The organism is Pseudomonas sp. PA-1-6B (assembly GCF_021609545.1).
Classification (GTDB): Bacteria; Pseudomonadota; Gammaproteobacteria; order Pseudomonadales; family Pseudomonadaceae; genus Aquipseudomonas; species Aquipseudomonas fluorescens_BV.
On the sequence record NZ_WJZM01000005.1, the window covers coordinates 54,519 to 106,791 of the forward strand.

Annotated in this window: 72 protein-coding genes, 1 tRNA gene and 1 pseudogene (1 of these 74 running past the window's edge); 52 read left to right on the forward strand and 22 right to left on the reverse strand. The window is 57.6% G+C overall.

Annotated features, from left to right (window positions below):
- Positions 1 to 267: 267 nt before the first annotated feature.
- Positions 268 to 519: a DUF1654 domain-containing protein gene (locus tag GIV35_RS04645; RefSeq protein ID WP_236264657.1), complete on the reverse strand. Its 252-nt coding sequence runs from the start codon at positions 517 to 519 to the stop codon at positions 268 to 270.
- A gap of 167 nt (positions 520 to 686) precedes the next feature.
- Here GIV35_RS04645 and GIV35_RS04650 point away from each other — a divergent pair, with 167 nt between their 5' ends.
- Positions 687 to 1,286 (forward strand): SPOR domain-containing protein, encoded by a 600-nt coding sequence (locus tag GIV35_RS04650; protein ID WP_236264658.1) that lies wholly within the window; start codon positions 687 to 689, stop codon positions 1,284 to 1,286.
- 73 nt (positions 1,287 to 1,359) lie between these two features.
- Here the strand turns inward: GIV35_RS04650 and GIV35_RS04655 are convergent, their stop codons facing one another.
- From GIV35_RS04655 to GIV35_RS04675, 5 genes are all read right to left on the reverse strand, one after another.
- On the reverse strand, positions 1,360 to 2,196 hold the full coding sequence (locus tag GIV35_RS04655; protein WP_236264659.1) for a DUF3037 domain-containing protein: 837 nt from the start codon (positions 2,194 to 2,196) through the stop codon (positions 1,360 to 1,362).
- Positions 2,193 to 2,834 carry a hypothetical protein gene (locus GIV35_RS04660; RefSeq protein WP_166405621.1) on the reverse strand — a complete coding sequence of 214 codons (642 nt, stop codon included), beginning with the start codon at positions 2,832 to 2,834 and terminating at the stop codon, positions 2,193 to 2,195. The genes GIV35_RS04655 and GIV35_RS04660 overlap by 4 nt, the downstream gene beginning before the upstream one ends.
- Before the next feature lie 202 nt (positions 2,835 to 3,036).
- Positions 3,037 to 3,255, reverse strand: coding sequence for a hypothetical protein (locus tag GIV35_RS04665; RefSeq protein WP_236264663.1), 219 nt, complete (start codon positions 3,253 to 3,255; stop codon positions 3,037 to 3,039).
- A gap of 408 nt (positions 3,256 to 3,663) precedes the next feature.
- On the reverse strand, positions 3,664 to 3,891 hold the full coding sequence (locus GIV35_RS04670; protein WP_166405620.1) for a hypothetical protein: 228 nt from the start codon (positions 3,889 to 3,891) through the stop codon (positions 3,664 to 3,666).
- 14 nt (positions 3,892 to 3,905) lie between these two features.
- Positions 3,906 to 4,676, reverse strand: a complete 771-nt coding sequence (locus GIV35_RS04675; RefSeq protein WP_236264660.1) for a S24 family peptidase — start codon at positions 4,674 to 4,676, stop codon at positions 3,906 to 3,908.
- Between the two features lie 99 nt (positions 4,677 to 4,775).
- Between GIV35_RS04675 and GIV35_RS04680 the strand changes: the two genes are divergently transcribed.
- From GIV35_RS04680 to GIV35_RS04750, 15 genes and pseudogenes are all read left to right on the forward strand, one after another.
- A complete protein-coding gene (locus GIV35_RS04680) occupies positions 4,776 to 4,988 on the forward strand; it encodes a transcriptional regulator (protein ID WP_104503091.1) in 213 nt (70 codons plus the stop codon).
- A 54-nt stretch (positions 4,989 to 5,042) separates the two neighbouring features.
- Positions 5,043 to 5,660, forward strand: coding sequence for a hypothetical protein (locus GIV35_RS04685; RefSeq protein WP_236264661.1), 618 nt, complete (start codon positions 5,043 to 5,045; stop codon positions 5,658 to 5,660).
- Between the two features lie 67 nt (positions 5,661 to 5,727).
- Positions 5,728 to 6,576 carry a BRO-N domain-containing protein gene (locus GIV35_RS04690; protein WP_236264662.1) on the forward strand — a complete coding sequence of 283 codons (849 nt, stop codon included), beginning with the start codon at positions 5,728 to 5,730 and terminating at the stop codon, positions 6,574 to 6,576.
- Position 6,577: 1 nt separating this feature from the next.
- Positions 6,578 to 7,555, forward strand: coding sequence for a phage replication protein (locus tag GIV35_RS04695; protein WP_236304299.1), 978 nt, complete (start codon positions 6,578 to 6,580; stop codon positions 7,553 to 7,555).
- Complete coding sequence (locus GIV35_RS04700) at positions 7,542 to 8,339, forward strand: hypothetical protein (protein ID WP_236265090.1); 798 nt, start codon at positions 7,542 to 7,544, stop codon at positions 8,337 to 8,339. Before GIV35_RS04695 ends, GIV35_RS04700 begins: the two co-directional genes overlap by 14 nt.
- The gene (locus tag GIV35_RS04705) at positions 8,336 to 8,806 is read left to right on the forward strand and encodes a hypothetical protein (protein ID WP_236265092.1); all 471 of its coding nucleotides are present in this window, start codon (positions 8,336 to 8,338) and stop codon (positions 8,804 to 8,806) included. The genes GIV35_RS04700 and GIV35_RS04705 overlap by 4 nt, the downstream gene beginning before the upstream one ends.
- A complete protein-coding gene (locus GIV35_RS04710; protein ID WP_236265093.1) occupies positions 8,803 to 9,390 on the forward strand; it encodes a recombination protein NinG in 588 nt (195 codons plus the stop codon). The genes GIV35_RS04705 and GIV35_RS04710 overlap by 4 nt, the downstream gene beginning before the upstream one ends.
- Positions 9,387 to 9,932, forward strand: coding sequence for a hypothetical protein (locus tag GIV35_RS04715; protein WP_236265096.1), 546 nt, complete (start codon positions 9,387 to 9,389; stop codon positions 9,930 to 9,932). Before GIV35_RS04710 ends, GIV35_RS04715 begins: the two co-directional genes overlap by 4 nt.
- A 510-nt stretch (positions 9,933 to 10,442) precedes the next feature.
- On the forward strand, positions 10,443 to 10,643 hold the full coding sequence (locus tag GIV35_RS04720) for a Com family DNA-binding transcriptional regulator (RefSeq protein ID WP_236265097.1): 201 nt from the start codon (positions 10,443 to 10,445) through the stop codon (positions 10,641 to 10,643).
- Positions 10,636 to 11,154 carry a hypothetical protein gene (locus GIV35_RS04725; RefSeq protein WP_236265098.1) on the forward strand — a complete coding sequence of 173 codons (519 nt, stop codon included), beginning with the start codon at positions 10,636 to 10,638 and terminating at the stop codon, positions 11,152 to 11,154. Before GIV35_RS04720 ends, GIV35_RS04725 begins: the two co-directional genes overlap by 8 nt.
- A gap of 214 nt (positions 11,155 to 11,368) precedes the next feature.
- Positions 11,369 to 11,698 (forward strand): phage holin, lambda family, encoded by a 330-nt coding sequence (locus GIV35_RS04730; protein ID WP_014717899.1) that lies wholly within the window; start codon positions 11,369 to 11,371, stop codon positions 11,696 to 11,698.
- A 57-nt stretch (positions 11,699 to 11,755) separates the two neighbouring features.
- Entirely contained in the window at positions 11,756 to 12,052 is a 297-nt protein-coding gene (locus GIV35_RS04735) for a hypothetical protein (RefSeq protein ID WP_236265100.1), read from the forward strand.
- 119 nt (positions 12,053 to 12,171) lie between these two features.
- Positions 12,172 to 12,360, forward strand: coding sequence for a DUF2188 domain-containing protein (locus tag GIV35_RS04740; RefSeq protein ID WP_236265102.1), 189 nt, complete (start codon positions 12,172 to 12,174; stop codon positions 12,358 to 12,360).
- Positions 12,361 to 12,426: 66 nt separating this feature from the next.
- A pseudogene (locus GIV35_RS04745) lies at positions 12,427 to 12,617 on the forward strand (hypothetical protein).
- On the forward strand, positions 12,614 to 12,868 hold the full coding sequence (locus GIV35_RS04750; RefSeq protein ID WP_236265103.1) for a hypothetical protein: 255 nt from the start codon (positions 12,614 to 12,616) through the stop codon (positions 12,866 to 12,868). The pseudogene GIV35_RS04745 and the gene GIV35_RS04750 overlap by 4 nt, the downstream one beginning before the upstream one ends.
- A gap of 40 nt (positions 12,869 to 12,908) precedes the next feature.
- Here the strand turns inward: GIV35_RS04750 and GIV35_RS04755 are convergent, their stop codons facing one another.
- Positions 12,909 to 13,136, reverse strand: coding sequence for a hypothetical protein (locus tag GIV35_RS04755; RefSeq protein ID WP_236265105.1), 228 nt, complete (start codon positions 13,134 to 13,136; stop codon positions 12,909 to 12,911).
- A 281-nt stretch (positions 13,137 to 13,417) separates the two neighbouring features.
- On the opposite strand from GIV35_RS04755, the gene GIV35_RS04760 reads away from it, so the two are divergent.
- The 10 genes from GIV35_RS04760 (at position 13,418) to GIV35_RS04805 (ending at position 21,769) form a co-directional block, all read left to right on the forward strand.
- The gene (locus tag GIV35_RS04760; protein WP_236265106.1) at positions 13,418 to 14,041 is read left to right on the forward strand and encodes a putative metallopeptidase; all 624 of its coding nucleotides are present in this window, start codon (positions 13,418 to 13,420) and stop codon (positions 14,039 to 14,041) included.
- 31 nt (positions 14,042 to 14,072) lie between these two features.
- The gene (locus tag GIV35_RS04765) at positions 14,073 to 14,534 is read left to right on the forward strand and encodes a DUF2280 domain-containing protein (protein ID WP_236265107.1); all 462 of its coding nucleotides are present in this window, start codon (positions 14,073 to 14,075) and stop codon (positions 14,532 to 14,534) included.
- Positions 14,521 to 15,822, forward strand: a complete 1,302-nt coding sequence (locus GIV35_RS04770; RefSeq protein ID WP_236265108.1) for a terminase large subunit domain-containing protein — start codon at positions 14,521 to 14,523, stop codon at positions 15,820 to 15,822. The genes GIV35_RS04765 and GIV35_RS04770 overlap by 14 nt, the downstream gene beginning before the upstream one ends.
- On the forward strand, positions 15,819 to 17,237 hold the full coding sequence (locus GIV35_RS04775) for a DUF4055 domain-containing protein (protein ID WP_236304300.1): 1,419 nt from the start codon (positions 15,819 to 15,821) through the stop codon (positions 17,235 to 17,237). Before GIV35_RS04770 ends, GIV35_RS04775 begins: the two co-directional genes overlap by 4 nt.
- On the forward strand, positions 17,212 to 18,297 hold the full coding sequence (locus GIV35_RS04780) for a minor capsid protein (RefSeq protein ID WP_169918316.1): 1,086 nt from the start codon (positions 17,212 to 17,214) through the stop codon (positions 18,295 to 18,297). The genes GIV35_RS04775 and GIV35_RS04780 overlap by 26 nt, the downstream gene beginning before the upstream one ends.
- A gap of 39 nt (positions 18,298 to 18,336) precedes the next feature.
- Positions 18,337 to 18,786 carry a hypothetical protein gene (locus tag GIV35_RS04785; protein ID WP_236265110.1) on the forward strand — a complete coding sequence of 150 codons (450 nt, stop codon included), beginning with the start codon at positions 18,337 to 18,339 and terminating at the stop codon, positions 18,784 to 18,786.
- A gap of 85 nt (positions 18,787 to 18,871) precedes the next feature.
- A complete protein-coding gene (locus tag GIV35_RS04790) occupies positions 18,872 to 19,600 on the forward strand; it encodes a hypothetical protein (protein ID WP_169918318.1) in 729 nt (242 codons plus the stop codon).
- 11 nt (positions 19,601 to 19,611) lie between these two features.
- Entirely contained in the window at positions 19,612 to 20,574 is a 963-nt protein-coding gene (locus GIV35_RS04795; RefSeq protein WP_169918319.1) for a major capsid protein, read from the forward strand.
- A 45-nt stretch (positions 20,575 to 20,619) separates the two neighbouring features.
- A complete protein-coding gene (locus GIV35_RS04800) occupies positions 20,620 to 21,207 on the forward strand; it encodes a hypothetical protein (RefSeq protein ID WP_169918320.1) in 588 nt (195 codons plus the stop codon).
- Between the two features lie 58 nt (positions 21,208 to 21,265).
- Entirely contained in the window at positions 21,266 to 21,769 is a 504-nt protein-coding gene (locus tag GIV35_RS04805) for a DnaT-like ssDNA-binding protein (protein ID WP_169918321.1), read from the forward strand.
- On the opposite strand, the gene GIV35_RS04810 is transcribed toward GIV35_RS04805, so the two are convergent.
- Positions 21,766 to 22,068: a hypothetical protein gene (locus GIV35_RS04810; protein ID WP_236265111.1), complete on the reverse strand. Its 303-nt coding sequence runs from the start codon at positions 22,066 to 22,068 to the stop codon at positions 21,766 to 21,768. The genes GIV35_RS04805 and GIV35_RS04810 overlap by 4 nt on opposite strands.
- A gap of 31 nt (positions 22,069 to 22,099) precedes the next feature.
- On the opposite strand from GIV35_RS04810, the gene GIV35_RS04815 reads away from it, so the two are divergent.
- The 11 genes from GIV35_RS04815 to GIV35_RS04865 all read left to right on the forward strand — a co-directional run bounded on the left by GIV35_RS04815 (position 22,100) and on the right by GIV35_RS04865 (position 30,103).
- Positions 22,100 to 22,468 (forward strand): hypothetical protein, encoded by a 369-nt coding sequence (locus GIV35_RS04815; protein ID WP_060765022.1) that lies wholly within the window; start codon positions 22,100 to 22,102, stop codon positions 22,466 to 22,468.
- Complete coding sequence (locus GIV35_RS04820; RefSeq protein ID WP_060765021.1) at positions 22,465 to 23,061, forward strand: hypothetical protein; 597 nt, start codon at positions 22,465 to 22,467, stop codon at positions 23,059 to 23,061. The genes GIV35_RS04815 and GIV35_RS04820 overlap by 4 nt, the downstream gene beginning before the upstream one ends.
- A complete protein-coding gene (locus GIV35_RS04825) occupies positions 23,058 to 23,252 on the forward strand; it encodes a hypothetical protein (RefSeq protein ID WP_169918322.1) in 195 nt (64 codons plus the stop codon). The genes GIV35_RS04820 and GIV35_RS04825 overlap by 4 nt, the downstream gene beginning before the upstream one ends.
- Positions 23,252 to 23,671, forward strand: a complete 420-nt coding sequence (locus tag GIV35_RS04830) for a phage tail terminator-like protein (protein ID WP_169918323.1) — start codon at positions 23,252 to 23,254, stop codon at positions 23,669 to 23,671. Before GIV35_RS04825 ends, GIV35_RS04830 begins: the two co-directional genes overlap by 1 nt.
- Before the next feature lie 67 nt (positions 23,672 to 23,738).
- Entirely contained in the window at positions 23,739 to 24,410 is a 672-nt protein-coding gene (locus GIV35_RS04835; protein ID WP_058410631.1) for a phage tail protein, read from the forward strand.
- 2 nt (positions 24,411 to 24,412) lie between these two features.
- Positions 24,413 to 24,793 (forward strand): phage tail assembly chaperone, encoded by a 381-nt coding sequence (locus GIV35_RS04840; protein ID WP_072433992.1) that lies wholly within the window; start codon positions 24,413 to 24,415, stop codon positions 24,791 to 24,793.
- A 47-nt stretch (positions 24,794 to 24,840) separates the two neighbouring features.
- Positions 24,841 to 25,113, forward strand: a complete 273-nt coding sequence (locus GIV35_RS04845) for a DUF1799 domain-containing protein (protein WP_419789662.1) — start codon at positions 24,841 to 24,843, stop codon at positions 25,111 to 25,113.
- 27 nt (positions 25,114 to 25,140) lie between these two features.
- Complete coding sequence (locus tag GIV35_RS04850) at positions 25,141 to 28,200, forward strand: phage tail tape measure protein (RefSeq protein WP_236304301.1); 3,060 nt, start codon at positions 25,141 to 25,143, stop codon at positions 28,198 to 28,200.
- Positions 28,200 to 28,538: a phage tail protein gene (locus GIV35_RS04855; RefSeq protein WP_236264702.1), complete on the forward strand. Its 339-nt coding sequence runs from the start codon at positions 28,200 to 28,202 to the stop codon at positions 28,536 to 28,538. The genes GIV35_RS04850 and GIV35_RS04855 overlap by 1 nt, the downstream gene beginning before the upstream one ends.
- 9 nt (positions 28,539 to 28,547) lie before the next feature.
- Positions 28,548 to 29,300, forward strand: coding sequence for a phage minor tail protein L (locus GIV35_RS04860; protein ID WP_236264701.1), 753 nt, complete (start codon positions 28,548 to 28,550; stop codon positions 29,298 to 29,300).
- Between the two features lie 2 nt (positions 29,301 to 29,302).
- Entirely contained in the window at positions 29,303 to 30,103 is an 801-nt protein-coding gene (locus GIV35_RS04865; protein WP_236264700.1) for a C40 family peptidase, read from the forward strand.
- Here the strand turns inward: GIV35_RS04865 and GIV35_RS04870 are convergent.
- Positions 30,090 to 30,476, reverse strand: coding sequence for an Imm41 family immunity protein (locus tag GIV35_RS04870; protein ID WP_236264699.1), 387 nt, complete (start codon positions 30,474 to 30,476; stop codon positions 30,090 to 30,092). The genes GIV35_RS04865 and GIV35_RS04870 overlap by 14 nt on opposite strands.
- Positions 30,477 to 30,547: 71 nt before the next feature.
- On the opposite strand from GIV35_RS04870, the gene GIV35_RS04875 reads away from it, so the two are divergent.
- Entirely contained in the window at positions 30,548 to 30,802 is a 255-nt protein-coding gene (locus GIV35_RS04875; protein ID WP_236264698.1) for a hypothetical protein, read from the forward strand.
- Here GIV35_RS04875 and GIV35_RS04880 read toward each other — a convergent pair.
- A complete protein-coding gene (locus GIV35_RS04880) occupies positions 30,795 to 31,025 on the reverse strand; it encodes a hypothetical protein (protein WP_236264697.1) in 231 nt (76 codons plus the stop codon). The genes GIV35_RS04875 and GIV35_RS04880 overlap by 8 nt on opposite strands.
- A 157-nt stretch (positions 31,026 to 31,182) precedes the next feature.
- Between GIV35_RS04880 and GIV35_RS04885 the strand changes: the two genes are divergently transcribed.
- The 3 genes from GIV35_RS04885 (at position 31,183) to GIV35_RS04895 (ending at position 32,748) form a co-directional block, all read left to right on the forward strand.
- Positions 31,183 to 31,587, forward strand: coding sequence for a GNAT family N-acetyltransferase (locus GIV35_RS04885; protein ID WP_236264696.1), 405 nt, complete (start codon positions 31,183 to 31,185; stop codon positions 31,585 to 31,587).
- Between the two features lie 89 nt (positions 31,588 to 31,676).
- Entirely contained in the window at positions 31,677 to 32,099 is a 423-nt protein-coding gene (locus GIV35_RS04890) for a hypothetical protein (RefSeq protein ID WP_125970248.1), read from the forward strand.
- Between the two features lie 55 nt (positions 32,100 to 32,154).
- On the forward strand, positions 32,155 to 32,748 hold the full coding sequence (locus GIV35_RS04895; protein WP_236264695.1) for a tail assembly protein: 594 nt from the start codon (positions 32,155 to 32,157) through the stop codon (positions 32,746 to 32,748).
- Between the two features lie 48 nt (positions 32,749 to 32,796).
- On the opposite strand, the gene GIV35_RS04900 is transcribed toward GIV35_RS04895, so the two are convergent.
- Positions 32,797 to 33,135 carry a YceK/YidQ family lipoprotein gene (locus GIV35_RS04900; protein WP_236264694.1) on the reverse strand — a complete coding sequence of 113 codons (339 nt, stop codon included), beginning with the start codon at positions 33,133 to 33,135 and terminating at the stop codon, positions 32,797 to 32,799.
- A 78-nt stretch (positions 33,136 to 33,213) separates the two neighbouring features.
- Here GIV35_RS04900 and GIV35_RS04905 point away from each other — a divergent pair, with 78 nt between their 5' ends.
- From GIV35_RS04905 to GIV35_RS04935, 7 genes are all read left to right on the forward strand, one after another.
- Positions 33,214 to 37,173: a phage tail protein gene (locus tag GIV35_RS04905; RefSeq protein ID WP_236264693.1), complete on the forward strand. Its 3,960-nt coding sequence runs from the start codon at positions 33,214 to 33,216 to the stop codon at positions 37,171 to 37,173.
- 41 nt (positions 37,174 to 37,214) lie between these two features.
- The gene (locus GIV35_RS04910; protein ID WP_060765032.1) at positions 37,215 to 37,499 is read left to right on the forward strand and encodes a hypothetical protein; all 285 of its coding nucleotides are present in this window, start codon (positions 37,215 to 37,217) and stop codon (positions 37,497 to 37,499) included.
- On the forward strand, positions 37,496 to 38,185 hold the full coding sequence (locus GIV35_RS04915) for a hypothetical protein (protein ID WP_236264692.1): 690 nt from the start codon (positions 37,496 to 37,498) through the stop codon (positions 38,183 to 38,185). The genes GIV35_RS04910 and GIV35_RS04915 overlap by 4 nt, the downstream gene beginning before the upstream one ends.
- A 62-nt stretch (positions 38,186 to 38,247) precedes the next feature.
- A complete protein-coding gene (locus tag GIV35_RS27445) occupies positions 38,248 to 39,006 on the forward strand; it encodes a hypothetical protein (RefSeq protein ID WP_419789730.1) in 759 nt (252 codons plus the stop codon).
- The gene (locus tag GIV35_RS04925) at positions 39,007 to 39,561 is read left to right on the forward strand and encodes a tail fiber assembly protein (RefSeq protein WP_236264691.1); all 555 of its coding nucleotides are present in this window, start codon (positions 39,007 to 39,009) and stop codon (positions 39,559 to 39,561) included.
- A gap of 51 nt (positions 39,562 to 39,612) precedes the next feature.
- Positions 39,613 to 40,038, forward strand: coding sequence for a cell wall hydrolase (locus tag GIV35_RS04930; RefSeq protein ID WP_236264690.1), 426 nt, complete (start codon positions 39,613 to 39,615; stop codon positions 40,036 to 40,038).
- Positions 40,038 to 40,565: a lysis system i-spanin subunit Rz gene (locus GIV35_RS04935; protein WP_236264689.1), complete on the forward strand. Its 528-nt coding sequence runs from the start codon at positions 40,038 to 40,040 to the stop codon at positions 40,563 to 40,565. Before GIV35_RS04930 ends, GIV35_RS04935 begins: the two co-directional genes overlap by 1 nt.
- A gap of 326 nt (positions 40,566 to 40,891) precedes the next feature.
- Here the strand turns inward: GIV35_RS04935 and GIV35_RS04940 are convergent, their stop codons facing one another.
- Positions 40,892 to 41,572, reverse strand: coding sequence for an SOS response-associated peptidase family protein (locus GIV35_RS04940; protein WP_236264688.1), 681 nt, complete (start codon positions 41,570 to 41,572; stop codon positions 40,892 to 40,894).
- A 101-nt stretch (positions 41,573 to 41,673) separates the two neighbouring features.
- Here GIV35_RS04940 and GIV35_RS04945 point away from each other — a divergent pair, with 101 nt between their 5' ends.
- The gene (locus GIV35_RS04945) at positions 41,674 to 42,099 is read left to right on the forward strand and encodes a LexA family protein (RefSeq protein ID WP_034135895.1); all 426 of its coding nucleotides are present in this window, start codon (positions 41,674 to 41,676) and stop codon (positions 42,097 to 42,099) included.
- On the forward strand, positions 42,092 to 43,366 hold the full coding sequence (gene umuC, locus GIV35_RS04950; protein ID WP_236264687.1) for a translesion error-prone DNA polymerase V subunit UmuC: 1,275 nt from the start codon (positions 42,092 to 42,094) through the stop codon (positions 43,364 to 43,366). Before GIV35_RS04945 ends, umuC begins: the two co-directional genes overlap by 8 nt.
- 3 nt (positions 43,367 to 43,369) lie before the next feature.
- Here the strand turns inward: umuC and GIV35_RS04955 are convergent, their stop codons facing one another.
- Both GIV35_RS04955 and GIV35_RS04960 read right to left on the reverse strand, forming a co-directional pair.
- Positions 43,370 to 43,579, reverse strand: coding sequence for a hypothetical protein (locus GIV35_RS04955; RefSeq protein ID WP_034135893.1), 210 nt, complete (start codon positions 43,577 to 43,579; stop codon positions 43,370 to 43,372).
- A 163-nt stretch (positions 43,580 to 43,742) separates the two neighbouring features.
- A tRNA-Leu gene (locus GIV35_RS04960) sits at positions 43,743 to 43,829 on the reverse strand.
- 224 nt (positions 43,830 to 44,053) lie between these two features.
- Between GIV35_RS04960 and GIV35_RS04965 the strand changes: the two genes are divergently transcribed.
- A complete protein-coding gene (locus tag GIV35_RS04965) occupies positions 44,054 to 44,530 on the forward strand; it encodes a hypothetical protein (protein WP_213153062.1) in 477 nt (158 codons plus the stop codon).
- 137 nt (positions 44,531 to 44,667) lie between these two features.
- On the opposite strand, the gene GIV35_RS04970 is transcribed toward GIV35_RS04965, so the two are convergent.
- A complete protein-coding gene (locus tag GIV35_RS04970) occupies positions 44,668 to 45,195 on the reverse strand; it encodes a DinB family protein (RefSeq protein ID WP_236264686.1) in 528 nt (175 codons plus the stop codon).
- 125 nt (positions 45,196 to 45,320) lie between these two features.
- Here GIV35_RS04970 and GIV35_RS04975 point away from each other — a divergent pair, with 125 nt between their 5' ends.
- The gene (locus tag GIV35_RS04975; RefSeq protein ID WP_236264685.1) at positions 45,321 to 46,028 is read left to right on the forward strand and encodes a tellurite resistance TerB family protein; all 708 of its coding nucleotides are present in this window, start codon (positions 45,321 to 45,323) and stop codon (positions 46,026 to 46,028) included.
- Here GIV35_RS04975 and GIV35_RS04980 read toward each other — a convergent pair.
- The 7 genes from GIV35_RS04980 to GIV35_RS05010 form a co-directional block, all read right to left on the reverse strand.
- Complete coding sequence (locus tag GIV35_RS04980; protein ID WP_236264684.1) at positions 46,025 to 46,837, reverse strand: hypothetical protein; 813 nt, start codon at positions 46,835 to 46,837, stop codon at positions 46,025 to 46,027. The two genes, GIV35_RS04975 and GIV35_RS04980, sit on opposite strands and share 4 nt — an antisense overlap.
- 18 nt (positions 46,838 to 46,855) lie before the next feature.
- Complete coding sequence (locus GIV35_RS04985) at positions 46,856 to 47,203, reverse strand: DUF2493 domain-containing protein (protein WP_003191350.1); 348 nt, start codon at positions 47,201 to 47,203, stop codon at positions 46,856 to 46,858.
- 64 nt (positions 47,204 to 47,267) lie between these two features.
- Positions 47,268 to 49,982, reverse strand: a complete 2,715-nt coding sequence (gene mgtA / locus GIV35_RS04990; RefSeq protein WP_236264683.1) for a magnesium-translocating P-type ATPase — start codon at positions 49,980 to 49,982, stop codon at positions 47,268 to 47,270.
- 236 nt (positions 49,983 to 50,218) lie between these two features.
- Positions 50,219 to 50,512 carry a hypothetical protein gene (locus GIV35_RS04995; RefSeq protein WP_236304607.1) on the reverse strand — a complete coding sequence of 98 codons (294 nt, stop codon included), beginning with the start codon at positions 50,510 to 50,512 and terminating at the stop codon, positions 50,219 to 50,221.
- 318 nt (positions 50,513 to 50,830) lie between these two features.
- Positions 50,831 to 51,442 (reverse strand): LysE family transporter, encoded by a 612-nt coding sequence (locus GIV35_RS05000; protein WP_054897296.1) that lies wholly within the window; start codon positions 51,440 to 51,442, stop codon positions 50,831 to 50,833.
- 209 nt (positions 51,443 to 51,651) lie between these two features.
- Entirely contained in the window at positions 51,652 to 52,134 is a 483-nt protein-coding gene (locus GIV35_RS05005) for an arsenate reductase ArsC (RefSeq protein ID WP_236264681.1), read from the reverse strand.
- An 11-nt stretch (positions 52,135 to 52,145) separates the two neighbouring features.
- Positions 52,146 to 52,273, reverse strand: the 3' end of a protein-coding gene (locus GIV35_RS05010) for an arsenic transporter (RefSeq protein WP_236264680.1). The gene runs 1,156 nt beyond the window's last position; the window shows 128 of its 1,284 coding nt (coding positions 1,157-1,284); the start codon falls outside the window, past its right edge — the gene reads right to left on this strand; it ends in the stop codon at positions 52,146 to 52,148.

The window sequence follows — 52,273 nt, forward strand, 5'->3', positions numbered from 1 at the left end:
ACCCTCTGAACCGTTGAGGCCGGTTCATCGCTGCCTTTGAATTTGGGCCGGTGGTGATCCGGCAATGGGTATCGCTAAAGAACGGCGCAGCTTTCGCTGCTGGCCGGCGGTGTTCGTTGCTTGCTTGAGGTAAATTTACCATTTGGAAATTGCCTGTCAATGCATATTGGTAAATAAATTGGTAAATAACTCTTGGGTGCAAGGTAAATCTATGATGCGTATTGGTTTTCTAAGGGCGTAAAAAAGCCCGCTCAAGAGCGGGCTCATTTACATGTCGCTGTATTTTCTCCACTCGATCCTAACGGCCCCGGATTCCAAATGGTCGACGCGGATACCTGCAGTGTCGCCAATGTCTTGGATCACCTGTCGCCAAGCCTCCGGGCTTTCGTCGTCCAATCTGAACACTTCAACTGCTTGGATCTCCTGCACATTCGGTGAGGCGATGATCCGCTGGAGTCGGTGACCGACAAGTTCATATGAGTTTCTCGGCTTGGCAGTGGAGTAAGGTGATGGGTTCATGCTTCGCTCCTTGCGAATACTGTATAAATAAACAGTATTTCGGTCGTCGCACATTGGCAAGTGAAAATTCTTCCATTGGAGCAGAAACCGGCTGTGAGCCGGCGTCGGGCTCCTGAATGACATTAGGGCAACTGGTACACTGGGACGATTGGACCAAGGAGAAGGGAATGCGCGGATTAGCAATTACAGCCCTAGCGCTAGCGGCAACCGGATGCGGCGGAGATATAGACCGAGCTCGAACGTCAGTCGCTAGCCACCTAAAAGATCCTGACTCTGCAAAATTTAGGAATGAGCGGCAAGTTTCAGACGTAGCTGTATGTGGCGAGGTGAACGGGAAAAATATGTTCGGAGCTTATTCCGGATTCTCTCAATTTCTTGCCATGAAAAGACCTGGTGGATTTGACGTGACAATCGACCCAGATATGACGGACCGGTTCGCAGGGAGCGTATGCGGCTATGCAAAGGCCGGGGCGGAAGCAAAAACTGAAGTCAAGGCGTCGCAGCCTGTGGTAGAAATTCCAGGAGTCAGGTGGTCCGTTCAATTAGCGTCTGTCAGCAGCGAGGATAAGGCGGAGGCGATCAGTAGAGATCTTGCGGGCTCCGGCTGGAAACCCTACACAACAAGGCGAGATGGAAAAAGTCGTGTTTTTGTAGGGCCATTCTCCACGCGGGCTGAGGCCAATGCTCAGATGGATGACCTAGCGGGCAAGAAGGCCCTAAACGGATTCGTGCTGCGTTTCCAAGAGCCAGCGGAATCGAGCAAATAGTAGATGCGTGAATAAAGATGGGAGAAGCAAGAAGCCCGGCGCTGGGCCGGGCTCTGTGGTTGGCTGCCTCTACTCAGTGCAACCGAGCGACACCGGCAGCGTCTTCCATCTGTTGGATGTATGCGATTTTATCTCTGGCGCTGTTGAGGTTGTAGATAAAATCTGATCCCTCGTTAAGAAGGTCAATAGCTTCTGACTTGTCCTTCTCATCGGAGGAGTTCGCTGAGTAAACCGCATAACATCTGGTTTCATTTCCTAGCTCAAGCTTCGCTTTAGCAAGAATGAAGGATTTTAACCCTGCCTCCTTAAACTTCATTGATGAATCTCTTGCTGCAAGATCAATTGTTTCCGTGATGTGATACACGCCGTTCTTCATTGCGAAATCCGCATGAAGATTTGCGCGCTCAGAAATAGGAAATTTCTCAACCACTCGATGGTTCAGAATATCTTCCACACTAGTACTGAAAAGATTATGTTGCTGAAACAGCTTGCGAAGATTTGTGATGATCCTCGTGCCAGATGCTCGCGTAGCTCGCGGCTTCGGCGGTATTACCAAGTCCTCCATCAGCTTCGCTATCTTGAGATTGGCTTGCTCGGTTGATTCACATTTGAAATAGCCCAGCGAAGTAAGCTGGTATGAGCTAGGCAACATACTACGAAGAAAATCGAATTCACGCTGAAAACTATCAGAGCAAGAGTCAATAGAGCTAAAGATTTTCCTGATGCGCGCTTCGGCTATTTTTAGTTCATTGGCGGTGGTGATGCCATCGACAGCGCGAATCTTTCTAATCGACTCACACATGTGAATAGATATCTCTTCTTGTAGAAATACCAGAAGACCAATATTGACGGTCTCGTTGCGTTTTCTGTCGGGAGTGAACTGAATCAAGCTGTACCTAACAATGTTCATTTTAACACTCCTCTAAGTTGTTCGCAGCGATCCAGTCTTTCTTGGCTCTCCCACCACTCAACAGCCAAATCAATTTCATTCCCTAGCTTCCATTGCTCAGGTATAGCCTCTGCACACGGTACTATCCAGCCCGCAGGCAGCCCAGCAATAGAATCTATCATCCTGAGAGCTGTCGGTGCGTCAAAACCGTACTCTCTTTCCAAAAAACGATGGGCCATCATCGTATTTGAGTCGGCTGAAGGGAAGCCGCGCAGCTGAGGCCCATGAGCGAGCCAAGCCAGACTGAAATCGAATGCGAGCAAAACGACCCTGTCGAGACTTGTACGGAACAGATAGTTTTTCCCGTGGCGGTCGACGTTGTTCAAAAACAGATCGAGCGCATAAATGGAAGAGAGCCGCTCTTTCAGATTAGAAATCTTGCCGCTCATCTCGCCAGCCTGGAGCGCCAAAATACAATCGTCCTCGTCGAGCTTGCCGCCCTCAATGCGAGACCCAAACCAAGGCTCCCCACTCTCAGACAAAATTATTTCAAATGGCGGGGTAGCTACTCTGCAAGCTTGAGCGACACTGGTGCATAGCCATTCTGCGGCGGGCACGTACCTGTGGTCAGGGTGACTGATCTTATAGGCGTAATCCATACCGTCGTCACACCGACAAAACCCACCCGCGTGCGCAGTGTCCGTTTTCTGAGGATAAACCTCCTCAACATTTATTCTGACAAGGCTTTGCTGGATCAAAAACACTACTCCAATGTGTATTTATCACTGATCATCCGTGGCCATTTTCTACAGCTACCCGACGGCTCCAACCTTACCCCGAACAATCCTTCCCGCCTTCACCTCATCCGCCCGGGCCATAGAAGCAGTTCAGCACGATTAGCTCAACCACTGCCACGAACACACAGAGCACAACAAAGCCAGGGCTGAACACTCGCTTGCCATTGGGTGAGCCCTCGCCCGGCCAACCAGCGTCGGAAGTGAAAGGAGGCACCATGAGCAATACCAGCCAGGCCCAAACCCAAAACTTGCTCCAGAAACTTTGCTCTCGCCATGCAGTCATTGGTTCACCTAAGGCAGCAGCATCAGGAAAACCAGCCATACCCAGGGCACTTCATGGCTCTGAGGCGACGTAAAAGCGCTAAGCTCTCTGTAAATCCATATTCCGAGGGGCTGAGATTAGGTTCCCCTCCGACTCGCAAAAAGTCGTCAATCTTTTGATCTTCAGCGACTCGTTTGAAGTTGCGACATTGCTCTAGGCGATCAGCCTCTGTAACGGGCATTGGTACTGCGTCGATCTTTTTTTCGTACTCAGTTTTTTCTTTTGGCATGCTATAGCAGCCGGCGAAAAGAAGCGGCGCAGCTATGAGCGCGGCTATCCGTAAGGCATTCATCACTACATTCCCTTGCGCAAACGAGCCCTGCTCAGCTCGCGGTGGTTCGATTTAGGTTGTCGCGCCCGACCAGGTGTCTATTCGGGCTTGCTCCGATTTACCTGCCCCGCCTTCACCTCATCCGCATACCCCACCAGCCTGTCAGCTTCCTCATAAAGCGTACCCACCAACCCCATCAGGGCTATAGCGTCGTCATCACTGAGCTTTTCGGCGAGCTTGATTAGGTCGATACAGGACTGCTCAAGGTTGAAGGCTATAGCCTTGAGATCGCGGCGCAGCTGCTGGTTGGGTTTGGTGAGAGACATAGGAACTCCTTGAGTTACCTGGCGTACATGCCCCACCAGAAGACGTGCCCCAGGATGCCGATCTGCTCATCCTGCATCTGCTGGAAGGTGTAATCCTCATCGGGGTGCTCTTCACGATTGAAGCTTCGCAGTCGAATCCCTGACGGCAAACGGTACAGCTGCTTAACTCGCAGCTGGCCATTGTGGTTGATGGCGTAAAGATCGCCATCAGCAATGTCGCCAAGCCCGGTTTTTCCGGTATTGACTCCAACGGTTGCGCCGTCCCGGAGAACTGGGATCATGCTGTTGCCGCGAACGGTTACGCACTTAGCATTGCTGAACTGGACACCGTTTTCGCGCAGGTTTTTTTTGCCGAATCGCAAAAACTCTGCGTCCTGCTCTTCGATAGAGAATCGTCCGGAGCCGGCAGCCAGTTCTACCTCCCTCAAAAATGGAACGCAGACCTCGTCATCGTTGACTGGTGTCTGATCGTCCCAGACGCTGATCTGCTTTAGGGGCACATCTACCTGGATCCTCGGCTGCGCCGCATCTGAAACGGTACCTGAAGATAATTCAGCTTCGCTCAAAGGCTGATCCAGAGACCCTGGCTCAAGCCCGCACTTCTGCTCGAAGTCGCGCGCCATCTTCTCCCCGATATTCCTCAGGTGTTCGGCCTTGTCCGTAAACAGCCGTGAAATGTATGACGGCTGCTTGTCGACCTTGGCGGCGAAGTCAGCGTCTTTGCCCCCGAAGTCGCGATCAATGATCTGGCGTACTCGGGCTCTGCGTATGTCTTTGATTTCCATCCCTCAATTAAAACCTTTATTTCCCTTAAGGGAAATTACCTTTACTTGGTAAACATATATGGTAAATTCATGCATAAATGAACCAGAAGGTAAATCCATATGGACTTCCCCACGTACGCAAAGCAGCTTCCGCGCGGCGGAAGAAAACGCCTCGCTTTAAGCCTTGGTATCCCAGCGAGCTACCTGTCTCGACTCATCTCTGGTGACCGGTCGATTACTGCCGAGCGCGCCATCGATATTGAACACGCCACGGGCGGGAAGGTGACGCGCCAGGAATGCTTACCAGAAATCCAGTGGAAGCACGCCAGCTAAGCGACATCCCTGTCCGCCGTTTCATTGAAGCCAGATTAGAAGAGAGCAGTCCACATGCAAACGTCCAGTTCCAGACACACCGTACAAACCCGTGATCAGGTGCTGGTCGCCCACGCTGCAAACCAGATCGCACGCACCAGCCTGAGCCAGGACGACTTCGCCCAGGCGCTGAGCCGCGAACTGCACCTCTCGATCCCGGAGCGCGCCAAGAAGAAAGACGTTCCTGACTTCAACTCTGCGGAACTGACCGCCGACGTAAATGAATTTGTGAAGGCAACCGGCCGCTGGCTCAAGCGTGTTCAGCGCTGGCTTAACGGCGATCAGGAAATGCCGTCCTGGCTTGAAGAGTCTTGGGTCAACGCCCTTGAGCCTGAACTCCGCGACCACTGCCTGAACGAGCTGGCGAGCCGACACGGCTTGACCGGTGCCCGCCAGATGACCAGCGACCAATGCGCCAACAAGAGCTTTGGTGCGCTGATCCGTGCGTTGGGCGATGTGATCGACACCGGTAGCGAAGTGTTTGACGACCAGGTGATGTGCGAACTGGATTTGCCGCACTTGCCAGCATTCGCCAAGCAGTGCCGCCAGGTTGAAGCGAAGGCGGGGGAGCTGGGGCGCAAGGCTGAACAGTTGATGAGGGACGCCCGGCCGAATTTGAAATCCATCGCCTGAATTACAGGCACAAAAAAGCCGACGGTCGAGGTCGGCTAATTCGATAACACGTTGTGAGGCCGATTATATGCAAACCCAGCCACATATCAATAGCACTACTAATCTCGCGCCACGTTTTTCGCAATCTGAAAACGTGGCGCGTAATTCATCAGTAATCCCGTTCGACTTCGACGGCTCCGCAATCAGGGTCATCACCGACAAGCTCGGAGATCCGTGGTTTGTTGCCCGCGATGTCGCTGACGCCCTCGGCTACTCCAAGCCTGAGAACGCCGTGGCTCGTCACTGCAAGGCCGCGACCACTACCCCGAAACAGGGTGGTGGTTTCATGACCATCATTCCTGAGCGCGATCTGTACCGGCTGGTAATGAAGTCCAAGCTCCCGGCCGCCGAGAGGTTCGAGGAGTGGGTGGTGGGGCAGGTGCTGCCGAGCATTCGCAAGACCGGCACCTTTTCCGCCCAGGGCCCGAACAACTCCAAGATCGTCGGCGAGCTGGCAATCCTGGAATGCTTCGACCGCCTGCTGAAGCCTGCGAACTCCAGCAAGATGATGATGCTGATCAAGATCGCCGCCAACAATGGGCTGGATGCAAAGTTCCTACCGGGCTACGCCGTGGACGCCGCGCCTGATGCCGCTGGCGGTTCTTCGATGCCTACCAAGGCAATCACCGCCCTGATCAAAGATCACGCCATCGCTAGCACAGCTCGCGCCTTCAACCTTGCTTTGGAGGCCCGCGGCTTCCTCAAGGTCCTCCAGCGCAAAAACTCCAAGCAGGAAACTGTGGACTTCTGGTCCGTGACCGAGAAGGGCCTGGCCTACGGCAAGAACCTCACCAGCCCTCAATGCCCCCGCGAGACGCAACCTCATTGGTACGTGGATCGCTTCCTTGAATTGGCCGCTAAGGTCGGGAAGGCCTGACATGCAATACACCGTCACGATTAACCAGGTGAAGGCGCTGGAGTGGGGGCTGAATTCTCAGCAGGCGCTGCTGTTCGCCTTCGTCTACGGCTGCCCGAGCTGGACCAAGCCAATCAAGACCGATGACGGGATCTTCTTCGCGCTGAGCAAAGCCAAGATCATCGAGGAGCTACCTTTGCTCACCGATAAACCGGACACCGCTTACCGCATGCTGAAGGCCCTGGAAGAGGCCGGTTTGATTGAGCTTTCCAGCACTTCGAACATCACGCTTTTTCGCCTAACCGAGAAGGCCGTCGAGTGGAACCAGAAGCTGGATGGGTCGGAAAAATATCCGACCCCGCCAAACAATAAGGGTCGGAAAAAAATCCGATCTACCTCGGATAAATCTCCGAGCAAGGTCGGAAAAAAATCCGGGCAAGGGTCGGAAAAATCTCCGACAAATCAGGATACCAATCATCAGGGTACCAATCAGGACACCAGTCAGGACTTGCAGGACGCCACCGGCACGCCGGCTCAGTCCCGCGGCTTGGTTCTGGTGGTTGATCGTACCGATACCCCACGGGTCGAGATCCCCGCCGATATGCCCGGCCCCAAAGATCGGGCCTGCAAGACCTTCAAAGTCTGGGCTAACTACGCCATGGCCTACCGCAAGCGCTACAGCGCCTGGCCGGTGTGGAATGCCAAGGTCGGCGGCCAGCTCGGTCAACTTGTCGACCGCCTCGGTGCCGATGTCGCCCATCACGTTGCGGCCCACTTCCTGAAAACCAGCGATGCAGCTGTTCTTCGCAAGTGCCACAGCCTCAACGAGCTACTGGCCAACGCCGAGAGCTACCACACCCAGTGGGTAACCGGACAACGTGTTAACGGCACAACCGCCCGCCAGATGGAACGGACTGAGGCAAACCACTCCGCAGCGGAGCAAGCCGCCCAGATGGTTCTGGCCAAACGCCAAGCAGGTGACCGCAATGAATACCTCTGAAATGAACGACCAGCAGGTTGCCGGGCTGGCCGCCGCCATCTGCGCCACAGCCGAGGCCATGGGGCAGGAAATGAATCCAGGCACTGCCGCGATGATGGCTGAAGACCTCTGCGCGTATCCGGTGCCCATCGTCAAAGCCGCGTTGAAGGCCTGCCGCTTCGAGGTGAAGGGCAAGCTGGCAATGGCTGACATCCTGCAACGCGTCCAGTCCTCAGACGGCCGCCCTGGAAAGGACGAGGCTTGGGCTATCGCCATGACCACCAACGACGAATTCGAAACCGTGGTGCTGACCGATGAGATCCAGCTGGCCCTGGCAGCCGCGAAACCCATCTTGGATGGCGGCGACAAAATCGGTGCGCGCATGGCGTTCATCGACGCCTACCAGCGGTTCGTGGGCCAGGCCCGCGAGGATGCGAAACCGGTCAACTGGCACGTGTCCGTGGGTTTCGATGCCAATCGCCGTATCCAGGCTGTGACCAAGGCGATGGAGTTGAAGCGAATCCCGCGCGAACACGCTCAGAAGTACCTGGAGGACCTGTGTGTCGAGCCAATCAACGAGGATGGTCGGGCTATCGCGGGTTTGCTAACCGGCACCGTTACGCGGCCAGCGCCCGCGCTTCGCCAGAAGCTCGAACTGGTGAAGAACTCCATGCTGGAGATGCGTAAGGCCAGTGCCGAGCGGAAAACCGAAATGCGGATTGATGCAGCGAATGGATTGGCTGATCGTCGAGCGCTGCTGATCAAGCAGGCCCGAGAGCTGGAAGCGAAGAGGGCGGGGCAGTGACCGACAAGATCAGCGTCAACTGCCAGGCCAAGCTCTCCGAGGCCATCACCAGCCTGACTGCCATGTATCGCGACAAGAAGTTTGTGGTGGTCACCCTGCGCCCTGGCAAGGATCGCACCCTGGACCAGAACGCCTTGTGGTTTGCGATGTACAAGCGCATCGCAGAGATGACCCAGATCGGCGATGCGGCCGACGCCCGCCGTTACTGCAAGCTGCACTTTGGCGTGCAGATCCTGCTGAACGAGGACGCTGGGTTCCAAGCCGATTGGTACCGAGTCATGCGTCACCTGGCATATGAAACGAAGCTGGCCATGATGGGGGAGTGTCATTTGTTCGGCCCTGATGGCTTCCCGGTTACCAGCCTGTTTAATCGCGCCCAGGGCATCAATTACACCGACCGCATCGCCACCTATTTCACAGGCCAAGGTGTGGTTTTCACCGATCTGCTCAGCAAGGAGGCTGCATGATCACCAAGCAACCAAAACCGAGTCGCCCGAAGAAGTGCAGTGTCTCTTCTTGTAAGGCATCTTTTATCCCGCGCGAGAGCTTTCAAACCTGGTGCTCTCCTGACTGCGCTGTAGCTATTGCCCGCGATAGGCAGCAGAGGAAACGTAAGGCACTGGCGCAGGTCGAGCGCCGCGAGATCAAGGTACGCAAGGAGAAGCTGAAGAGTAGGGCGGGCCACCTCAAAGATACCCAGCACGCATTCAACGCCTGGGTTCGCGCCCGTGATGCGGCACTGCCATGCGTGAGTTGCGGCCGCCACCACGAAGGCCAGTATCACGCGGGCCATTACCGCACTGTAGGAGCGAACCCAGAGCTGAGGTTTGAACCGCTCAACGCCTGGAAGCAGTGCGCCCCGTGCAATAACCACCTCTCGGGAAACCTCATCAATTACCGAATCTCGCTCCTACAGAGAATTGGCGAGGAAAAGGTGGCATGGCTTGAAGGCCCTCATGAGGCCAAGAAATACACCGTGGAAGAGCTGAAGGCGATGACCGCCGAATACCGGGCAAAGACCAGAGAGCTGAAAAAAGGGGAAGCCGCATGACCTATCGCAACGTTGTTTCAGCAGTAGTTCGAGCCCTTGCGGCCGAAACCATCAGTTCCGCCGGCGGCTGCGACTTTGAACCCAAGGTGCAGTGCGCCAAGCAGAAGGGAGAGATCGTCGGCAAGGACGCGGCGTTTCTTCAAGATTGCTGGGTATTCGGCCGACTGCACAAAGCGCTCACCCCTGCACACTGGCGCGCCCTGGTAGCGAAGTACTCCACTCACGAAGAGCGTAAGCACGGCGCCATTCTGGAGCTGCTTAATTCGGTAAAGACTCCAGCGCCGAAGCGCTTTCGGGAATGCGCCGTGCTGACCTGGGCTATTCCTCAGGTAGCAGGCGCCGAGGGTAAACGCTCCGCCGCGGTGCTGCCAGCGGCATGGTACGACATCACCAATTGGGACAATGACGGAAAGCCAGAGTCGACCCGATATCGGTGGCGTTCGTCGATACGCAAGACACTGGATGACCAGGTGAATGAGGCGCTGACTTCCGCTCAAGAGCTGCTCGATGCCGAGGGATTGATAGAAAGTTGCGCGGCATAGTAAATAGCCATTGCGTTGAGTGAGAAAGTGAGAGAGTATTTACCCATCCTGTCGATCTTGCGCGTTAGGGATTGACACTAGAAAGCCTCGTCACTGCACGGGGCTTTTTTTCGTCCGCTCGTCGAGGCAGAAGCACTTTCTGTCTAGTCAGTCCCTCCCAGTTATATGCGCAACCCCGCGCTACAGACAGGAGGTGATTTATGGTGGATGACAATAACGGTCCTGCAGCGCCATATCCTGGACCAAAAGAGGATATGCCCGAGACGGGCGAGGGTCATGACTCTGGTCTTGAGCAAGCTGAGTCGGAGCCCAAGCAGGGTGGCGGTGAGAAGCCAGAGGATTGGAATCCTCCACCTGGCAACCCTGGATCTGACCAAGATGCTCAGACTGATCGCGACAACGGCGGCGCGAAGTAGAATTCAGCGAGAGCAAGTTACATTACAGAGCCCGGTCAAGCGCCGGGCTTTTTATTGCCCAATGGACGGGTAATTCAGCAAAAGGAATTTGCAGATGTTGAAAGATTTCAGGTGTGGTAACTGCAAAAGACTTCTCGCCCGTACGGGTGGGTTTATAGAGCTCCAGATCAAATGTTCCCGATGCGGAACGTTGAATCATGTGAAGGCCACGAGCCTCGAGCAATCGCCTTTGAGCGACAAGAATGCGGAATCCTCCGCACAAAATGTTCAACACAAAGGTGAATTATATGTCTAGTAGTGGTTTTCGAATCGTCCCTTTTACCCAAAACGGCAGCTCGGTGCTGCCTCCACGCAACTTCATGCTCGTAGGGCAGTACCTGGAGTCCCCAAGCAAGCAGTACAAGCTTATTCTGGAGGCTGATGGGAACCTGCGGCTCTACGATAACGGCGTCCCAATCTGGGTAGCAGATAGCACCGTTCCTTATACTTATGTGGACAACCGCCCGAACACAGATTTGGTCACCTGCTTCTACATGCAAGCCGCAGCAGTCTTGGTTGATCGCGTGAATAGCCGTACATGGATCGCACTGAACGGCCTTGAAGGCCATCCCGAAAAGCAGAAAGGAGCGGCAGATCGTATTTATCTGCAACTTCAGGATGACGGCAACATCGTGACTGTAGATGACGTTCCATTGTGGGGGCGCTTCGGTTATACGCCGGCTGCTGCGCCGAAACGTGGTGTGTTCTATCCAGATCACAGTACGGGCCCACTTCCTTCGTTCCCAGTATGGAGCTGGACTTTCTAACGCTCGCCATCGTGTGGCCGAGGAAAATAAACTTTGGCTCAAGGCAAAAGCGGCGATCATGCCGCGTGCCTTATGGCCCCTGCACATGCAGGGGCCTTTTAGTTTTCGGCTCCACCACACCCATTGCTCCGAGCTGGGAGTGCTGTGTGAGCCGATTCAATTCCGCAGGTCACAACCTGCCGTATTCCTAACTCCCTGACGGGGAGGAACTGAGATGTCCAACATGCCAGACAAACCAGATACCTGGGCGCTTGTACTTGCGTGGCTGAGCCAGCATGCGCCGCTGCTGTATGCCGCAGCACTGTCATTCGCTATATCTGCTTTGCGAATCATCTACGGCGGCGGGACACGAAGACAGGCGGCTCTTGAAGCGCTGCTGTGCACGCTGTTCACGGCCGGAGCGTTTCCACTCCTCGAGTACTTCGGGCTACCTCAGAACCTTGCCGCTGCCCTCGGGGGCGGTATTGGATTCATCGGAGTGAAGAAGATCAGCGACCTTGCGGACCGGTTCGCAGACTTCAAGCTGCCGACCCGCAACGGCTGACCGATTAAACCAAAGGCGCCCGGTACTGCCGGCGCCAATCTATCGAGGGCAGCGCGGATGGATTACTTCCTGGGTAACCATACGTACTCAGCCAGCTACCAAGACCTCCGCGAAGAGCACGCCCGATACGTCCAGATGACTGACAAGCGCTTCCTGAAAGAACTGCCTGGGGCTCTGCACTTCGCTGTGTTCGTGTGCTGGTTCAAGGAGCTACCGACAAGCCAGGTGCTTTCGGATGAGGGGATTGCCCACCAGCTGACCCACCTTATCCATTTGAAGGGTGAGCCGGTTGTGATGCGGCGTATTGGAGAGATTCGCGAGCTATTCGATCAGCAGTTGCGGCTCGCACCGTAATCCGCGCCACGTTTTCGAATGCGCCAAATCGTGGCGCGACACGCGGTAGTCACAGACCAAAAAAGCGGGTGTATGGTGTTTAGGACAGCCCCAGATTATCTCTAGAAAAGGAGGTGATTATGAGTGTTCCTATCCTGACCAAGATGAATATCAATGGTTACGACGTCCTAAGCGTAAACCACGGCCCTTGGAGGGTGTGTACGAATGCTGACCGATTCGGCTCGTTCCGCACACGTGAAGAGGCTTTTGCCTTTGCAGCGACGCTGCCTATGAGGGTGGTGCGAACCAAGCGTCATACAAGCGCGTAGCAGACGAAATAACTCTCTAATTGGCCTCGGCAACCGCCGGGGCTTTTTTATGGCAGGGTGATTTTTATGAGTAACGTCACCCGCCTGCGTCACGCTCTCCCATTGAGCCAAGACATCAACGCCGCGGTAAGTGCCCTCGACAAGGCCATTGCGGACGCCGTGGATGCCGCCAAGACTGCCGGGCTGCCCCAGGGCCTGATCGTCAGCTGCTCCACGGTCACGCCCATGCACAGACACAGCAAATGGTGATGAAATGACTGTCAAGGTTCTTGAGTTCAAGCGGGAAGACTGGCGCGACGCCGCCAAGACCCTGCGCAAGATCGCCGATGACCTGGACGCCGGTGAGCATCCCGAGTGCACGGTAGGCGTCTTGACCCTGATCGGTGCGAAGGGAGAGGTGACCGTGTTCGGCCTCGGCCCCAAATGCGACGACCTGCAATGCCTCGGTGCGATGCGTTTGGGCGAGCAGAAGCTAATTGATGTGTTGCTAGATAGCGCGGAAGGGTAGGTGTGCCGCAGGTGAGTGCGGCTATCCGAGACAGGATGCTCTACAGGATGTCCTCGTCGAAGTCGAAACCGTTCCTCGCCGCCATATGCTTCTTGTCCAGCTCGATGAACTTGTCGCTATCGTTGGGATCATCGCTTGCTACGAGTTCAATGTAGAGCTCAGAGTCCTCCCGAGTGAGCCCTACTAGAATCTCTTTTCCGCGTGAGTCTGCTGAGAGCGCTTTCTGTTTTGTCAGGAGCTTCCTGTGCCAGCCTTCAAAATTCAGCATTCATTCCTCCTTGTTCAATTTTTCGCAGGCAGCCAAAGCTTCCTCCTCAACTGAATAAGGTGCTCCGATGTAGTCGCCGTCAGCCCAAGAATCTTCAATCCGATAACAAAATTGGTCGATTGCCTTGCTTGGTGGTGCTTGGCCAAATTTAAGCGCACTCAGTTCTGAGTGCGGGACATATACGACGGTATACCGGCTTGGCATGGTGAGGTCCTTGTTGCTGCTGGATTGATCTTAACCAATACCGGTAACACGTTACTATTTCAAGGTTAAGGTGATTCATGGATAGGCCATACCCTCCGGCATCACTGCTTGAGCTGTCCGGCCTCTCCGACTTCGGCATCCGGCTGACCCCTGCACCCGATGTGTGGGAATGGCTCCAAGCCGAGATCCTCGCTGACACCGGCACTATTCACAACGAAGACCACGCCCATCTACTGGATGCAGACATCCGGGTCATGTGGGCGTCGTCGAGCTTCGCCAAGCAGGGTCGTACGGTCCTGGGCCAGGCCGAGCAGGTAGCGTTCCGCGCCGGTGGTTGGCAGAAGGCCCGAATGGAGCAACAGATGCATGATTGGTTCGGTGATGTGCCGGCCTTCATTATCACCTTGGCTGCTGACTACTGCGCCCAGTGCAGCGACACCGACTTCTGCGGACTGGTTGAGCACGAGCTTTATCACATCGCACACGCCAACGATAAGTACGGCCAGCCTGCCTTCAACAAGGAGGGGGCGCCCAAGCTTGAGATGCGTGGCCACGACGTCGAAGAGTTCATCGGTGTCGTCCGCCGCTACGGTGCAAGCCCTGACGTGCAAGCGTTGGTGGATGCTGCAAACAGTCCTGCTGAGGTGGGGAAATTGAACATTGCGAGGGCCTGCGGAACCTGTCTGCTCAAGCTGGCTTAATCCTTGACAGCCCTTGACGGAAAAAGAATCTATGGCAGCCCTGAAAGATGAGGTGAAGGCCTTTATTGTCCAAGCCTTGGCCTGCTTCGATACTCCCAGTCAGGTTTGCCAGGCCGTCAAGGAGCAATACGGCATCGAAGTGTCCCGCCAACTGTGTGAGCGATACGACCCAACCAAGTATTCCGGTCGTGACCTCGGACAGAAGTGGAAGACGTTTTTTGAAGAGTGCCGCAAGCGCTTCAGGGAAGAGACAGTAGATATCCCGATTGCCAACCGCGCCTTCCGCCTCCGCGCCATGAATCGTTTCGTGGAGAAGGCTGAGACGATGAAGAACATCGGCCTGGCCATGCAGATCCTCGAGCAGGCTGCGAAGGAAACCGGTGACATCTACGTCAACCGGGCCCGGAAGGAAGAAGCCGGCGATGAGCCGGCAATCCCGACGCGCATTCAGGTCGACGTAGTGGATGCGAGGAAGCCGAATGCCGAGCCTTAACGTTCCGCAGGCGCAGTTCCTCACGCTGCCCCACAAGTTCCGTGCGTTCGTTGCCGGGTTCGGCTCGGGCAAGACCTGGGTGGGATGCTCGGCACTGAGCAAGCACTTCATGGAATGGCCCGGCGTCAACGCTGGGTACTTCGCGCCGACCTACCCGCAGATCCGGGACATCTTCTATCCGACCATGGATGAGGTGGCCTACGACTGGGGGCTGAAGACAAAGATCAACCAGGCGAACCATGAGGTTCACATCTACAGCGGCCGGCAGTACCGCGGCACTGTGATATGCCGGTCGATGGAGAAGCCCCAGACCATCGTGGGCTTCAAGATAGGCCACGCCCTGGTGGATGAGCTGGACGTGCTGACCGCCATCAAGGCGCAGCAAGCCTGGCGCAAGATCATCGCCCGGATGCGCTACAACCTACCCGGGCTGAAGAACGGGGTAGACGTCACCACGACGCCGGAAGGCTTCAAGTTCGTCTTCCAGCAGTTCGTGAAGCAGTTGCGCGACAAGCCGTCACTCAAAGAGATGTACGGCCTGGTCCAGGCGAGCACATTCGACAACGAGCTGAACCTGCCGGACGACTACATCGAATCGCTGATGGAGTCGTATCCGCCTCAGTTGATCCTGGCGTACCTGAAGGGCCAGTTCGTCAACCTGACGTCCGGCACCATCTACACGGCCTATGACCGAAAGCTGAACCAGTGCTTCGATACCGTGCAGCCCGGAGAGCCCCTGTTTATCGGGATGGACTTCAACGTCGGCAAGATGGCGGCGATTACCCACGTTAAGCGTGACCAAGGGCTGCCCAGGGCGGTGGATGAACTGATCGACGGCTACGACACGCCCGACATGATCCGTCGTATCAAAGAGCGGTACTGGCAGCACGACGGCAACGACTTCAAGAAGACCTGCGAAATCAGGATCTACCCGGACGCCTCGGGTGATTCGCGCAAGTCGGTGAACGCAAGCATCACGGACCTGGCGATGCTCAAGCAGGCCGGGTTCGCGGTCATCGCTCCAGCGGCAAACCCGCCGGTGAAGGACCGAATCAACGCAATGAATGCCGTTTTCTGCAATGCGCAGGGCGAGCGCCGCTACCTGGTCAACCCGCTCACCTGTCCGACCTATGCCGATGGCCTAGAACAGCAGGTGTGGGGCGCAAACGGGGAGCCAGACAAAACCGCCGGCATCGATCACGCGAACGACGCCGGCGGCTACTTCATCCACCGCGAGTACCCGATCATCAAACCGGTCACCGCTATCAAAATGGGATACGCCCGATGAGCAACGACGTCTCCTTCAAGCGTGCGGAATACACAGCAGTGCTGGACCGCTGGGCGACCGTTCGCGACGTCTGCGCGGGCCAGCACCGGGTTGTGGATCGGCTGCCGTACATCAACGCGCACGACAAGTCGCCGGAGAACGAAGACCGCAACCGGGCATACCGCGAGCGCGCGGTGTTCAAGAACGCCACTGGGCACACCCGAAACGGTTTGCTTGGCCTGGCCTTTCACAAAGACCCGACGCTGACGGTGCCGAAGAAGCTGGAATACCTACAGGACAACGCCAACGGCTCCGGCGTGAGCATTTACCAGCACTCCCAAGGAACGCTGGAGAAGGTTCTTGAAGCTGGGCGCCACGGGCTTTACGTCGACTACCACCAAGACGATGGTATCGGCGGGCATTCGGTGATCTTGTCCTACTGCGCTGAAGACATCATCAACTGGCGCACCGGCATGGTAAACGGCCATAGCGTGCTGACCCTGGTGGTGCTGCGCGAGTCGCCGGAGATTCCTGATGGCTTCGGCTACAAGACGGCTGAGCAGTACCGGGAGCTGGCGCTGGAGGACGACGGTTTTGTTTGCCGCGTCTGGCGCCGGTCCGGGCCGAAAGGTGGTGGGCCGCTGACTGTCATCGAAGAATTCAAGCCGGAAGGCGTTACGGGGCGCCTCAAAGAGATTCCGTTCACATTCGTCGGCGCGCAGAACAACGACCCAAGCATTGATGAGTCGCCGCTCTACGACATCGCCATGATCAACCTGGGCCACTTCCGGAACAGCGCCGACTATGAAGACAGTGTGTTCTGGTGCGGGCAGGCTCAGCCGTGGATCAGTGGGCTCGACGAGTCCTGGCGCGACTGGATGGAGAAGAACGGCATCTATGTCGGTTCCAGAGCCCCGATGATGTTGCCGGTCGGAGGCGCTTTCGGCTACGCCCAGCCTGCACCGAATACGCTGGTCAAGGAGGCCATGGCTGACAAGAACCAGATGATGATCGAACTGGGTGCGCGGATGGTGGTGGCGTCACTTGCCACCAAGACCGCAACCGAGTCACGCGGTGATCAGTCGGCCTCCACATCAGTCCTGGCTGGCTGTGTTGCCAACGTCAGCGAGGCCTACACGCGAGCCATTATATGGTGCTGCATGTACATGGGTATTGCCGACAAGAAGGTCGCCTACCAGGTCAATCAAGAGTTCGTCGAGCTCACTGCTGATCCGCAGATGATCACGGCCTTGGTTGGCTTGTGGCAGAACGGCGGCTTCGCGAAAGCTGATCTTCGGGCGTATCTGCGCAAGCTGGGGCTGATCGCGCCAGAGCGAACTGACGAACAGATCGACGGCGAGCTAGAAGAGCAGGGCGATGGACTGGGCCTGGACGACGAGGACACAGTAGATGGCGGCGAACCAAGCAATACTTGACGCAACCATCCGACACGCTGTCTTTCTCGAAAAGCTCAAGGCTGGGGAGGTGGGCAAGTTCGCCCCCTTTCTAAAGGAGATTGACCGTTCTATCCGGGACCGCCTCACCCAGTCGGATCTGACTGAGTACAACGTCAAACGCCTGGAGGCGTTGCTGAAGGAAGTAGATAGCCTGCTGCTGGGTATCTTCGACCGGTACAGCTTGCAGCTGAACCTCGACCTGGTGGACATCGCCAATTACGAGGCCGAGTTCGAGGCGACCAGTCTTGCCAGGTCGGCACCGGTTGGCGTGTCGCTGGATGTAGTCGCGCCAACAGCTGCCGCAATCCGTACCGCTGTGCTGACGAATCCGCTCAGTGTGCGCGGTAGCGGTGGCGGCAAGCTGTTGAAAGCCTTCATCAAGGGCTGGACCGGCGCCGAGCGAGAGCGCGTCACCGGCACCATCCGGCAAGGCTTCTTTGAAGGGCAGACTAACTTCCAGATCATCCGCAACATTCGCGGCACCAAGGCGGCAGGGTACAAAGACGGCATCCTGGCCACAACCAAACGCAATGCCAGCACAGTCGTGCACACCGCCATTCAGCATGTGTCGTCCCAGGCGCGGATGGAGGTGGCCAAGGCCAACACGGATATCGTCGAAGAAATCCAGATGGTTGCCACGCTGGACAGCAAGACCAGTCAGCAATGCCGCTCAATGGATAAGCGCAAGTTCCCGGTGGACTCCGGTCCAAGGCCGCCGTTTCACCCGAACTGCCGAACCACGTTCATCTTGCTGACCAAGCTCAGCGCGATGTTCGCCAAGGGCGCTACGCGGGCCTCGGTGGGTGCAGACGGCGGCCAGCAGGTGAGTGCCGACCTTGATTACTACCACTGGCTACAACAGCAGCCAGCCGCGTTCCAGGACGTGGCAATCGGTCCAGTCCGGGCCAAGCTGTTCAGGGAGGGCGGGTTGACCGTCGAGCGCTTCGCCGAGCTGCAGCTTGATCGCAATTTTGCTCCGTTGACGCTTACGCAGATGAAAAGCGTGGAGCCACTGGCGTTCGAGCGTGCTTCGTTGTAGCTTTCCATTTCACGCATGGAAGTGTAGACGAGAAATTATATGCTTAGTCAAATGCCAGCAGGAACTAACAAGTCAAATTTGATTCATCATCTTGAAAAATATTTTTTAGAATTCTATTTTCAGGGTAGCAAGAGTTACTATGGTTGTAGGGTAAAGACTGAAATCGGATATTCTTATTTAGATGGATGGCAGCCAGCCGCTGCTTTGCAAGACGCATTTGCTTTTGTCTGCAATAGAGAGTCCTTTGTTTGGGCTGTACAGCGCAATGCTATAAATGTTGTGGATTTGATGGATTGGGCTGTGGCCAATATAGATGGAGATTTCACAAGGTCTCATGTCGATTTTATAGAGTCATCAGTGGTGAGAGAAGGGGCAATGCATAGTAAGAATTTGATAACTGATGTCGTTAGTTATATGAACTCCGATAGCGCGTTTGATCCCCCTTATACTGATATGCATGGAACGAATTTTGACATGCTATATATCTAACCCATTCTTACAATTAAGTGACCCGCTTCGGCGGGTTTTTTTATGCCTGCAAAGCGGGCGAAACATACCCAAGGGGTGCATCAACGTGGCAGAAGAAAACGAAATCGACCTGGAAAACCCGGCAATCAAGGCCGCTATCGCGACTGCCGTTGAAGCATCCGTTTCCGGTTTGAAGACCAAGAACTCGGAACTGCTGGGCAAGCTGAAGGAAACCTCCGGAAAGCTGACCCAGTTCGAAACCCAGTTTGACGGCATCGACATCGACGCCGTCAAAGGCCTGCTCAGTCGGGCGGGCCAGGACGAAGAAACCAAGCTGCTTACCGAGGGCAAGGTGGACGAGGTGTTCAATAAGCGCACCGAGCGCCTGCGTGGCGAGCATGACAAGCAGTTGAAGACGCTCGCCGGTCGCGCTGAAAAGGCTGAAGCCTTCGCCGCCAAGTTCCAGGGCAAAGTCCTGGGCGACTCGGTGCGCGGTGCAGCACTGAAAGCCGGCGCATTGCCGGAAGCAACCGACGACATCATCTTGCGCGCCAAAGGCGTGTTCTCACTGAGCGAAGAGGGCGAAGCGGTCGCTGTTGACGAGAATGGCCAAACCATCCTCGGCAAAGACGGCAAGACCCCTCTGACTCCGCTCGAATGGGCCGAGTCTCTCCGCGAAAGCGCACCCCACCTGTGGCCAAGGGCTTCAGGGACACATGCCCCGGGCGGGGGCGGCGGCCAGGCTGCATCCAAGCGCTCCGAAATGACCTCCGAGCAGAAGCGCGACTTCCAGCGCAAGCACGGCCAAACCGCATATCTCGCATTGCCCAAGTAAGGGGAAAAACCATGCCAACGACTGTCAACAGCGATCTGATCATCTACAACGATGAGGCGCAAACCGCATATCTAGAGCGCATCCAGGACAACCTGGACGTGTTCAACGCCTCGTCCAACGGCGCAATTGTTCTCGACAACGAACTGATCCAAGGCGACTTTCGCAAGCGTGCTTTCTACAAGCTCGGCGGCGGTCTGGAACACCGCGATGTCAACTCCGACGGCAAGGTCACCGCCAAGAAAATCGGCGCCGGCGAAGCTGTAGGCGTCAAGGCTCCGTGGAAATACGGCCCGTACCAGACCACTGAAGAGGCGTTCAAGCGTCGCGGTCGTGCAGTAGATGAGTTCTCCCAGATCATCGGCGCCGACGTAGCTGATGCGACCATCGAGGGCTTTATCGAGTACGCCACCGGCGCTCTCAAGGCTGCCATCGGTTCAAACGCCGCAATGGTGGTGTCTGCCAACATCGAAACCGACGGCAAGAAGACCCTGACCCGTGGCATGCGCAAATTCGGCGACAAGTTTGGTCGCATTGCTCTGTGGGTCATGCACTCGTCTGCCTACTTCGACATCGTTGATGAAGCGATCGCGAACAAGGTCTACGAAGAAGCTGGTGTCGTGATCTACGGCGGCCTGCCTGGCACCCTGGGCAAGCCGGTCCTCGTGACCGACAAGGCGCCAGTGGATGCGATCTTCGGCCTGCTGCCGAATGCCGTGGTCATCACCGAGTCCCAGGCTCCAGGCTTCCGCTCGTACGACGTGAACGACGAGGAAAACTTGGCAATCGGCTACCGCGCCGAGGGCACCGTCAACATCGATGTGCTGGGCTACAGCTGGAAGGAAACCACCGGCGGCACCAACCCAACGCTGGCGGCCGTCGGCTCCGCTGCGAACTGGGTCAAGCACTCGGACAGCAACAAGGTCACCGCCGGCGTGATGATCAATCTCACCACCACGCCACCAGTAGGCGGCTGATAACCACCCAGGAAGCGGCTAGCGATAGCCGCTACGGAGATTCCGATGGAACTCGTTTATACAAACCAGCTTGACGGCTTTGAGCCTGGCAAGCGTTACCGCGTCCCGGGCCTGTTCCGCAGTATTGAGCGCGATGCAACGGCAGTTACCGTGGTGGGTGACTATCCCGAAATCGTCACGGCATACGAAGATGCTGGCGTCGATGTGGTGGTAGCGTTGCCAGAGCCTGTTTTTGTCGGCACACAGGCGATCGCATCTGTTGAACTGTCCAAGCTGCTTGCCGATCTGCAAGGCGAGAGTGACGCCATGGTTCTGCTGGTCGACGGCCTGGAAGCTGGCGAAATCCACCGTCCAGAGGCTGGTGCACTGGCATTGCGCTTGTTTGAAGTGCTGGGCACCATCCACGCTTCAGTTGGAGAGCTGACCACTGAGCGTGACGGCCTGGACCTGACTGTCGACACACTGCGCGAAGAGATCGAGGCACTGAAGAAGGCCTCGATCACGCCACTGCCTGATGAAGTTGGCGAAATCGCTGCGCTGAAAGCAAAGCTCGATGAAGCCAAGGTCCAGTATCGGGCCAACGCCTCGAAAGAATCCTTGGAAAAGCTCGTCGCTGAGCTGGCCAAGACCTGATAATGCTGGCTACCGGTTGCGCGGTAGCCAATCTCAAACCATTCCAGCGAGTTGACGCATGACACTCATCATTGAGGACGGCACCGGCATGCCTGACGCCGAAAGCTACGCAAACGCTGAAGACCTCGCCCGGTATGCCGTGAAATTCGGCACGGTCATCCCCGCAGACGTCCCGGAGCAAGAAGCACTGCTGCGCCGGGCCGCCCTGGCGATGGATGGCATGACCTGGAAAGGGCGCAAGATGAGCAGCGAGCAGGCCTTGTCCTGGCCTCGCCGGGAAGTGCTGCTGGATCAGGAGATCAAGCCGAACAATTACCTGCCCGCACGGATCCAGTACGGGCAGATGGCTCTGGCCGCAGAGATCCACCAGGACGACATCGACCCAATCGACAGGCGCAAGGGTGCTGTGACGCTGGAGCGCGTCGAGGGTGCGGTAACTCGGGAGTACGCGACCATATCCAATACCAGCAACCGACTTCTGCCGGCGGCGCCGGACCGGCCGAGTGCAACGCAGTTTGCTGATTATCTAACCAAGCGGGGCCTTTTTGCAGTTAGAGCCTAAAGCCCTATGTCGTCACTAAGTTTCTCGCCGGTATACCAAGACAAGGCGCGACCTCCGTCCTTAAAGCAGAGTGCCTGCGTAACAGAATCCAGCTTCTCCAGATTTACGTTGGGATTTCTATCCCTGGGGAAGCAATCGTCCATGATTTGAGCGGCGAGGCCGGCGATTACAGGATGCTGCTCGGAAAGCGCTTTAGCTAGCGCATGGGCGGCTGTAACTTTTTTGGCATTAACATTGCCACTGCTGCTTTGCACGGCCTGCTTAAGCTTGTGAGCGGCATCTAACAGTTCGGTATGCATCTTTCTAATTTCAATTCTAGGCAGGTGGATCATGGCATTTTATGACGAAATGGCCGTGATGGCTCTGGAGATGATCACAGAGTTCGGCCAGCCCGTGACCATCAGCAAGATAGAGTCTGGCGAGTACGACCCGGAGACGGGCGGCGAGGCGCCGGGGGCTACTATCGAACAGATCGCTCAGGGCATCCTGCTCGACTTCACCGGCATCGAATTCCAGAATAACAGCCTCATCAGGCAGGGCGACAAGAAACTCAAGATCGCCGCGCAAGGATTGGCCTGGGTACCGGGTCTGCTCGACAAGGTGGTAGCTCAGGGCCGTATCTGGTCAATCGTGCCGCCGCAGAAAGAGGTCAACCCTGCCGGTACGCCGATCCTGTATGAACTGCAGGTGCGGTCATGAGCCGGGCAGGCGTCGGACAATCCGGCAGCTTCGCCCTGAGCCTGGCCGAGTTCGCTACTCAGACGGGGGAAGCCATTGATGCCAGTGTGCGCGAGATCATCATCGAGGTCGGCAGCAGTCTGATCCGTATGTCTCCGGTAGGTAACCCGGAGATTTGGGCGCAGAACGCAGTAGCGACCGAGTACAACAAGGCCGTTGACGATCACAACAGCGCGGTGCGCAGCGACCCGGCCAACCTCACGAAGGGCGGCAGGCTCAAGAAGGGTCGCAAGCTCAACGATGGCATGGACATCAAGGCGCCTGAAGGCTATGTCGGTGGCCGGTTCCGAGCGAACTGGCACATCTCGCTGGGCGTGGTCGAGAGCGTCACCTACGACGAGGTAGACCCAAGTGGCGCCGAAACCACTGCTGCTCTGGTCGCGGCAATGAGCGACTTCACTGCCGGCCAGATGGCCTACATCATCAACAATTTGCCCTACGCGATCCCGCTGGAGTTCGGCCATTCCACCCAGGCCCCCGGCGGCATGGTCCGGGTAACCGTGGCTCGCTTCCAGCAGATCGTGCTGGAGGCCATCAGGAACAACCAGGTATGAAGTTCGAAGGCGTGCCGGTTCGCCCGGTGATGCGTTACACCCTTTGCGAGTGCGGCGGAAGGCTGATGCAAGTCGAAAACGCCCCGGTACTGCTGTCGTTTCCTGCGCAGTACCTGCATCAGTGTGGGCTTTGTGGTCGACATCAAAGCCTACATGGCGTATCGCCCGCGCTTGTGTACGAGGTGGCCTGATGTCACACGCAATCATCGCCTCGATCTACGAGGCCAAGCTCATCGCCTGGAACGCTGCCAGGCCGGAGAAGCTGAAGATCGTGTTCGAGAACACTGCTTACGCGCCGGCGGCGGGTGAAACCTACCTGCGGGCATTCACGATCCCAGGCGACACCGCGAGCAACACGCTCGGCGGTGATCACCGGCTTTATACCGGCGTATTTCAGGTCAGCATCATCGCGCCGGCCGGCACCGGCAAAGCGAAGACAAACCCACTTGCCGCCGAGATCATCGCGCTATTCCCGCTGTACGTGCGAGAAGTAAAGAACGGTTTCGTAGTGACGCCCATGACGCCCGTAGACGTCGGGCCTGGCATTACCGGCGACTCAAGCTACACCGTGCCGCTCTCGTTTACCTACCGCTCCGATACCACCCCGTAACTCGCCCGTTGGGCAACTCCTGACCCGCCATGAGCGGGTTTTGTCATTTCTGCAAAGAGGAAAACCCATGTCTGTCTATTTCCCCAACGGGGCAACACTGGCGCTCTCCACCGGCTTTGCCGCTGCGAAGGTGATTGCGAGCATCACAAACGCAAACCCAGGTGTGGCTACCGCACTCGCCAACGGCTTCGCCAATGGTGACATCCTGCTTATCACCTCCGGATGGGAGGACATCAACGAGCGGGCCGTGCGTGTTGCCGCTGCTGCTGCCGGCGCCTTCACCCTGGAAGGTATCGACACCTCGAATACCTCGTTCTTTCCCGACGGCATCAGTGCAGGTACGGCCAAAAAGGTCACCGGCTGGGTTGCGGTGAATCAGGTTATCGGCAACTCGATGTCTGGCGGTGAGCAGCAGTACTGGACGTACGCGCCACTCGAAGCGCGCCGCGACAAGCAGATTCCAACCACCAAGAACGCGCAGGCTTTTGCCTTCCAGCTGGCCGATGATGACAGCCTGGCTTGGTACGAAGAGCTCGATAAGGCTGACCGCGAGAAGGAAGTACGCATCCTGCGTATGTCGCTGCCCAACGGCAAGACGATCTACTACGCCGGTTACGCTTCCTTCAACAAAAGCCCGACCCTGGTGCGTAACGAAGGTGCTGCAGTTGCGTTCGGCTTCACTATCAACGCCGAGATCACCGCGTATCGCGCGCCTGTTGTCGCTGGCGGCGGGGCTTAATCATGGCGAAGTTCAAGATTGCCCAATCACCGACGTTCCTGGGGGCCGTGATGGTCCCGGTAGTCGGCCAGGATCCGGTGAAGGTCGGGTTCACCTTCAAATACCGAAACCGGATCGAGCTTGCAACGTTGTTTGATGAGTGGAACCAGCGGCGCAAGGACGGCCTCGATAAGTTCGGCGAAAAGCCCTCCGTGTCCGAAATCGTTGCCGTTGACACCGAAAACCAGATTCAGCAAATCAAGGATTTGGTTGTGGCTTGGGAGTTCGACGACAAATTTGACGACGAGAGCATCAAGGCGCTGGTGACTTCCTGTCAGGGCACAACCGAGGCAGTCGTAGACGCCTATCAGGATGCTTACTCCAAGGCCCGCACGGGAAACTAATACGCGCCGCCCGCGCCCTGTATGAGTCCCCGCCGGATGCCGAGCAGATCGCTGCTTTCGGCTGGGACGCAGAGGACATGGAAGAAGAGTTCGATGTTTGGCCGTGCCTTTGGCCAGCCTTCCTCTTGTTCGATCGGATGTCCACCCAGTGGCGTGCAGGCGCCGGCGGCGCAATTGGCCTCGACTACAACTGCATCCGCGACGTAGCCGGATTTCTCGGCATCAAAAAAAAGAAACTCGTTGACATCTTCCCTGACCTTCAGGTGCTGGAAGGCGAAGCCCTGCGCGTTATGGCGGAGGAAAGGGAAAACAGCCCGTAACCACGGGCACTTATTCAAGGTGAGTCGATGAACATTGCAGAACTCGGCGTCAAGATCGACTCGGCCGATGCAATCCAGGCGAAAACGAGCCTGGATGAAATGGCGAAGGCTGGCGGCCGAGCCGAGCAGTCCGCTGTTTCGCTGATGAACGAAATGCAGGCGCTGGAGAAATCGCTTTCCACCAGCGCCAAGACCACCCAGGATCTGGCAAAGCAGCGTGACGCTCTCGCCAAGCTGACCAAGACCGGCGCCTATGGCGAGGCCGAGGCGGCGAAGATCTCCGCTCAGTTAGACAAGCAGCAGATCGCCCTGGCCAAGTCTGCCCTCGACGAACAGAAGGCCCTGAACAGCCTGCTGGGCGCCATCGACCCAGCTCGCGCTGCCCTCGCCAAGCTGGATACGCAGGTCGAGCAGCTTGGCAAACACCTGGATGCCGGCCGTATCAGCCAGGACCAGTACAACACTGCCCTGAGCAAGATCGACAAGGATTACGCCAAGCTCGAAAAGACCTCCACCGGTTTCGACAAGCTGCGCCTCGGTACCCGGCAGGCTCAGGAAAACGTTGTTCAGCTTGGTAACGCGCTATCGTCGGGTGACTGGGGCAGCGGCGTGCGTGCCGTGGCTCAATTGGGCGCCGGTGCTGGGGCAGGTGCTGCTGGGCTTCTCGCTATCCTGGCACCTTTGGCCCTCGCCACTGCTGCTGTAGGCGGCCTTGCCTACGCGTATCACAAAGGCAGTGAAGAGCAGGACAGCTACAACAAGTCGCTAATTCTCACTGGTAACTATGCCGGTGTCAGCGCTGGGCAACTAGGCGATATGGCGCGGCAGGTAAGCGCAACGGTCGGCACCACCGGTCAAGCAGCCGCAGTGCTGGCGATGCTGGCCGACAACGGCAAGATCGCAGGCGAGAGTTTCACCGGGATCACCCAAGCCGCCGTGTCGATGCAGGAAGCTACTGGCAAGGCAGTGAGCGAGACGGTTTCCGAGTTCTCCAAGCTGGCCGAAGACCCAGTGAAAGCATCCGCCGCGCTAAATGAACAGTACCACTACCTGACGGCTTCGGTTTACTCGCAAATCGTGGCTCTGGAGAAGCAGGGCGATCACGCCGCCGCGGTAAAGCTCGCAACCGATACTTATGCCGATGCGATCAACGACCGCACGCCAAAGATTCTGGCGAACCTAAGCCTTTGGGAGAAGGCGTACAACGCAGTTGCGCGCGCTGCTGACGGCATCAAAAATATCGGTCGTCGCGACATCAACACGGATATCGAAAGCGCCAAGGCCGACCTCCTTGAAGCGCAGAACATGGACGGCTTGTTCCAGAACAAGAAGTCCAAGGATGCACTGATCGAGTTCCGGCAGAATCGCCTGAACATGTTGGAAGACGAGAAGGCTGCGCAGGCCGATATCGCCAAGTGGGAGGGTGAGCAGGCCAAGGCTCAGGGTGATGCCGTATCGTCAATGACGAAAATTGACGCCTTGACCAAGTCTGCGTGGACAAATGAGCAAAAGCGCACGGAGGCGGTCAAGGAGTACAAGCGGCAACTCGAAAACATCCGAAAAGTTGCGCCGAACGACCCGCGATTGAACCAAGCAGCGATCGACAAGAACCTGGCGAATATCAATGATCAGTTCAAGGACCCGAAAGCGCCTGGCACTCAGGTAGATCTGACCGGCTTCAATGACGCGAAGAACAATCTGACTTCTATTGCCGCTGACTACAAAAACTACCAGAAGGAACTGGATGCGGCGCAAAAGGCCGGGCTGATATCTGAGGCTGACTACCTTCTGCGACGCCAAGCCCTGATCGGCAACGAGCGTGACCAGGTGACGGCAGCCTATGAAGCCGAGATCAGCGCGTTAGAAGCTGCCAAGGGCAAGAAGACCACATCCGCAGCGCAAAGCATCCAGTTGGACCAAAAAATCGCCGACGCACGCACAGGTATGGTCAAGGCGCAGAAAGACGCTGACAGCCAGCTTGAAGTGCTGGCGACCAATGAGAGTGGGCGACTCGCCAAGCAGGAGCGCGCGATCAGTACCTACGTGCAGGCGCTGGGGCAGCAGCAGCGCGCCCTGGAGCTTGCAGGGCAGCGCGCCGTGTTGGGTGTGGGTCAGGGGGATCGCCAAAACGCATTGAGCGGTCAGCTGAACAGCCAGCAAGACCGGTTTGCTCAGCAGTCGCTTGAGCTGGAAAACCAGCGCTCCGACCCCTCGCGAAACATGTCGGAGGAAGAATTCAAACGGAAGTCGCAGGCGCTCGCAGACGCGAACAAGGCCGCCACTGACCAGATCCGGCAGAACTACGCTGACGTGGAGAATGCACAGGGCGATTGGACGAAGGGCGCAACGGCTGCATGGGAAAACTACCTGGATTCGGCAAGAGACATTGCCGGCCAGACCAAGAGCCTTTTCGGCAGCGCCTTCAGCTCCATGGAAGACTCCATCGTCAACTTTGCCATGACCGGTAAGGCGTCGTTCTCGGACTTTGCTAAATCGATCCTGGCTGACATGGCGCGCATTGCCACCCGTCAGGCTAGCTCGGCGTTGCTGGGTAGTCTGGTGGGAGCGGCGGCCAGCTACTTTGGTGGCAGCGCTGCCGGAGGTAACGGCCTGGCCGCGGGATCCGCTGGTGCGGCATCTTCGAACCTTGGCGCATCGGCTGGCGGCTACTCGGGCTCGTACTTTCCCCAGGCGATGGGCGGCGCTTGGTCTGGCGGCGTGCAAATGTTCGCCGACGGCGGCGCCTTCACCAACTCCATCGTTAGCAAGCCCACGGCGTTCGGCATGGCCAACGGCAAAACCGGCGTAATGGGTGAGGCTGGTGAAGAGGCAATCATGCCTCTGACCCGTACGTCGAGCGGCAAGCTGGGCGTAATGGCAATGGGGGGCGGCGGTTCCGGTTCAACGCAGATCAACGTTGAAGTGCACATCGATGGCGACGGCAATGCCTCGTCGAGTGCAGACGCACCTGGCTATGACCTGTTCGGCAAGGAGCTGGCGACCTTTATAGAGCAGAAGTATCAAGAGCTGCGCTCGAAGGACATGCGCCAGGGCGGCGTCATCAACAAAGCAATCAAGGGGCGCTAATGACTATCGAACGATTCACCTGGGCGACGGAGAAGGGCGCGGAGGGCGATATTGCCCAGCGCATCCGCTCCAAGAAGTTTGGCGATGGTTATGAGCAATCGGTCGAAGATGGCCTGAACAATCAGTCGGAATCCTGGCCGGTGACGTTTACCGGTATGGCAGTGCGAATCCTGGAGATCAGGAAGTTCCTCGACAAACACAAAGGGGCAAAGGCGTTTCTCTGGACGCCACCCCTTGGCGTGCTTGGGCTCTACAAGTGCAACGGCTATAAGCCGGTGCACCGCGGCGGCCAGGTCTACGCCATCACCGCCACCTTCGAACAAACCTTTCATCCCTGAGACCTACCCATGGCATTGATCGCGGACATCCAGAAACTGGAGCCCGGCGGCGAGATTCGCCTGTTCGAAATTGACGGGACCGAATACGGTGCAGATTACCTGCGCTTCCACGGTCACGCGATCCCGCACACGCCAGAAGAATTGCTGGCCTATGAGGGATCGGAAGAGGATCTGCCCGCCAAGTCGATTATCTGGCAGGGCCAGGAATACGCAGCTTGGCCGGTGCAGATTGAGGGTATTTCCTCGAGCAGCGACGGCACCGCCTCTCGGCCAACCTTTGCCGCAGGCAACGTCAACGGTCGCGTCACAGCGTTATGCTTGGCCTTCGAGGACATGCTCAAGTTCAAGCTGACTGTCCGTGAGACGCTGGCGCAGTACCTGGACGCCGCCAATTTTCCCGAGGGCAACCCAACTGCCGACCCGACCCAGGAGGCGTTGGAGATCTGGTACATCGACCAGAAAACCAGTGAGGATGGCGAGGCGGTGGTTTGGGAGCTGTCGTCCCCTGGAGAGATCGATAACCACGGTTTGCCAGGCCGGCAGATGACAACGTTCTGTCACTGGGCCATGACCAACGGGTACCGCGGGCCAGATTGCGGCTACACCGGCGCCGCCATGTTCGACGACGAGGACAACCCCACTGATGACCCTGCCAAGGATCAGTGCAAGGGCTGCCTGTCGTCCTGCAAGTTGCGCTTCGGTGAAAACAACGAGCTGTCCTTCGGTGGATTCCCTGCCGTCTCCCTCATTGCCCGGAGCTGACCATGCGCAAGCACATTATCGCGGCCATCCAGGCGCACGCGGCGGCCGAGTACCCGAAAGAGTGCTGCGGCCTGTTGCTGGCCGTCGGGCGCGCACAGAAGTACTTCCCGTGCCGGAACATCGCCACGGAGCCGAACGAAGAGTTCCGGCTGGATCCCGAGGACTACGCCGCTGCGGAAGACCTAGGTGAAGTGATCGGCATCGTTCACTCGCACCCGGACGCTACCAGCAGGCCGTCACCGCATGACCTGGCCATGTGCGAGGCCACGGCCTTGCCCTGGCACATTTTGTCGTGGCCCGAGAGCGACATGCGCACGATCATGCCAACGGGCAGCACGTCGTTGCTCAAGCGTCCGTTCGTGCACGGCGCCTGGGACTGCTGGCAGGTCTGCGCCGATTGGTACCAGCGCGAATGGGGTTTGGAATTTGAAGCCTTCAAGCGCACTGATGGCTGGTGGGAGAGCGCAGAAAGCACCAGTCTGTACGAGGCAAACTACGCCGCCGCTGGCTTCGAGCGGGTCGACACCCCTCAGCGCGGCGACATGATCGTTATGCAGGTCGGGCGCACGGCTCACCCGAACCATGCCGGGATTTACCTGGGTACCGATCCGGCGTTACCAGAGGAAGAGTCGGGCGCCTTCGGGCCTGGCCCCTTCTTGCTGCACCACCTGTACGGCAGGCCGTCCGAGATCATCGTCTACGGCGGACCATGGCATGACCGAACACGCCTGATCCTCAGGCACAAAGACAGGCGTGCATCATCTGATGTGAAGGAGGTACTTCAGCAAGTTAATGGACGGTGAGCAGCAGTGGGTTCTCTTCTTCAAAGATGTTTTGCTCAGGCATATTTCTGGAGAAAAAACCCTCAAATACCACCTGGAATCTCTCCCGACAGTCGTATAGCTGTGCTCTCTTGAGGTTACGTATTTTGTAGCCGTCATTCCGATCGAGGTGGCAGCCAAATGAAAGGAAACAGTGGCTGAAGATGCGAAACACCTGCCAGTAGAGCTGAGGGTCGATTTCCTCTTCCTTGGCCAATTGGTAGAGAGCCCACTCTAAGAGCCAGTATTCATCTTGTGCCCAGAGCGCGTGCTCGTGTAGCTGGCCATTGAATGAGTTTTCGTCGTAGTCATCGCACCGCGGGAAGTTTCTTTGAACTACAAATCGAGGGTCCATCACGAGGTTCCTTATGTCTGCGTGGCAGACAGTTCTTTATCCACGACGATGATCTAAGCTCGGAGGGCCACATGCAAATCATACACCGCTACATGCTGACCATTCATGACCTCTTCACCATCACCGGTGGCGGTATCTGCGGCGCTGAAGCCGAAGTCGCCATTCTTGATGGCGGTGTCGAGATGGATCGCGTGAAATTTTCCGGCAAGTGCCAGAGCAAAGGCGGCTACAGCCGCAGCTACCATGGCAAGTCAGGGCTTCAGGCTGCGCTTGTATCTGGTCCGGGTAGAATTGATTTTGGCTTGGCGCAGGCAGCCGCTATCTAGGCTCTTCGCCGCCGCCCATGAACTCATCGGTTCCGAGCCTGTGCGACCCATACCTCACAGTGTGGCCATTACCCAGGCGCTCGGCCTCTATCTCCGCGACATGCTTGTCGGCGTAGATGTCAATAAAGCTCCATGGATCATTACGGCCCACTGCCCATCCCAGTACCCACCCAGGCATGTCTGGGTCTGCAGGTAGATTCTTTGCGAGGCTTCTGATTGACATGCCCTATCCCTGGCTGCTGTATATGAAGGCGCAAAGCTACTACGGCTGAATCCAATCCCGTTACTGGGTTTGCGTCCAGGCTGGATGGGTGGACAGGGGGCTTTCCATCGCTCTGCTGTATAGTGCTAAAGTGCCATCTTTTGCTAGGAGCACTGAAATGGTCAGCGGAACTTTGCTGCGGGTTGCCACGGAGATTGAAATTGCGAGGCTTCAAAATCTGTTAGAGCAAGACACCAATAACAGTATTCGGGCGGTGCGCAATGGATCTGAAGTTCTGGGCGAAACTGTGCTTGCGATCTTGCATGGTGGCAAATATGCCGGTTTCTGCACGTTCAGAGCTGGCGGCAATGAAATCTTCCCACTAGTTGTCTTCGGCCCATTTCGCGGAATCGGGGTAGGCTTCTCCGCTATGCAGCAGCTGATAGGGATGTTGCGGGAGGACGGGATCCGAGACGTGAGCATTGAGGTGCTACCAGGGGCCGAAGCTTTCTGGAAGAAGGTATTTGCCGGCTTCCCAGAGACAGCCCACTTTGGTGGAAAGAACTTTACATACGCCATTTAATGTTTCACTTAGGAAGCCCAGCCCCGCGCTGGGCTTTTTGCATCCTACTCCTCAGTGCTACAGTCCCGCCAAACCAAAGAGGGAACGACATGCGGATTTTGATAGCGGCGGTAGCGGTGGCGATGCTGGCGGGATGCGCTTCATCGGCGATTTCGGTGCGGGATGCGAAGCCGGTCCCGTCGGACGAGGTCTATGCCTTCCAGACTAAACCAGCTGGCGAGAGCGGAAAAATCATTGTGGTGCGCGACTCTGGCGCGGTGGGTTCTGGCTGCGACATCGTCGTTTATGTCGACGGCCGCAGGGCTGCAAAGATCGGAACTGGTCAGCGTGCCACATTCTACCTTCCGCCGGGCTCGCCCAATCTCGGTGCAGGCCTAGCTGGCTCTGGCTTGTGCGGGGGCGCTGCAATTCGAACCATTGCAGCAACGGTGCAGCCAGGCAAGGAAAGCCTGTACCGTATCAGCGGCGACATGGCTGGGTTCTACATAGGGCCTTATGTCGATTACAACTGAATCAAGAAAACCTTGAAACCGCCTCCGGGCGGTTTTTTATTGCCCGGAGAAAGTGATGCAGGCATCAGCGATCAACTACCAACCCATGACGACAGTTCGACTTCACGGGCAGCTCCGACAGTTTGGAAAGTCCTTCAAGCTTGCGGTCAAATCGCCGGCTGAGGCGATCAAAGCACTATGCGTGCAGATCCCTGGATTCGAGCGGTTTCTTTCGAATGCCAAGTCGCGCGGTCTTGAGTTCGCGGTGTTTCGCGATAAGCGCAATATCGGGGAGAAGGAGCTGAGTTACACCGGTGCCGGAGATATCCGCATTGCGCCCGTGGTCGTAGGCAGCAAGCGCGGCGGTATTCTTCAAACCATCGTCGGCGCGATCTTGATTGTTGTGGGTGTTATTTTCTCTGCAACGCCTTTCGGTACCCCGCTCATAGGTGCGGGCATCGGCCTTGTCGCCGGCGGCGTTATCCAAATGCTCAGCCCCCAGGCTGGCGGCCTCAAGACCAGTGCCGCGCCCGAGAATACACCCGGCTATGCGTTCGGCAGCGCCAAGAACACCACGGCATCGGGCAACCCGGTACCGCTCTGCTACGGCAAGCGCCGTGTCGGCGGGGCGATCATTGGCGCTGCCATTTACGCCGAGGACCAGATGTAGCAATGGCCGGAGCAAGCTACTGGTCACCGGAAGTTAGAGCGTGTGCAACTATTCGAATCGCCCCTTTTCTATGTCTCCGTGCTTGCTCTGTAGATAAATTGTGTAGGGCAAAATGAGGGTGTCTGCAATTCCAGACAGCCCCATATCTAGCAAAATTAATGACGCAGATGGGTATCCGTCAAACCCGGTGCTCTGACGCGGCGCTGCATCGAGTGTGCAGTAATCAAAAACGGCACCGCTGTAGATTCTCGGTACGGAATCGCAGTTCGAACTCCAACGAGCCAGCTTATTGCTCGCGACGGTGTCGTCTCGGAAAGTGGTGTTGACAGTTCCACAGCCTGTAGCTGATATCGCCGCTACAAGCACCAAAGCGTTTTTGAGCTTCATCACATTGGCTCCTTGCCAGAAAAGGTTGAGGTTAACCCAAGCCGCGATATCGCGGTTTTTTATTGCCTGGAGAAAAGCATGGGCGCAGCACGCAAGATCGACATCCACGGCGCCAAGGGCGGCGAAGAAAAACCAAAAGCGCCGACAGAAGCCCCGGACAGTCTGCGCTCCGTTGCCATTGCCAAAATGCTCATCGCTGTGGGCGAGGGGGAATTCGAAGGCACACCAACCGCCAGGGACATCTACCTCGACAACACTCCGCTGCAAGACCCCCAGGGCAACATGAACTTCCCGAACGTGAAGTGGGAGTGGCGCACCGGGGCCGTGGACCAGACCTATATCCAGGGGATCCCGTCGGTCGAGAACGAGACCACCATCAGCACCGAACTGCGCAGCGGCACCCCTTGGGTTAGGGCGATCAATAACACCCAGCTTTCCGCCGTGCGTGTGCGTTTCGCCTGGCCTGCGCTCCAGTCCGTGGACGCCGGGGGCAACATCAACGGGTACCGGATTGAATACAAGGTTGAGCTGGCCACTGATGGTGGTGCCTATCAGCAGGTACTGAGCGAGGCTGTCGACGGCAAGACCACCAGCGTGTATGAGCGCACCCGTCGTATAGATCTGCCCAAGGCCACTACCGGCTGGTTAATGCGCATCACAAGGATCACGGTCAACCAAAACAACAACAAAATCTCCGACACCATGCAGATCGCCGGCTTCACTGAAGTGATCGACGCAAAGATCCGCTACCCGAACACGGCGCTGCTCTACATCGAGTTTTCCGCTGAGCAGTTCCGCAGCATCCCGGCCGTGACGGTCGAGACGAAGCTGAAGAAGATGCAGGTACCGAGCAACTACGACCCTGTGTCGCGCAGTTACTCGGGCGTTTGGGACGGCACCTTCAAGCAGGCCTGGACCGACAACCCTGTCTGGATGACCTACGACATCACCACCGCCGACCGCTTCGGCCTGGGCCGCCGCATCAAGCCGTGGATGGTGGACAAGTGGGAACTGTACCGAATATCGCAGTACTGCGACCAACTGGTGCCGGACGGGAAGAGTGGACAGGAGCCGCGCTTCATCTGCAACTTGAACCTGCAGAGCAAAGCCGATGCCTGGTCACTGCTGCGCGATATCTCGGCGATCTACCGAGGCATGACCTACTGGGCCCAAGGCCAGGTGTTCACTCTCTCGGATATGCCGCGGGCAACGGACTTCGACTTCGCCTATACCCGGGCCAACGTCCTCGACGGCAAGTTCACCTACTCGAGCGCGTCTGAGCGCACGCGCTACACCCGTGCACTGGTCAGCTATGACAACCCGCTGAACAACTACGACACCGACGTCACCGCCGTGACTGACCAGAAGCTGCAGCGGCGCTACGGCGATAACCCGCTGGAAATCAGCGCCATCGGTTGCACCCGCGAATCCGAGGCCCAGCGCCGCGGCAAGTGGGCGCTGCTGACCAACTCCAAGGATCGGGCAGTAACCTTCAAGGTTGGTTTGGATGGTCGTATCCCGCTGCCTGGCTACGTGATCCCGATTGCTGACGAACTGCTGGCCGGCCGTGCCATTGGCGGGCGTATATCGGCGGTAAACGGCAAGGTCATCAAACTGGACCGCGATACCCAGGCCAAGCCCGGCGACCGACTGATCCTCAATCTGCCTGACGGCAAGTGCGAGGGGCGTACCGTGGAAGTGGTCAGCGGTCGGCAGGTCACGGTCACCGTGGCGTACTCCGTGACACCTGAGCCGGAATTGGTGTGGGCGCTCGATGCTGACGACTTGGCAGTCCCGCTTTACCGGGTGGTCAGCGTGGCCAGGCCAGAGCCCGGCGTGTTCGAGATATCGGCCGTTCAGTACGACCCGAGCAAGTTCGCGCACATCGATACCGGCGCTCGCCTGGAAGAGCGCCCCATTAGCGTTATACCAATCACCGTGGTACCGCCGCCGGTCAGCGTCACGCTGACGTCGAGCTACGCGGTAAACCAGGGCATCGCGATCAGCACCATGAACATCTCGTGGCCTGCCGTAACTGGTGCCGTCGCTTATGACGTGGAGTGGCGTAAGGACAACGGCAACTGGATCAAGGTGCAGCGTACTGGCTCGACGAGCGTCGACGTCACCGGTATTTACTCGGGCGCCTACCTGGCTCGGGTTCGCGCATTGAGCGCCTTCGAAATCTCGTCGATCTGGAAAAACTCCAGCCTAACCAACTTGGAGGGAAAAACCGGCCTGCCGCCGGCAGTGTCGTTCCTGACCACCACCAGCGAGCTGTTCGGAATTGGCATCAAGTGGGGCTTCCCTGCTGGCGCCGAGGACACCCAGCGGACCGAACTTTGGTATGGCCCGGCGAATAGCCTGCCGGCTGCGACGAAGCTGGCTGACCTGGCATACCCGCAGGCCGACTACCGTATGCAATCGCTGTTGGCGGGCGCTCGGTTCTTCTTCTGGGCGCGCTTGGTGGACCGGACCGGCAACATCGGGCCGTTCTATCCGGTGGTGAATGGAGTGATAGGGCAGGCCAGTTCACAGGCCGGCCCGATCCTTGATCTGATCGCCGGCCAGATTGGCGAAACGGAGTTGGCCAAGGAGCTACTAGACGAGATTGAGCTCATCTCTGGCTCAGGCCCTGGATCGGTGAATGAACGGCTGGAACAGGCCAAGCAGGAGCTGGAAGACCTGATCGACCAGATAACGGACGCTCTGGTCTACGATCCTGCCAAAACCTACGCCGCCGGCGATGTGGTGCGGCAGGGCGAGCATTTGTACCAAGCCACCGGGCCAGTACCGAAAAACACCACGCCTCCCAACGCCGCTTACTGGTTCGACATAGGCACCATTGCCGAAACAACCCAGGCCATGGCGGTCCAGATCCAACAAAACAAGGCATCCATCGACACCGTGGACGGCAAGGTCACTGCCCAAGCATCTGCGGTGCAATCGCTTCAGGCAAGCTGGAGGGAGGATGACGGGGAAGGGTCACTGACAGACGCGCTGCAGAACTGGGACGCGGCTGCCAAGTTTGCCCAGCAGGTGAAGGTGCAAGCCTCCGACAACCTGGCCATGGTCGAGCGCACGACGTCGCTGGATGCGGCAGTAGGCGCGAACAGGGCCAGCTTGACCACGCTGGAACAGGTGGTGGCCACTGACAAGCAGGCGACAGTCACCCGACTGGAACAGTTGAAAAGCAGTATCGACGGCAACACAGCCGCGATTGGCGTGGAGTCATCGACGAGGGCCGATGGTGACAGCGCCCTTAGCACGCGCATCGACCAAATGGGGGCAAGCGTCGGCAGCAACGCCGCAGCGATAACTCAGGAGGCGCTCACCAGGGCGAATGCGGATACCGCACTTGGTCAAAGAGTCGACACCACGCAGGCTCAAGTTGACGAGAACTCGTCAGCCGTTCAGACGGTTACCAAATCTCTGGCCGACACCGATAAGGCCGTCGCCTCGCAGTCAACCACGCTTCAGGCTGTTGTGGGTGGTGGGCGAGACGGTACCGACGAGGGAGACCTGGCCAGCGCACTCAGCGAGTGGAAGAGCAAGGCGGCGATCCAAATCACCGCCAAGGCCCAGGCCGACACCGATGGAAAGCTGTCCACCATGTGGGCGGTGAAGATGCAGGTGAACTCAAACGGCCAGTACGTGGCTGCAGGGATTGGCCTGGGCATTGAACAGAATGCCGATGGCTTGCTGCAAAGCCAGTTCCTGGTGAGTGCTGACAGGTTTGCCGTGGTGAATACGCTTGCCGGCGGTGGAATTACTACCCCATTCGTTGTGAGCAACGGCCAGGTATTTATGCGGTCGGCAATGATCGAGGACGGCACGATAACAATGCTTAAGATCGGTCAGGCGTTGCAATCAGACAACTATGTGGCCGGCGTACAGGGATGGCTTTTGGATAAGGCGGGGAACCTTGAATTCAACGGGCCAGCACCTGGTGGCGGCCGTCTATCAATGACGAATCGGGCCATCAAGGTATACGACGCAAGTGGTCGTAAACGTGTACAGCTTGGAGATCTAGACGCATGAGCCATGGTGTAAGAACGTGGAGCGAATCAGGCGCTCTAGAAATGGACACTGATAGTTTTACCTATCAAATCCTCCACAACGGACTCTATCAAGCAACCACCGGAGGCCCCATTACCGTTTCTGTCCCCGGCTTCAGTCCAAGCAACTGCTCTGCTGTGATACTGCCGACCGAGCCGCCTGCCAATGAATATATATACAGTGCATTGCCCTACGTATCGGTCGGGGAGGGTGTCGTTAATGTATACGGAAAGCACCCTGCTGAAGCAGACAAGTCTTTGGGTACGGTGATCAAATTTAGATTGCTGGTCATGAGGTATAAAAATTGACTTTCGGATTGTCGGTGGCTAACGATGAGCGCTATATACAAATAGATTCTGAGATGCCCAGGCTTTGTGCTGTTTATAGCGGCTCGTATGCTGCAACCTCTAACTCCAATGCATATGTCAACTTTCCAGCCCCAATAACCACGCAGGAGCCTCCATGCATATTTATGCAGAATACTCCCGCCAGGCCTGATGATTTATATGCAGGGCTGGTCATAACAGGGGGGGCGGGGAACTGGACAGGCTTTGTTCTTTCGACGCGTAATATCAATGATCGGCCTTACGGTAAGTGGTTTGCAGCAGTCTTTGCTTCGCTTTCAAAGGCTCAATACGGGTTGCGAATGTGGGGGGAAGACGGGAGCGTAATTTACGACTCCGGCACCGTGCCGGTCTTATTCTCCCGAGCCAGTCACTCATGGTCGTTTCAGGGGAGAGTGATAATTAACCCTATTGCTAACGGCTATTACTGGAAGAGCTTGCTTGTAGGTCAGCTTTTGAGCGATGAATATTTTATGATTAACCCTTTTTCTCGAGGGTTAATTACACCATCGCATATTAACTGGACGCCAATTGGCGTTAGATTTAACTATAACGAGTTATGCTTGCAGGTTTTTGGTGTGACTGCTCTTGGGGCTTGGACGGATGTCGGTAACATGGCGGCAGTATATGCAAGGCTCCCTGGGACTTGATTTAAGTTACTTGATTTTCTAGATCGTGTCGCCGTCACGAAAAATTTTATTTGGAGATAAATATGCCTTGGTATAGAACGGGTACAGTTTCTTTAACATTGAATTCGAATGCCGTAGTTGGCTCCGGCACGGCCTTTCTCGCAAATAGCCGAGTGGGTGATGCATTTATAGGCCCTGATGGCGGGCAGTACGAAGTAACCAATATCGCCAGCAACACTTCGCTATCAATCACGCCGAACTATCGAAGCGCGTCTAACGGTGCTGGTGCGTATGCGCTCATGCCCGTGCAGGGATACACGAAAGATCTGGCCGACCAAGCCCGGGCGATGATTCAGCAGTGGGGGGCGACATTGGCGGGCCTTGGTACGGTCTCCACTCAAAACACTGTACCTGTAACCATGGGGGGCACCGGCGGCACCACCCCAGCTGCGGCCCGTAATAACCTTGGGTTGGGTACTGCGGCCGTGGCTTCTATCGGCTACGCGGACGGAAACGTCGCAGACGCTTACGCAACTGGCAGAACGCGGACGAGCGTAGTTCAAAGTTGGCTGACCAATGCTGTGCATGGTCTTGACCCAAATCTCTATCCGCCAGGTTCTCCGGGAATGCCGTCAGGCGGTACGGGCTACTTTTACAAGCAGATTTTTCGGCACTCTGATGGCTCTAACAGGCTAACGGTTGCCTGGCCTTATGGGCTTGCTGGCAATTCGGGCACCATCAAATTTCAGTCGATTTACGACGGTGCCACAACGCCATGGATTGAGCTTTACCACACCGGAAATACCACTCGCGCCGCTGACGGCACACTCAAGGCTATCTAAATGAAAACTCGCGCAGCAGTAAACATTCTCGGTGCTGACGGTGCCGTTATTGATGTCACCTCCCTGGGTGCTAACACTATCACCACCGAGCACCCTGGCCCTGGCCAGTACCTGGTGCACGGAACGCTTGGCATGGTTCCACCGCCAGAAGGCTGGGGTTATGTGTTGAACCAGGTCGATGCGTCTTGCTCGGTAGCCATAAATTACAACGACGGGGTGCTGGCCGTAAGCGTGGCGAAAGATGGCGAACCCGCCGACTTGGCGCACAGCATCACTCTGCATGTAGCCGTGGATTCATTGCCAGTTCAGGTGGTTCCTGAGCTAACAGCGCCTGAAGCCGACCCCATGGAGACTGCTTTCGCGGAGATCACCCGCTTGCGGTCCGTCGCAGACTATGCGATCGCGCCACTACAGGACGCCGAAGATGTCGACGAAGCCACGGACGCAGACCTCGCCGCCCTCAAGTCTTGGAAAAAATACCGTGTAGCGCTGAGCCGCGTTATTGAGCAGCCGCAGTTCCCGGATGCCATTGAATGGCCCGTAGTGCCCGCGTAACTGTCATCGGTCACCCGCCTTGAGCGGGTTTTTTATTGCCTGGAGAAAAGTATGAACGCAACCGAGAAAGACCGGGACATCCTGGCGCGCACCCTGTGGGGCGAGGCCCGCGGCGAAGGGCTGGATGGTCAAATTGCCGTCGCCTGGACCATCCGCAACCGTGTGTTCGACGGCAAGGCTAAGTCGTGGTGGGGGGAGGGCTACACCGGTGTGTGCCTGAAGCCCTGGCAGTTCAGCTGCTGGAACCAGAACGACCCGAACTACGCCTACCTGAGCGGCGCCAAGCAGATCCCGGCTGCGCAGTTTGCCCAGGCCCAGCGTGCGGCTGACCAGGTGATGTCCGACGCCGTGCCTGATCCAACTGGCGGTGCCACGCACTACTACGCAACGACAATGCCGAAGGCCCCGGCCTGGGCGGCGAAGGCCAAACAGACGCTGCGCCTGGGGCATCACGTCTTCTTCAAGGATGTGCCGTGATGACGCCGGTACAGAAGCTGATCGGCCTGGGGCTGGCAATCCTGCTGGCGCTGGCCATCGGCTTTGGCGGGGCATGGCAGGTTCAGGACTGGCGTCTGGGCAAGAAGATGGCCGAGCGTATTGCGGAGCAGGGAGCCCACCACCAGAAGGAACTGGATGCAATCACTGGCGAGGCCTGGCGTCAGCAGGCGGCCGAACAGGACAAGCGCCTGGCCTTGGAGCAGCAGCTCGCCGGCCAGGAGCAACAACACACCAAGGAGTTATCCGATGCCCAACGCAACCAGGCTCGCCTGCGTGACCAGCTTGCTACTGCTGATGTCCGGCTGTCAGTCCTCCTTGCCGAGGATCCAGCCAGTAGCTGCAACGTGCCTACCGCCCCCGGCGCCGTCGGCGTGGTTCATGCAGCCCGTCGAGCCCAACTTGACCCAGCGCATGCGCAACGAATTGTCGCCATCACCGACGACGGGGATAACGCCATAATCGCATTGCGGGCGTGCCAGGCGTACGTCAGGGCAATCACTCGCTGAACTTCGCTTAACCTCGAAAAAGTGGCAGACTCGGCCGCGGCCGGGGAGGGCCACACCTATGAAACAACTATTCGGCGTCGCTGTTCTGCTAGCCCTTGGCGGGTGCGCAAACCATCCGTTGGATTGTGCAATCGGCATTATAGCCTGGGATGACTGTTTGCCGGGGACCAAAGGATATGAGGTGCGGCAGCAGAGCTTGAAGAATCTTTCGGCAGCCCGAGCGGAAAAGAGCGCTACAGACGATGCCATGTGTCAATCCTATGGAGCCAAGCCGGGGACAGACGCATACATCAATTGCAGGGTGCAACGGGACAAGTAGGCGTTTCCTACACTGCGGGCCTTATCAATTCGGGCCCCTTGTTACGCACATTGCCCACGGCCGTGTCGACCTTGAACCACTCGAATGCCTCGGTCGGTTCGCCCTGGTGTAGCACCATCTGCTCGGCGCGCTCCTTGGGCGTGGCCGGATCTAACCATTCCCGAGCCAGGTCCGGGGTCAACACCACGGGGCGACGGTCATGGATGTCCACCATGCCCCCGGCGCTGTCGGCGGTGATGATCACGAAACCATCATGCTCGCCAGGTCCTTCATCAGCGTCCGGTAGCTGGCCAATGGCAGCGCAGAGTATCGGTGCACCATCTCTCCTACGGATGAGGTAGGGCTGTTTCTTGGGCCCGCCCTCATCGACCCACTCAAACCAGTTGTCGATAGGCGTGATCGCCCGGTGCGGCCAGATCGCCCGGAAGAACGGGCCGTGGGCGACTTTCTCCACGCGAGCATTGATCGGCGCTGCACGGTCTTTTGCCCAGTGTGGTCGCCAACCCCAGCGAACTGGATCGGCGTGTAGCAGGTCTCCCTGCAGGTGCAGCAATGCAACCGTAGTTGATGGCGCCACGTTGTACCGCTCAATCGGCTGATCGCCCACAGAGTTCGCCAGAGCATTGGGCATGCTCAGCGCTGCAACGAAGTCGTGGATTCCCCGGTACTGCGAAAGCCTTCCGCACATAGGCACCTCTCCGTCTGTCGAAATCCCCTACAGAAAAATTGACCGCAAGCCGGCCGCAAAGTTAACTGTACATTCGTACAGTATGTGTAGAAGGCTGCATCATGAGCTTTACCATTTTAGGTCCTATATCCGAAGGCGGCACGAAGCTGCCTTTCTGCTCGTTTCGTGTACCTGCTGGGTTCCCATCACCGGCAGCCGATCACATCGAGCAGCACATCTCATTGGATGAGGTCCTAAATATCAGGGCGCCGCATGTCTATCTCATCGCGATTACTGGTGAAAGTATGCAAGGGGCGGGAATTTTTGAGGGAGACTTGGCTGTTGTGGATCGGTCAATTGAGCCGGCCCACGGACACGTCGTTGTAGCTCTTTTGAACAATGATCCCGTCTGCAAGCGACTGTGCAAACGTGGGAAAGAGGTGATTCTTCTGTCGGAGAATCCGAAATACCCAGCGCGGTATGTCTTGGAGGGGGATGAGCTATCGATCTGGGGCGTGATCACCAGCACGGTGCGCAGTCATGTCTAACGCGCCGGTCTTCGCGCTGATTGACTGCAACAGTTTCTATGCGAGCTGCGAACGGGTCTTTCGTCCAGATCTGGCAAAGGTGCCTATCGTCGTACTGAGCAATAACGATGGCTGCGTCATTGCCCGCAGCTACGACGCCAAGCCGTTTATCAAGATGGGCGAGCCGTATTTTCTAATCAAACACAAGCTGAAGCAACACGGCATCATTCCCTTCTCGTCTAACTACGCGCTCTATGGCGACATGAGCGAGCGAGTGATGACTCTGATCGAATCGATGGTTCCTGCCGTTGAAATTTACAGTATCGATGAGGCGTTTGCTGACCTATCGGGTATTCCTGGGCTGGATGCTTTGGGTCGTCAAATCAGGGAGCGGGTGCTGCGCTGCACTGGCATTCCAGTGGGGGTTGGAATAGCAAGCACCAAGACCTTGGCCAAGCTGGCCAACCACACGGCAAAGCGATTGCAAGCTCAAACCGGTGGTGTAGTGAACATCACCGATCCGGTCAAGCGCGATTGGGTCCTGCGTAATACTGACGTCTGCGAAGTGTGGGGCGTGGGCCGCAAAATGAAACTCCACCTCGACGCCATGGGCATAAAGTCAGCGATGGACCTTACCAAAGCAGATCCTTGGACGCTCCGTAAGAAATTCAGCGTAGTGATCGAGAAAACAGCGCGTGAACTGGCCGGCACGTCGTGCTTGGAGCTGGACGAGCCCGACCCGCCGAAGCAGGAAATCTGCTGCAGTCGGATGTTCGGCAAGCGGCTGACTGAGCTGCCGCCGATCAAGGAGGCGGTGGCCACCTACATGATGCGAGCCTCGGAAAAGCTGCGTGCGCAGAACTCGCTTTGCAAAAAGGTCCGCGTCTGCATCCGCACAGGCATGTTCAACCCGGAGGAAGCCAAGTACGCCAACGGGGTGGTGGTAGATATGCCATACCCTACCGATGACGTGCGCCTGCTCACGAAGGCGGCGGTAGACGCGCTAGATCGGATCTTCCGGCCGGGTTTCAAATACAGCAAGGCCGAGGTAATGCTGCTCAACCTGTGCCAGCCAGGCGAATATACCGATGATCTTTTTGCAATATCGCAGCCGACCGAGGCAACCCAGGTCATGACTGTCCTTGATCAGATCAATGAACGTTGGGGAAAGGGAACGCTTCGATCTGCCAGCGTACCTACCAACCCCGACTGGGGTATGCGTCGAGAGATGATGAGCCAGAGCTATACCACTAAGCTGGACCAACTCTGGACGGTGGCCTGCAAGTAGTGCTCATTCCTCTGTCATAAGGACAGCCAGCGACATTTTGATGAATTCTTCATTGTGGCCGATTGTGAAAAGGGCGCCTCGCACATTGTCTGCCACCTCGGCGGAGCCACGTTGCTCAACCCAATTTGACAGCTCCAGGATGGACGCTTCGAGGGCAAGTTGGTTTTCGTAGAGTTTGGAAAGCAGGGAAGGGATTAGGTCTGAGTTCGGCATCGTTGTTCCTCCGTGGAGCGAACAGCGTAGCAGGCAAATTATTGAGTGGGGAGATCGTTCGGCAGGACGCCGGAGGAGGGATAATTGCGGAACAGTTATTAGAATTGCGGAACAGAAAAGATAAGGGCCTGCTCAGGTTTCCCTGGCAAGCCCTTGATATCTATGGTGCCCGAACCCGGAATCGAACCGGGACGCCCTTACGAGCGGGGGATTTTAAGTCCCATGCGTCTACCAGTTTCGCCATTCGGGCGGTAGCGCGGTGTAACAGGGTTGGGAATATATAGATCCAGCCGCTTCAGCGCAACCTCCCAGCCGGTTTTCCCGCATAAAGATGCGCAGAAAAAAAACGTGGCAGATCAGTGATCTACATGGCCTTTGTGCCAAGTTCTGATGAACGCTTGCAACCCAGGAACAAGCCCCATAAATGACAGTCATAGCGATATGCCATTTCGGCATTTCGCAGGGAGTCGTTTGATGCTCAGTATCCGTAAGCAGGCTTGGATCATGGCCGCAGGTGTAGCGGGGTTGTTGGGCACTGGCGCGTTCAGCTCGGCGCAGGCGGGGAGTGCGGTGCAGTGGGGCGAATTTAGTGCGTCGTCTTCAGACAAGTTGACGGCCGGCTCGATGGACGTGGGCGGTGCCTATGTGTTGAAGCCGTCGGGTGTTTCCGTGGGGGATGTCGAGGCGCTGCAAGCTGGGCAAAAACAGAGTCAAAGCGAACTGCAAAGCTTGAAAAGCAAAGTAGAGGGGCAGGAGCGTGCGTTTGATGAGTTCAAGCGCAAGGACGGTTCGAGTGCCAGCAGCAGTGATAGCCAGCTGTCGAGTCTCAAGCGTACGGTGGATGAGCAGAAGAGCACGATAGAGCGGCAGAAAAGCGAGATCGACGGTCTCAAGCGCAGCCTGGATGATGTGAAGCGCAGTGTGGAAACCTTGAGCAACAAGGTGAAGTGACAGCACTGATGCTGTGGGCAATATAGGGCAACTGTGGGAGCTGGCTTGCCTGCGATGGCGATGTGTCAGTCACAGGTATTGAACCTGTTACACCGCCATCGCAGGCAAGCCAGCTCCCACATTGATCGTGTCTGTATCTAGTCAATCAGTGCCAGCAAGTCGGTGACTCCCACATCCACACCCGCCTGGCTCAGCAGTGTCGTCACCTGGCCGCGATGGTGAGTCTGGTGGTTGAAAAAGTGCACCAGCAAACCGAAGAAGGGTTTCTCGGCGGCCACGCCGCGCATGTTGTGATAGCGCAGGCGTTGGTCGAGGTGGGGCTCGTGCAGGCTGTGGGCCCAATCGATGATGAGTTGATCCAGCCAGGCGCGATGGGCCGCTAGTTCTGCAAGGCTGGCGAATGCCAGTTGCTTGAGGTCGCCGGGCGTGGCAACCCCGTTCAGCGGCGCCAAGGCCGCAAAGTTGGCCGGGTGTTCGGCGAAGCGCTTGAGCCAGACGGTGTCACCCAGCATCAGGTGGTTCAAGGTGCCGAAGATCGAACCGAAAAACGCTTGGCGGTCCAGGGTCAACTGCGCGTGTGTCAGGGCGGCGGCGGCGTCGTAGACCTTGCGGTTCATCCATTGGTTGTAGGTGGCCATCAACGCAATATGCTCGATGCGGTTCACCGCGGTTCTCCCTTCTTGGCGTGATGGCGCCATCATAAAGCTTGCCCGCCCGACGGTCATGGTGTTCCATCGCGGGAGGACTATGTTTGATCAAAGCCACTATTGCGCCCCGGGAGGGCGACACCATGAATACCAGCGATCTACTGGAACAACTGTTGCGGGCAGGACAGCAAGGCGGCGGCGCGTCGGGCGGCGGCCTGGGCGGGTTGCTTGGAGGGTTGTTGAAGGGCGCGGGAACAGGCAATGCAACTTCGGCTGGCGGCGGTTTGGGTGGTTTACTCGGTGGCTTGGGTGGCCTGGGTGGCTTGTTGGGCGGTGCTCCTGCAGGTGGTACTACCCAGGCGCGTAGCGGCGGTGGGATGAACTACGCGGCGCTGGCGTCCCTGGGAATGGCGGCCTTCCAGGCATACCAGGCCTGGCAACGCCAACAGGCTTCGGCACCGCAGCAAGCTATCCAGACCGTTGACCAGCTTGAAGGGCCTGAAGCCGAAGCCCATAGCCACGGCGTACTGCGTGCGTTGATCGCGGCGGCCAAGGCCGATGGCAAAATCGATGCGCAAGAGCAGCAGATGATTTCTGCCGAGATCGGCCGTCATACCGACGACCCACAACTGCAGCAGTGGCTCGACGCCGAAGTCGCCAAGCCCCTGGATGCCGCCGATTTTGCCGAGTATGCCAATGACCCCGCACTTGCTTCGGAGATTTACCTGGCGAGCGTGATGCTGGTCAATGATCAGCAGGACGCCGAGCGCAATTACCTCGACGACCTGGCCGGTCAGTTGCAAATCGATCCGCAGTTGCAGCTGCATCTGGAGCAACAGGCCAAAGCCTAGAACCTCAGCGTCGCCCCAGTGGTCAGCCACTGGGCGCGATCGCCAATCTGGCTGCGCCCGACCAGCAGGTCCACGTCAACAAATTCACCAATGTGCAAACGCGGCCCGGCCTGCCAGGCCTGTTCGCCGCCTTCCTGGCCATAACGCTCGCCAATCAGCGTGAGCTTCTCTGCCAACTGATATTCGAACCCCGTGCCCCAGGTCAGGCGATGTTGTTGATCACCGTCGTTGTAGGCGTGGCTCCAGCCGGCGTTCAGGTTCAGGCGCAAGGGATCCAGAGGTTGCCAGGTCAGGGGGATGTTCAGGTCTGCGCCGTCAAACCCGTGATGGCGGTCCAGCGCGACATGCGCCCCGACAGCAACCGCCAGTTCCAAGCCCAAGTCTTGCCGTGACAGCACCTGCACCTTGGCTTGCGGGCTGATCTGCGTCTCGCCTTTGCCTGCATCCACGGCCCGTGACAACGCGGCGCCCCATTGCACGGCTGGCATGGCGCTGAACGTGCAGGCGGGCGACAAGGTGCCGTTATGGGTACTGCCCGCGTGCCGCTGGGCGCTGTACCAGGCGTCGACATTGCATTCACCCGGCGCGTTGATCGTGCCGTCGTCAACCACATAAGCGCCGCCTGCGGCTTGCGCTTTTGACATCAACGCGGCCACCAGGACAAGGCCCAGGGTCACGCCGATAAAGATCAGATTGCGCTGCAATGCACGGCGCTTTGCTGGCGGCAGTAACAGCAGGGTGTGGCGAGAGTGGCGAGCGCGATATTTGGCAAACCCGTCGCGGCGTGCCGGCGTGTTTTTTTTGTGCATGATGCACCTCGCTTGAGTTCAGCTTTCTACGGTCAGCACCGAAATGCCGCTGGCTTTGGCCTGGCAAACCAGCTCCGAGGTATCGTCACCGCCCGGCAGGGCAATGATCAGATCGGGGCGGCTGTCGGCCAGCATGAAGTGATTGCGCTGGCGTTCCGCCTGTTTGCCATGGCGCTGCCAATTGGGTGGATAACGCACCACGTCGATACCGATTTCCCGCGCCCATTCCTCGATCTCACTGCCCAGGAACTGGTTGCCGCCGTGGATCAGTACCTGCACCGGGCGCAGGCGGTGGTAAGCGTCCAGCACATGGCGGGACTTTTTGGTGTCGGCGTAATGACGACCTGCACAGATCAACACGCGCATAAGCAAATCCTTGTATTGCACGCTGGCGACCGGGCGGCCGCCAGCGTTTGAACGGCGGGGAGGGTCAGTACCACTGCTTGAAGCGGCGGATGTAGATCGTCTTCATAAGTTGGGCGACGCAGCAGTAAGCCAGCAAGGTGCCTACCAGCCAAGGGAAGTAGGCCATCGGCAGCGGTTGCAGGCCCACCAGGGTGCCCAGTGGCGAGAACGGTACGTAGATGCCCAGGGCGATCACGATGCAGGTCATCATCAACACCGGCCAGGCGGCCGTGCTCTGGAAGAACGGGATCTTGCGGGTGCGCAGCATATGCACCACCAGGGTTTGCGAAAGCAGCCCCTCGATAAACCAGCCGGACTGGAACAGCGTCTGCATTTCCACACTGTTGGCCGAGAACACGTACCACATCAGCGCAAAGGTGGTGATGTCGAAGATTGACGAGGTCGGCCCGATCCAGATCATGAAGCGGCCGATGTTTTTCGCATCCCACTTGCGCGGCTTGGCCAGGTATTCCTTGTCCATCTTGTCCCACGGCAGGGCCAGTTGGGAGATGTCGTACATCAGGTTCTGCAGCAGCAGGTGGATCGCCAGCATCGGCATGAACGGGATGAACGCACTGGCCACCAGCACCGAGAACACATTGCCGAAGTTGGAGCTGGCAGTCATGTTCAGGTACTTCATGATATTGCCGAAGGTTTCGCGGCCCTTGAGCACGCCTTCTTCCAGCACCATCAGGCTCTTTTCCAGCAGGATGATGTCGGCCGATTCCTTGGCGATGTCGGTGCCGCTGTCCACCGAAATACCCACATCGGCATCCCGCAGCGCCGGTGCATCGTTGATGCCGTCACCGAGGAAGCCGACGGTGTGGCCGTTGGTTTGCAGGGCCTTGAGCACGCGGGATTTTTGCAGCGGCGTGAGCTTGGCGAATACCGTGCGCTCTTCTACGCGGCGCAGCAGGGTGGCGTCGTCCATGGCTTCGATTTCCACGCCCAGCAGCGGCTGGCCGGGTTCCAGGCCAACCTGGCGGCAGATCTTGCTGGTGACCACGGCGTTGTCGCCGGTCAACACCTTGATCGCCACGCCAATCTGTTGCAGCGCCGCAATGGCCGGGCCTGCGGTTTCCTTCGGTGGGTCCAGGAACGTCAGGAAGCCCTGGATCATCAGGTTGCGTTCGTCGCTGGTGGTGTACTGCTGGCGTGCCAGCGCTTTAGGAATATTGCGGGTCGCTACCACCAGCACGCGGAAACCGTCTTCGTTGTAATCATTGGCGAGCGCCAGTAGCGCCTCACGACGGCGGTCATCCAGGGGCAAGGCTTCGCCGGCTTCCATGACATGGGTAGAAATGCTCAGCATCTCTTCCACCGCGCCCTTGCATACCAGCAACTGGTCACCGGCGGCATCCTTGACCACTATCGACAGGCGACGACGGACAAAGTCGAACGGCAATTCATCGACCTTGCTGTAGGCAAACGGCACCTGGAACTTGGGGTTCTGTTCCGAGAACTGCACCACCGCCTGGTCCATCAGGTTTTTCATGCCGCTCTGGTGAAAGCTGTTGAGCCAGGCCAGGGACAGCACGGCGTCATCGCGCTGGCCAAAGGCATTGACGTGATGCTCGAGGATGATCTTGTCCTGGGTGAGGGTGCCGGTCTTGTCAGTGCACAGCACATCCATCGAGCCGAAGTTCTGGATCGCATTGAGGCGCTTGACCACCACTTTGCGCTTGGCCATGGCCGTAGCCCCCTTGGCCAGGTTGGCGCTGACGATCATCGGCAGCATTTCCGGGGTAAGGCCGACGGCTACCGCCAGGGCAAACAGGAAGGCATCGCCCCAATCGCCCTTGGAGAAGCCATTGAGGAAAAACACGATGGGTACCATCACCAGCATGAAGCGGATCAGCAGCCAGCTGACACTGTTCACGCCCCGGTCGAAGGCGGTTTGCACCCGCGAGCCGACAATCGCCTTGGCCAGGGAGCCAAAGTAAGTGCGCGGCCCTGTTGCCACCACCACTGCTTTGGCGCGGCCGCTGACCACGTTGGTGCCCATGAAGCAGATGTTCGGCAGGTCCAGCAGGTTGCCCTGGTCGGCGGCCAGCGTAGAGGCGGACTTTTGCGTGACATCGCCCAGGGTGTCGTACTTCTCCACCGGCAAGGCTTCACCGGTCAGCACGGCCTGGCTGATAAACAGGTCGCGGGACTCGATCAGGCGGATATCGGCGGGGATCATGTCGCCGGCGGACAACTGCACGATATCGCCGGCCACCAGGTCGCGCATCGGCACTTCGCGCAAGACCGGCTGTGCGCCAACTTGCTCGCGGCGCAGCACGGTGGCAGTGGTGCGTACCATGGCCTTGAGGGCCTCGGCGGATTTGGCCGAGCGATGTTCCTGCCAGAAACGCAACAGGCTGCTGAGCAACACCATGGTCATGATGATGATGACTTTGGTCAGGTCGACTTCTTCACCTGCCTGAAGTGGCAACCAATAGTCGGTGACAAAGCTGATACCGCCCAGGGTCAACAGCACGTAGATGAATGGGTTGTTCAGTGCCTGCAGGAACTGGACGATAGCGTGTGGCGGCTTGTCATGGGCCACTTCGTTATAGCCTTCACGTTGCAGGCGCGCCGAGGCGTCCAGTTCGGTCAGGCCGTCCTGGGTGGCGCGTACATTGGCGAGGGTGGCCGCCAGGCCGTTGTGGGCTTCGCGGGCGGCACGCATCGACAGCCTGGTGTCGGGGGCGGTGCCATTTTTCTTGTGCAGAGGCGTGTTTTTTACGGCGCTCATTGTCTGTACTCCTGTCGCCAATTCTCGACAAAACATACCCTCTACTTACCTGCAGACAGGCGAGCGAAAGCATGCCGAGCCGCGGACTTCGCGATCGGTTTAAATAAAGTATTCACATAACTTCTGAAGGGCCCGCTAACAGCGAGTTAGTTAACTAGCGTGCAGCAGGCTACTACTGGACGTGTTCATAAAGAACTCCAGGGTCATCAATAAGAAAGTTGCTGTTTCCAGCGAGGTCAGGCGGCGCGAGTACTCAGGTAGAAACCGAGCATCAAGCGCGCTTGCGCCAGGCAGGAAACCTGGGGTCTCTGCGGGTCTTGAGGGTCGGCATGATCCCAGTGCTGCACCAGGTGGCCGCTTTCAGGGCAGATACGCCAGTGCGCCAGCGGCGGGGCTGGGCGCACTTGAGGGGAGGGTGTGACAAAGGTCGAGCGGGTTGGCGAAAAGCCCGCCGGCGCTCGGCACAGCTTGGCGCGCAGGGCTGCAACCAGTGTGCGCGTATCAGGCAAAGCAAGGAGTTGGAAGGTCATAACACACCTCGGGACCGGACGGGCGACCGGTGAGGCAGTTACGGTGGAGCATCAAGCTCTAGCGCAGCTTACCGGACCTGGAACGCGAGTCCTGTCATATTCTGGGTTTGGCGCCCGATGCCCGCAAAGGCGGTGCTCGGACAGCGACTAGATACTGTGTCCATTGGCTTCTTTTGTGAGGTTTAAAAAAGGCCCCAGTTGCGGGCACGGGCAATCTACTCAGGGCGTCACAGAATGTCAACGCATGATTAATTAAATTAGCCCGTGTTCAGAGTTTGTTCAGACAAGAGGCGCGCGTAAGTTGTGGGTTGAATAACTTCATACACCTTGCGCGGCGAGGAGTGCCAGATAGATCAATACTAAACCGCAGGCCGCATAACTCACACGCTGCCAAGTCGGTGATGCGTTCTTGCGTAGCAGGTTCACCAAGGCGGCGGTAAGAAAACACGAGAGTACCGACGCCAGCATGAAGCCGGCAAAAAACATCAGGGTCTGCCCGTGACTGGGGGTGGTGCCGACAATCCCCGACAGTGCGCTGCCCAAGGCGCCCCAGTAGACGATGTTTTTCGGATTAGCCAAGGAAATCGCCGCGCCCACCGCCAACGCATTTTTGCCTGAGCTGGCAGGGGCATTGTCCATTGCCGGTAACTGCCAGGCATCAATCAGGCTGCGAATGCCCAGCCAGGCCAGGTAGAGCGCACAGACGATTGTGAGTGGAACCCGCACTGCATCATGCTGGATCAGCAGTGCGATACCGGTGAGGCCAATCACGGCCCAGACGGCATCGCCCACCAGTGAGCCGAACTGCACCAGCAACGCCGGCGTGAAGCCATGGAGCAAGCCGCGGCGCAGAGTCTCTGCCAGCACGGCGCCGGGGGAAAGGCAAAATACAAAACCGAATACCAGCGCATAGACAAAGATCGACAGCATGCTCAGTTCCTTTCGAGAAAGTGCCAGAGCATACGTCAGTCCGAGAGAGGGATACCACGCCCTCTGTAGGAACGCTCGCGTTGGCTGCGTATCAGCCACTGAATCTTCAACTGAATCACCGCTATCGCAGGCAAGCCAGCTCCCACACTGGCCGTGTATTGGCCACAGAATCAGCGCCCGGCACAGATCCCTGTGGGAGCAGCTTGCTCCTACAAAGGCTGCGGCGTTGAGGCAATGCGGTGGAGTTCAGCCTTCAATTCATCCGGCGATAGACGTGCAAAGGGCAGCGCAAAAAACGCCTCGCAGCGTGCGGAGATAATGTCGAGGGTGGCCTTGAATGCTGCCTCTACTTGCGCCTCGTCACCCTGCACTTCGGAAGGGTCCTCCAGGCCCCAATGCGTCTTCACCGCTGGGCCGAAATATACGGGGCACGCTTCACCGGCTGCTTTATCGCACACGGTGATGACCACATCAGGCGGACTGTCTTGAAAGGCGTCATTGCCCTTGCTGTACAAACCTTCGATGCTGATGCCCGCTGCCTCCAGCGTGCTCAGGCTACGGGGCAACACCTGGCCCTTGGGAAAACTGCCCGAGCTGATCGCCTCGAATCCCTCCGGCGCCAGGTGATTGAACATCGCTTCGGACAAGATGCTGCGACAGCTGTTGGCGGTACACATGAACAGCACTTTCATTGCAGTCTCCTTTAGATGCTCAGGCGCAAGGCGAGGGCGGCGAGGGTGATCAGCAGCACGGGCAGGGTCAGCACGATCCCGACCTTGAAGTAGTAACCCCAGGTGATGGTGATGCCTTTGCGTGCCAGGATATGCAACC

Coding starts and splice junctions, on each gene's coding strand:
- GIV35_RS04645 (WP_236264657.1), bottom strand. CDS start 519: ATGAACCCATCACCTTACTCCACTGCCAAGCCGAGAAACTCATATGAA.
- GIV35_RS04650 (WP_236264658.1), top strand. CDS start 687: ATGCGCGGATTAGCAATTACAGCCCTAGCGCTAGCGGCAACCGGATGC.
- GIV35_RS04655 (WP_236264659.1), bottom strand. CDS start 2,196: ATGAACATTGTTAGGTACAGCTTGATTCAGTTCACTCCCGACAGAAAA.
- GIV35_RS04660 (WP_166405621.1), bottom strand. CDS start 2,834: ATGGATTACGCCTATAAGATCAGTCACCCTGACCACAGGTACGTGCCC.
- GIV35_RS04665 (WP_236264663.1), bottom strand. CDS start 3,255: ATGACTGCATGGCGAGAGCAAAGTTTCTGGAGCAAGTTTTGGGTTTGG.
- GIV35_RS04670 (WP_166405620.1), bottom strand. CDS start 3,891: ATGTCTCTCACCAAACCCAACCAGCAGCTGCGCCGCGATCTCAAGGCT.
- GIV35_RS04675 (WP_236264660.1), bottom strand. CDS start 4,676: ATGGAAATCAAAGACATACGCAGAGCCCGAGTACGCCAGATCATTGAT.
- GIV35_RS04680 (WP_104503091.1), top strand. CDS start 4,776: ATGGACTTCCCCACGTACGCAAAGCAGCTTCCGCGCGGCGGAAGAAAA.
- GIV35_RS04685 (WP_236264661.1), top strand. CDS start 5,043: ATGCAAACGTCCAGTTCCAGACACACCGTACAAACCCGTGATCAGGTG.
- GIV35_RS04690 (WP_236264662.1), top strand. CDS start 5,728: ATGCAAACCCAGCCACATATCAATAGCACTACTAATCTCGCGCCACGT.
- GIV35_RS04695 (WP_236304299.1), top strand. CDS start 6,578: ATGCAATACACCGTCACGATTAACCAGGTGAAGGCGCTGGAGTGGGGG.
- GIV35_RS04700 (WP_236265090.1), top strand. CDS start 7,542: ATGAATACCTCTGAAATGAACGACCAGCAGGTTGCCGGGCTGGCCGCC.
- GIV35_RS04710 (WP_236265093.1), top strand. CDS start 8,803: ATGATCACCAAGCAACCAAAACCGAGTCGCCCGAAGAAGTGCAGTGTC.
- GIV35_RS04715 (WP_236265096.1), top strand. CDS start 9,387: ATGACCTATCGCAACGTTGTTTCAGCAGTAGTTCGAGCCCTTGCGGCC.
- GIV35_RS04720 (WP_236265097.1), top strand. CDS start 10,443: ATGTTGAAAGATTTCAGGTGTGGTAACTGCAAAAGACTTCTCGCCCGT.
- GIV35_RS04725 (WP_236265098.1), top strand. CDS start 10,636: ATGTCTAGTAGTGGTTTTCGAATCGTCCCTTTTACCCAAAACGGCAGC.
- GIV35_RS04730 (WP_014717899.1), top strand. CDS start 11,369: ATGTCCAACATGCCAGACAAACCAGATACCTGGGCGCTTGTACTTGCG.
- GIV35_RS04735 (WP_236265100.1), top strand. CDS start 11,756: ATGGATTACTTCCTGGGTAACCATACGTACTCAGCCAGCTACCAAGAC.
- GIV35_RS04740 (WP_236265102.1), top strand. CDS start 12,172: ATGAGTGTTCCTATCCTGACCAAGATGAATATCAATGGTTACGACGTC.
- GIV35_RS04750 (WP_236265103.1), top strand. CDS start 12,614: ATGACTGTCAAGGTTCTTGAGTTCAAGCGGGAAGACTGGCGCGACGCC.
- GIV35_RS04755 (WP_236265105.1), bottom strand. CDS start 13,136: ATGCTGAATTTTGAAGGCTGGCACAGGAAGCTCCTGACAAAACAGAAA.
- GIV35_RS04760 (WP_236265106.1), top strand. CDS start 13,418: ATGGATAGGCCATACCCTCCGGCATCACTGCTTGAGCTGTCCGGCCTC.
- GIV35_RS04765 (WP_236265107.1), top strand. CDS start 14,073: ATGGCAGCCCTGAAAGATGAGGTGAAGGCCTTTATTGTCCAAGCCTTG.
- GIV35_RS04770 (WP_236265108.1), top strand. CDS start 14,521: ATGCCGAGCCTTAACGTTCCGCAGGCGCAGTTCCTCACGCTGCCCCAC.
- GIV35_RS04775 (WP_236304300.1), top strand. CDS start 15,819: ATGAGCAACGACGTCTCCTTCAAGCGTGCGGAATACACAGCAGTGCTG.
- GIV35_RS04780 (WP_169918316.1), top strand. CDS start 17,212: ATGGCGGCGAACCAAGCAATACTTGACGCAACCATCCGACACGCTGTC.
- GIV35_RS04785 (WP_236265110.1), top strand. CDS start 18,337: ATGCTTAGTCAAATGCCAGCAGGAACTAACAAGTCAAATTTGATTCAT.
- GIV35_RS04795 (WP_169918319.1), top strand. CDS start 19,612: ATGCCAACGACTGTCAACAGCGATCTGATCATCTACAACGATGAGGCG.
- GIV35_RS04800 (WP_169918320.1), top strand. CDS start 20,620: ATGGAACTCGTTTATACAAACCAGCTTGACGGCTTTGAGCCTGGCAAG.
- GIV35_RS04805 (WP_169918321.1), top strand. CDS start 21,266: ATGACACTCATCATTGAGGACGGCACCGGCATGCCTGACGCCGAAAGC.
- GIV35_RS04810 (WP_236265111.1), bottom strand. CDS start 22,068: ATGCATACCGAACTGTTAGATGCCGCTCACAAGCTTAAGCAGGCCGTG.
- GIV35_RS04815 (WP_060765022.1), top strand. CDS start 22,100: ATGGCATTTTATGACGAAATGGCCGTGATGGCTCTGGAGATGATCACA.
- GIV35_RS04820 (WP_060765021.1), top strand. CDS start 22,465: ATGAGCCGGGCAGGCGTCGGACAATCCGGCAGCTTCGCCCTGAGCCTG.
- GIV35_RS04825 (WP_169918322.1), top strand. CDS start 23,058: ATGAAGTTCGAAGGCGTGCCGGTTCGCCCGGTGATGCGTTACACCCTT.
- GIV35_RS04830 (WP_169918323.1), top strand. CDS start 23,252: ATGTCACACGCAATCATCGCCTCGATCTACGAGGCCAAGCTCATCGCC.
- GIV35_RS04835 (WP_058410631.1), top strand. CDS start 23,739: ATGTCTGTCTATTTCCCCAACGGGGCAACACTGGCGCTCTCCACCGGC.
- GIV35_RS04840 (WP_072433992.1), top strand. CDS start 24,413: ATGGCGAAGTTCAAGATTGCCCAATCACCGACGTTCCTGGGGGCCGTG.
- GIV35_RS04850 (WP_236304301.1), top strand. CDS start 25,141: ATGAACATTGCAGAACTCGGCGTCAAGATCGACTCGGCCGATGCAATC.
- GIV35_RS04855 (WP_236264702.1), top strand. CDS start 28,200: ATGACTATCGAACGATTCACCTGGGCGACGGAGAAGGGCGCGGAGGGC.
- GIV35_RS04860 (WP_236264701.1), top strand. CDS start 28,548: ATGGCATTGATCGCGGACATCCAGAAACTGGAGCCCGGCGGCGAGATT.
- GIV35_RS04865 (WP_236264700.1), top strand. CDS start 29,303: ATGCGCAAGCACATTATCGCGGCCATCCAGGCGCACGCGGCGGCCGAG.
- GIV35_RS04870 (WP_236264699.1), bottom strand. CDS start 30,476: ATGGACCCTCGATTTGTAGTTCAAAGAAACTTCCCGCGGTGCGATGAC.
- GIV35_RS04875 (WP_236264698.1), top strand. CDS start 30,548: ATGCAAATCATACACCGCTACATGCTGACCATTCATGACCTCTTCACC.
- GIV35_RS04880 (WP_236264697.1), bottom strand. CDS start 31,025: ATGTCAATCAGAAGCCTCGCAAAGAATCTACCTGCAGACCCAGACATG.
- GIV35_RS04885 (WP_236264696.1), top strand. CDS start 31,183: ATGGTCAGCGGAACTTTGCTGCGGGTTGCCACGGAGATTGAAATTGCG.
- GIV35_RS04890 (WP_125970248.1), top strand. CDS start 31,677: ATGCGGATTTTGATAGCGGCGGTAGCGGTGGCGATGCTGGCGGGATGC.
- GIV35_RS04895 (WP_236264695.1), top strand. CDS start 32,155: ATGCAGGCATCAGCGATCAACTACCAACCCATGACGACAGTTCGACTT.
- GIV35_RS04900 (WP_236264694.1), bottom strand. CDS start 33,135: ATGAAGCTCAAAAACGCTTTGGTGCTTGTAGCGGCGATATCAGCTACA.
- GIV35_RS04905 (WP_236264693.1), top strand. CDS start 33,214: ATGGGCGCAGCACGCAAGATCGACATCCACGGCGCCAAGGGCGGCGAA.
- GIV35_RS04910 (WP_060765032.1), top strand. CDS start 37,215: ATGGACACTGATAGTTTTACCTATCAAATCCTCCACAACGGACTCTAT.
- GIV35_RS27445 (WP_419789730.1), top strand. CDS start 38,248: ATGCCTTGGTATAGAACGGGTACAGTTTCTTTAACATTGAATTCGAAT.
- GIV35_RS04925 (WP_236264691.1), top strand. CDS start 39,007: ATGAAAACTCGCGCAGCAGTAAACATTCTCGGTGCTGACGGTGCCGTT.
- GIV35_RS04930 (WP_236264690.1), top strand. CDS start 39,613: ATGAACGCAACCGAGAAAGACCGGGACATCCTGGCGCGCACCCTGTGG.
- GIV35_RS04935 (WP_236264689.1), top strand. CDS start 40,038: ATGACGCCGGTACAGAAGCTGATCGGCCTGGGGCTGGCAATCCTGCTG.
- GIV35_RS04940 (WP_236264688.1), bottom strand. CDS start 41,572: ATGTGCGGAAGGCTTTCGCAGTACCGGGGAATCCACGACTTCGTTGCA.
- GIV35_RS04945 (WP_034135895.1), top strand. CDS start 41,674: ATGAGCTTTACCATTTTAGGTCCTATATCCGAAGGCGGCACGAAGCTG.
- umuC (WP_236264687.1), top strand. CDS start 42,092: ATGTCTAACGCGCCGGTCTTCGCGCTGATTGACTGCAACAGTTTCTAT.
- GIV35_RS04955 (WP_034135893.1), bottom strand. CDS start 43,579: ATGCCGAACTCAGACCTAATCCCTTCCCTGCTTTCCAAACTCTACGAA.
- GIV35_RS04965 (WP_213153062.1), top strand. CDS start 44,054: ATGCTCAGTATCCGTAAGCAGGCTTGGATCATGGCCGCAGGTGTAGCG.
- GIV35_RS04975 (WP_236264685.1), top strand. CDS start 45,321: ATGAATACCAGCGATCTACTGGAACAACTGTTGCGGGCAGGACAGCAA.
- GIV35_RS04980 (WP_236264684.1), bottom strand. CDS start 46,837: ATGCACAAAAAAAACACGCCGGCACGCCGCGACGGGTTTGCCAAATAT.
- GIV35_RS04985 (WP_003191350.1), bottom strand. CDS start 47,203: ATGCGCGTGTTGATCTGTGCAGGTCGTCATTACGCCGACACCAAAAAG.
- mgtA (WP_236264683.1), bottom strand. CDS start 49,982: ATGAGCGCCGTAAAAAACACGCCTCTGCACAAGAAAAATGGCACCGCC.
- GIV35_RS04995 (WP_236304607.1), bottom strand. CDS start 50,512: ATGACCTTCCAACTCCTTGCTTTGCCTGATACGCGCACACTGGTTGCA.
- GIV35_RS05000 (WP_054897296.1), bottom strand. CDS start 51,442: ATGCTGTCGATCTTTGTCTATGCGCTGGTATTCGGTTTTGTATTTTGC.
- GIV35_RS05005 (WP_236264681.1), bottom strand. CDS start 52,134: ATGAAAGTGCTGTTCATGTGTACCGCCAACAGCTGTCGCAGCATCTTG.